The sequence below is a fragment of the Salicola sp. AFF1 genome, assembly GCF_056783195.1.
Genome location: NZ_JBXAYL010000002.1, coordinates 115344 through 172060, shown reverse-complemented (window position 1 = coordinate 172060; position 56717 = coordinate 115344). Strand labels below are relative to the sequence as shown.

Genomic DNA, 56717 nt, shown 5'->3' with positions numbered 1-56717 from the left:
CACACCGTTTGACTGGAACTCATTCAACAGCAGCTGCCGCTCCGCTGTGTAACCGTCCCATGCATCCACATTGAACGGCAGCTTGACATCTTCCCCGAGATCCAACCCGAGACGGCCCATGAAGGTCTGGTTCCCCAGGACATTCCAGCGCGTTGTTGACAGATGAGTACGATTGAGAAGCCACTCGCGCTGGGCATCGCCAAGCATGCTCTGATTGGGGTTACCGAAATTGTCGCAGCCGATGGGCACATACCGTTCGAGCACATCGTCTTCACCGCAGGGATGTGGAGTGCGATAGGTTCGGGTGTCCAGCATGTAGAGGTTCACGAGATCACCGAAGCGGAAATCCCGATAAATTCGACTGAACTCGAAGGGATGGGTTGCCGCTTCGTTGAACTGGATCCGGGCAGGGACGTACTCGGCCCAGGCCCTCTGGCTGTCGAGCTTGAGCTGGCGCCGGAGATCGAGGTTATTGGCGTAGGACGCATCTGTCATAAAGGGGTGATCCGGGCAACCAAGCGTATCCTGCTCGTAATCCCAGTAGGCGTCGTTGCAGGTTTCATGGTCATCCGTGGTGATGATCCAGGTATGTTGCTCCATGGCCCGCTGCAGCGAACGGTCACTGCGGTAGATCCGGTACAGGTGCCGGTAGTCCGCAAGGTCAAAGGCAACCGTGTTGCCGCTGGGAAGGATGATAAGGCGGTCTTCGAACGGCAGGTCCTGGAACCGGGGATCACCCACGCTTTCATAGATGAAATCGCCCAGGTGAAGAACAAAATCAATGCTGTCGTCATCAGCCACATGATCCAGCGCACCATAGTAACCATTGGTATAGTCCTGGCACGTCAGAACGGCGAATTTGAGGCGATCCGGCGAGGCGTGCTCCGCCGGGGCGGTGCGGCAACGCCCCGTTCGTGAGGCGGTATTGCCATAGATGAAGCGGTAGCAATACCGCTGACCGGGTGAAAGCTGACCTTCCAGATCCACCTTAACGGTGTAGTCACTGCGTTCATTGAGGTCCTCCGGCAACACTTCGCCTTCCGAGACCAATTGCTGGAATTCACCGTCAAGCGACACCTGGAAGAACAGTGACTGTCCCGCCACAACGAGATCCGGGCGTACACGGGTCCAGAGGATGACCCCGGTGGGAACAGGATCGCCAGAAGTCACTGACAGCTCAAAAACCCGCCCCTGATCCACACTCAGGTTGCTGGTATCAAGCCGCGACTCAACATAAGAGGCTCCCTGCCACTGTGTAGCGGATGCCTGGGCATTTCGGGATCCGGTCAGCAGGTAGGGGGTCAGGGTGGTTGCCGCCAGTCCCACCAGAAACTGGCGCCGGTCGAAGTCGGCCATCGCTCATTCCTCCACAAGGGGTCCATTTCCAGGTCGATGAGGAGACACCCTAGCGGCGGCGTATTAACCTTCATTTACAAAACAGCGACGCATCGAACCGAGAGGCAAGCGTTGGGTCGTTGCTTTCAGCGAAACGCTAGTCACTGAACGATCGGTTGGACGGTCAATCCGGGGGAAATGGTGCGGCTGGGAGGATTCGAACCCCCGACCCCGTGGTTCGTAGCCACGTGCTCTATCCAGCTGAGCTACAGCCGCCTTACAGGCAGGTCTTGCTATGGTTTCAAGTGTTGCTCATGCCACTTGAGAAAGCTGATGCCTTTTAAGGCATCAGCCTGGTATCTGGTGCGGCTGGGAGGATTCGAACCCCCGACCCCGTGGTTCGTAGCCACGTGCTCTATCCAGCTGAGCTACAGCCGCTAAATGGCGGAGAGGGAGGGATTCGAACCCTCGGTACGCGCAATGCGTACGGCTCCTTAGCAGGGAGCTGGTTTCAGCCACTCACCCACCTCTCCGTTGGAACGCGGCGTATACTACCATATGTGACACGTTTTCATAGGGGTTACGTGACATTTTCTGGCAGCCGCCGCTACAGGGTCCGGACTCAGTCGTTTTCCGGCTCGTCCTCATCCTGTTCTTGCTGGATGCGCTGATAGATTTCTTCCCGGTGCACCGCCACTTCTTTCGGTGCATTCACGCCAATACGCACCTGGTTCCCCTTGACACCAAGAACGGTCACGGTGACCTCATCACCAACCATGAGTGTCTCGCCGACGCGACGTGTCAGAATCAGCATTGTCCAAACTCCTTGTCTTAATTAACCGCTTTCCGGTTATACGTCCCACCTGCCCTTCCGGCTCAGTCGCGAGACGCTGCCCCGTGTCGTTTTCGTTTCGGCTTCCCAATTATTGAAGCCTACACGCGTTTTCGCCAGCTGTTTTATTATTATTCAATCTTCTTCCCGGATTTCAGCCTGCTCCAGACCGAATGCGCTGTGCAACGTACGCACCGCCAGCTCCAGGTATTTCTCGTCGATCACTACCGAGATCTTGATTTCCGAGGTGGAAATCATCTGAATGTTGATGCCTTCCGCCGACAGGGCATCAAACATACATGAGGCCACGCCCGCATGGGAGCGCATGCCTACACCCACAATGGAGACCTTGGCGATGTGCTCATCGCCCTGCACGGACTGCACATCCAGCTCACCCCCAAGGTTCTCCAGCAGTTCCAGAGACTGCCTGTAATCATTACGGTGCACAGTGAAGGTGAAGTCGGTCCGGTTATCCGACCCCACATTCTGCAGGATCATGTCCACTTCAATGCCCGCATCACTAACAGGCTTCAGCATCCGCGAGGCACAGCCGGGGATGTCCGAAACACCCACCACCGTCAGCTTGGCTTCATCGCGATTGAACGCGATGCCCGAGACCACTGGCTTTTCCATATCGTCCTCGTCGTCAAAGGTGATCAGGGTTCCGGGCCCTTCCCTGAAACTGGAAAGCACCCTAACCGGTACGTTGTACTTGCCGGCGAACTCCACCGAACGGATCTGCAGCACCTTGGAGCCCAGACTGGCCATCTCGAGCATCTCCTCGAAGGTGATGGTCTCAAGCCGCCGCGCTCCGTCCACGATCCGCGGATCCGTGGTATAAACACCATCCACATCGGTGTAGATATGGCACTCATCCGCCTTCAGCGCGGCGGCCAACGCCACCGCGGTGGTATCAGAGCCACCACGACCCAGGGTGGTGATATGCCCGTCCTCGTTCATGCCCTGGAATCCAGCCACAACCACAACACGTCCGGCGTCCAGATCCTGGCGCATATTATCTTCGTCAATATCCTGGATCCGTGCCCTCGTATGCGAGCTGTCCGTGGTGATGCGGACCTGGCCACCGGTATAGGAACGGGCGTCCACACCCCGCCTGAGCAATGCCATGCTCAGAAGCGCAATGGTTACCTGTTCGCCGGTGGACACCAGCACGTCCATCTCCCGCGGATCCGGCTCGTCCATCACCTGATGGGCCAGGTCAATCAGCCGGTTGGTTTCGCCACTCATCGCCGAAACCACGACGACCACATCATCGCCGGCTTGACGGGCAGCCTGGAGCTGGTCCGCTACCGCCTCGATCCGGTCCACGGTGCCGACGGACGTGCCGCCGAATTTCTTTACGTACAACGCCATGCGCGCGTATTCCTTGTCCGTACGGATTCAATCAATCCCGGCTCGCTATTAGCGCCGGGCGCATTATAGCCCTGTTTGCCCGGCTGTACAGATAGGGATACCCCTTAGACGGTTAGTTCCCTACGTTATCGCGGACCCAGGGTTCGACCGAGGCAATGGCATCAGCAAGGCCATCCGGGTCGCTGCCGCCACCCTGCGCCATATCAGGCCGACCTCCTCCCTTGCCGCCCACACAGGGACCGACTGTCTTCATGAGCTCACCCGCGCTGAGTTGGTCGGTAAGATCCTTTGTCACGCCCGCGACCAGCGTCACCTTGCCGTCCACCGCCGACCCCAGCAGCACAACGGCACTGCCGAGCTTGTTCTTGAGCTGGTCGGCCGTTTCCATCAGCGCCTTGCGGTCCGCACCCTGCATGTCGGCCGCAACCACCTTGATGCCACCCACGTCCACGGCATTATCAGCAAGGTCACTACCGGCGGCACTGGCCAGCTTACCCTTGAGCCGCTCTACCTCTTTCTCAAGCTGGCGGTTCTGTTCCACCAGGGTTTCCACGCGCTCCACTGCGGATTCAGGTGCGCCCTTCACAAGGGCCGCGATACGCCCCAGGCGTGCTTCCTGCTCCCGGTCGTGGGCCAGCGCTGACTCGCCGGTCAGTGCTTCAATGCGGCGAACGCCGGAGGAAATACCGGTTTCAGCGACGATGCGGAAGAGGCCGATATCGCCCGTGCGTTCCACATGGGTGCCCCCGCACAACTCAATGGAGAAACCACCAGTACCCATCGAGAGCACCCTGACGCTGTCACCGTACTTTTCGCCAAACAGGGCCATGGCTCCCATGGTCTTCGCCGTTTCCATGTCCGTCACCCGGGTTTCAACGGCGGTATTCGCACGGACCTGTTCGTTCACCATGCGCTCAATGCGCTCCAGCTCCTCGGCGCTGACCGCCTCGAAGTGGGAGAAATCAAAACGCAGCCGCTCCGCGTTAACCAGGGATCCCTTCTGGGCCACATGCTCACCGAGTACGGTGCGCAGCGCCGCGTGCAGCAGATGCGTGGCTGAGTGGTTGAGTGCCGTAGTGGCCCGCCGCTGGCCGTTAACCGCCGCATGCAGCGCCATACCCGGCTCCAGGGTCCCAGCCACGACACGACCGATGTGCAGATGATGGCCACCCTCTTTCTGGGTGTCTTCCACTTCAAAACGGCCACCAGACCAGCTCAGGACCCCAGTGTCACCCACCTGGCCACCGGATTCCCCATAGAAGGGGGTGCGGTCCAGAACCACCACGGCACGCTCACCCACACCAGCGGAGCGGCGTTCACCTTCGACCAGGACGACGCGAACCTCGCCCTCATCCTCGAAGTTACCGTGGCCGGTGAACTCGGTTTCCCCGTCCAGATTGAGCCCGGCGTTGTAGTCGATACCGAACTTGCTGGCGGCCCGAGCGCGCTCACGCTGGGCCTCCATAGCCTGCTCATAGCCCTCCATGTCCAGTGTCAGGCCACGCTCGCGGGCAATATCGTTGGTCAGGTCCACCGGAAAGCCATAGGTATCGTAGAGGGTGAACACAGTCTCCCCCGGGATCTCATGACCACTGAGCTGGGCAATATCGCTTTCCAGCAGACGCAACCCCTTCTCCAGGGTACGTGCGAACTGCTCTTCTTCCTGCTTGAGGATTTTCTCGATCTGGGGACGGGCCTTGGTCAGCTCCGGGTAGGCTTCACCCATCAGCGCATCCAGTGGCTCCACCAGTTTATGGAAGAAGGTGCCGCTGGCGCCCAGCTTGTTGCCGTGACGCGCCGCCCGGCGGATGATCCGGCGAAGCACGAAACCGCGCCCCTCATTGGAGGGCATCACCCCATCCGCGATCAAAAAGGAACAGGACCGGATGTGGTCGGCAATCACGCAGGCGGAGGCCTGGTCCGGATCCACGCCTCCCAGAACCTGGGAAACGGAGCTCAGCAGCGACTGGAAAAGGTCGATTTCATAGTTGCTGTGAACCCCCTGCAGAACCGCGGCGATGCGTTCCAGACCCATGCCGGTGTCCACGGACGGACTCGGGAGGTCGTGCATGACCCCATCGGCCGTGCGATTGAACTGCATGAAGACAATGTTCCAGATCTCGATGTAGCGATCACCGTCCTCATCATCACTACCCGGAGGACCACCAGCCACGTCGGGGCCATGATCGTAGAAAACTTCCGAGCAGGGGCCGCAGGGGCCAGTATCGCCCATGGACCAGAAGTTATCCGACTTGTAGGGCACGCCGTCTTCATCCCCGATGCGCACAATGCGCTCAGCGGGCACACCGATCGTCTCATTCCAGATCCGGTAGGCATCCTCATCAGTCTGGTACACCGTGATCCAGAGCTTTTCCGCAGGCAACCCGAGCCACTGGGGGTCCGTCAGGAAGGTCCACGCAAAGTGGATCGCCTCACGCTTGAAATAGTCGCCGAAGCTGAAGTTGCCCAGCATCTCGAAGAAGGTGTGGTGGCGCGCCGTATAGCCCACGTTCTCAAGGTCATTATGCTTGCCGCCGGCACGCACGCAACGCTGGGACGACACCGCCCGGGTATAGCCCCGGTCCTCGCGTCCCAGGAAGGCATCCTTGAACTGGTTCATCCCCGCATTGGTGAACAGCAGCGTAGGGTCGTCCGCTGGCACCAGGGAACTGCTGGGCACAATGGTATGCCCGTTCTGACGAAAATACTCCAGAAACGCACTGCGCAGCTCGGCTGTTTTCATAGCGGACTCAAACCCGTTATTCGTTAGGAGGATTGCTTTGACTCTGAAGCGGCTACTCTAACACAGCCGCAAAAACCGGGGAACGCGCTGCACGGTGACCCCATCACGCCTTCGAAAGACTGGCATCTCGCCGAACCGCCACCAAGCCGCTACAATGCCAGCCACCTGCAAGCCACAAACGCTCGCCATGATGACCAACGACCAGCCTCCGAGCCCTGACCCGCCTCCGCCAGCTCCCCTTTGGCGCCGCCTTATCGCCATGGTCTACGACAGCCTGCTGTGCCTGGCTTTGGTCTTCACGGTCACTGCGATCTACACCGGCGTGCACAAGCTCCTGATCAACGCGGGCCTGGTTGCCGATCGCTACGGCGCCATGCAGCAAGCGCAAGGCCAGATAGACTATGACCCGGTGCTGACCCTGGTGTTGCTTGCGAGCCTGTGGCTGTTCTTCGGCTTCTTCTGGCGGCGTGCGGGCCAGACTCTGGGCATGCAGACCTGGCGGCTCCGTATCGAAAACCCGGATGGCTCAAGAATAAGCTGGACCCAGGCGCTGCTGCGGGTGATTGCAGGGGCGGTCAGCTGGGCTGCCCTGGGGCTGGGATGGCTGTGGCAGTGGCTCGACCCACAGCACCGCAGCTGGACGGATCACCTGTCGCGGAGCCGTACTGTGCTGCTGCCCAAGCGCAACAGCCCGAAGTGACCGGCGTCATCCGGCCCGACGCAACAGCACCAACCCCACGCCACCAGCGATGGCGATCGGTACCAGGGTGGCCAGCATTGGGCTGAAGCCATAGACCAGACTCATAGGGCCCAGAAGGTCCTGCGTGTATTTGAACCCAAGTCCAGCCAGAAGCCCACAGAAGATCCGGAATCCCATGGTGACCGAGCGCAACGGCCCGAACACAAAGGAGATGGCCAGCAGCACCATGGTCGCGGTGCCCAGCGGCTGAAGGGTTTTCTTCCAGAACGCCAGCCAGTAGTCACTGGCATCCAGCCCCTGCTCCTGCATATAGGTGGCGTAGGTATAGAGACCGTGGATCGCCAGGCGATCCGGCCTGACCGTCAACACACTGAGCACGTCCGGCGAGAGCCCGTTCTGCCAGCGGAACGTTGCCCGCTCTTCAGTGCTGACTGACTGTTTCCGGATCGTTGAATGACGCACGTCATGCAACACCCAGTAATCGCCCTGGTAGACCCCGCGTTCCGCGTAAAGCGCTTCTTCCAGCCACTGGCCCTCACCAAAACGGAACAGGGAAACGCCATGGAGCTCACCGCTGGGCAGCACCGTATTGAAGTGCATGAAGACATCATCCTCACGATGCCAGAAACCATGGGTAGCCGCCGCTTGCCCACCATGGCGGGCAACCGCCTTGTTACTCTGGGCCGCCTGTTCCGCCGGCGGTGCCACGAAATCCCCAACCACAAGACTGATTGCCACCACTACCAGAGCTGGCTTCATGGCGGACCAGGTAATCCGGCCCAGCGAGACCCCCGCCGCCCGGATCACCACCAGCTCGGAGTTGTTGGCGAGCTGACCCAGCCCTACCAGCGCCCCCATGAAGGCGGCCAGCGGCAGAAACTCATACAGCCGCCTGGGCAGGGTGTACACCATGAAGACAAAGGCTTCCCATGCCTGATATTCATTGGCCGTGTCCTCCAGCTCGGCAATGTAAGCGAACACGAAATCCAGCGCCTGAACCACCAGCAGGACCAACAGGATGGCAGCCGCCACCACCCGCATGATGTAACCGTCAATCAGCCGCATGCATCACCTCCGAAGCCCGGCGCAGCCGTACTGACGGCCAGGCCAGCATCACCGCGCCCAGCGCGAGGAAGCCAACATGGACGCCCCACAGCCCCACCCATGAAGGCAGCTGGCCAGAGGCAATGGCATCCCGTCCCAGGATCAGGATTCCCAGATAGCCGATGAACACCAGGATCCCGGGCAGTAGGTGAAAGAAGCGGCCCTGACGGGCATTCACCCGGCTCAGAGGGATACCGAGCACCGTAACCACCAGCACCAGTAGCGGTAGCGACAGCCGCCAGTGCACCATCGCCTGATCCGCCTTTTTACCGGAATCCATGAGTGCCAGGGTTGGCTTGCCTTCCCGGGAGCTGCCGGTACTCACACCAGAGGGCGGTTCAATCCGCAGGCCGTAATCCTCAAAGGTCATGGCATCAAACTCGGCGCCCCCGGGGCGCCCTTCGAAACGGACCCCGTCGTGCAGCACCAGAAAGCGCCCCCCCTCGTCCTCGACAATCTGGGTCCCCTTGTCCGCTTTCATGAGCGTAAAGCGCCCATCCTCCTGGCCCTCAGCCATGAAAACCCCTTTCAGGGTCTGTTTGTCATCACTCAGGGCACGGGTATAGGTGACCCGGTTTGCCGAGCCCATCTCCTGGAAGCGTCCGGGCGCCAGCATTTCAAACCCCGTGCGCTGGGCCTGGTCAGCGAAGATACGATCCACCTGCTGGATGCCAGCCGGTGTCAGCCACAGACTCATGGCGCCAACCATGAGCGCCACCAGTACGCCCGGCCCCAGAGTCAGCAGAAGAACCTGGCGCTCACTGACACCGCAGGCGGTGAGTACCGTCATCTCACTCTCCTGGTGCATGCGCCCATAGGTCAGCAGAATGGCCAGAAAAAAGCTCAGGGGGAGGATCAGCTCCAGGAATTCCGGCAGCCGGTACCCCATAACGATGAAAATGATGTTGGCCGCGTATTCGCCTTCAGCGGCCGACGCCAGATACTGCAGGAAACGGCCACTCATGAAGATGAGCAGCAGCACCAGCGCAACGGCAGCCATGGTGGTCAGGACCTGGCGGCCCAGGTACCGGAAAATGATGAACACGGGCGTTCCCAGCATCTCGCATCGCCTGACAGGACGGATCATTCTAGATAACCTGTGCCCTCAATGACAGCCAACCCGGGGATGCCTCATGAGTCACTGGTTCCACATCCTCGCCGGCACCGGTCGTGATGCCCGCCTTCTGCATGCCGCGCGGCTGGCGGAAAAGGCGTGGCTGGACGGCGACCGGGTCGCGCTGTACTGCGATGACGCCACCACGGCCGAGGCGCTGGACGCCATGCTGTGGTCATTCCGTCCTGAATCATTCCTGCCCCATGAGCGGATCCGCACCAGTGACCAGCAACCGGACACCCGTGTCACGGTCCTCGAATGCGACCCCGCACCGGGCGAGTGGGATACGCTGATTGTCGTCGCCACTACCCTGCCTGGCGCCGCTGACAGGTTTGCGCGCCTGGCCCTGATCGCCAGCAACGAGGACAGCAGCCTCCAGCGCGCCCGCGCCCAATACCGCCAGTTGCGGGAACTGGGCATCACCCCGCAGGTTCATGACTTCCGCTCACCGGGCTGATGGTTCGCCGGTGAGCGGCCACCATGTATAATTGCAGGTCTGTTAGTCTTCACAGTCTCAACCCACATCAGCACAGCCGGGCCGATCAAGCATGGATAAGACCTACCAGCCGGAAAAGATTGAAAGCCAGTGGTACCAGACCTGGGAAGAGCGCGGCTATTTCGCGCCTTCCGGCAAGGGCGATCCCTTCTGCATCATGATCCCGCCGCCCAACGTGACCGGCAGCCTGCACATGGGCCACGCGTTCCAGCACACGCTGATGGATGCGCTGGTCCGCCACCGCCGCATGAAGGGCGACAACACCCTCTGGCAGGTGGGCAGTGACCACGCCGGCATTGCCACCCAAATGGTGGTCGAGCGCAACCTGGCGAATGAAGAAGGCCAGACCCGGCACGAGCTGGGCCGGGAGGCGTTCATCAACAAGGTCTGGGAATGGAAACAGGAGTCCGGCGGCACCATTACCAGCCAGATGCGCCGGCTTGGCGCCTCCGTGGACTGGGACCACGAGCGCTTTACCATGGACGACGGTTTCTACCGCGCGGTCCAGGAAGTCTTTGTCCGGCTCTATGACGAAGGCCTGATCTACCGAGGCAAGCGCCTGGTCAACTGGGACCCCAAGCTGCACACCGCCATTTCTGACCTGGAAGTTGAGAACGAGGAAGAGAAAGGCCACTTCTGGCATTTCCGCTACCCCATTAACGGGGGCCAGACCACCTCCGAAGGCGCGGATCATCTGGTGGTCGGCACCACCCGCCCGGAAACCATGCTGGGCGATACCGCCGTGGCGGTGCACCCGGAAGACGAACGCTACAAGCACCTGATCGGCACCACGGTTCGCCTCCCCCTGGCCGAACGCGATATCCCCATCGTGGGGGACGAGCACGCGGACCCGGAAATGGGCAGCGGCTGCGTCAAGATCACCCCCGCGCACGACTTCAACGACTACGCCGTGGGCCAGCGCTGCGGCCTCCCCATGGTGAACATCCTTACGCCGGACGCCAGCATCCGCGAGCAGGCCGAGGTCTTCAACGCGGACAGCACCCCCAACCACGAACTGGACGGCACCATGCCGGCGGCCTTCGTCGGCCTCAATCGCTTTGAGGCGCGCGAGCGCATCGTCGAGGCACTGGACGCCGAAGGACGTCTGGCCCAGGTCGAGGCCCACACCCTCAAGGTCCCGCGCGGTGACCGCTCCGGCCTCGTCATTGAACCCCTGCTAACGGACCAGTGGTTCGTGGCCACCCAGCCGCTGGCTGAACCAGCCATCCGGGCGGTTGAAAACGGCGACATCGAATTCATCCCCGACCAGTACGCCAACATGTACTACGCCTGGATGCGCGAGATCCAGGATTGGTGCATTTCCCGCCAGCTCTGGTGGGGCCATCGGATCCCGGCCTGGTATGACACTGACGGCCGGGTCTACGTGGGCCGCACCGAGGATGAGGTGCGGAGCAAATACGGGCTGTCCGGAGAGTGTGTTCTGGAGCAGGACGAAGACGTACTCGACACCTGGTTCAGTTCCGCCCTCTGGACCTTCGGCACACTGGGCTGGCCCGAGGATACCGAACGCCTGCGCACCTTCCACCCCACCAGTGTGCTGGTGACCGGCTTCGACATCATTTTCTTCTGGGTCGCCCGGATGATCATGATGACGATGCAGTTCATGAAGAACGAGGACGGCACGCCCCAGGTGCCCTTCCAGCAGGTGTACGTAACCGGACTGATCCGGGACGAGCATGGCAACAAGATGTCCAAGTCCAAGGGCAACGTCCTGGATCCCATGGACATGATCGACGGCATCAGCTGCGAGGAGCTGGTGGCCAAGCGTACCGCCAACATGATGCAGCCCCAGCTGGCGGAAAAGATCGCCAACAACACCCGCCAGGAGTTCCCGGACGGCATCCAACCCCACGGGACCGATGCCCTGCGCTTTACCCTGGCGGCGCTGGCCACCACCGGCCGCGACATCAACTGGGACATGAAGCGCCTGGAAGGCTACCGCAACTTCTGCAACAAGCTCTGGAACGCCGCCCGCTATGTGCTGATGAACACTGAAGGCGAGGATTGTGGCACCTCGGGCGACCCTATTGAGCTGTCGCTGGCGGACCGCTGGATACTGAGCCGCCTGCAGACCTGCATCGAGGAAACCAATGGCTTCTTCGATCAGTACCGTTTTGATCGCATTGCCCAGAACATCTACGACTTTCTCTGGAACGAGTATTGCGACTGGTACCTGGAGCTGTCCAAGCCGGTGCTCTATGACGATAACGTAACGGCGGAGCGCAAGCGCGGGACACGCCAGACCCTGGTACGGGTGCTTGAGAGCGTACTGCGCCTGGCCCATCCGCTGATGCCGTTCATCACCGAGGAAATCTGGCAGCGCGTCGCCCCACTGGCCGGCATTACCGGCGAAACGGTGATGCGCCAACCCTACCCGGAACCCAACATGGCCATGGAGGACGCCTCCGCCGAGTCGGAAATCGAGTGGCTCAAAGGGGTTATCCTGGCCGTGCGCAATATCCGTGGCGAGATGAACATCTCCCCCGCAAGGGCTCTGCCGGTGCTGCTTCGCCATGGCGATGACATGGACAGGGAGCGCCTGGAGGTCAACCGCACCTTCCTGAAATCGCTCGCCAAGCTGGAAAGCATTGACTGGGTGGAGGACGGCGACGAACCGCTTTGCGCGACACAGCTGGTAGGCGAACTGGAGGTACTGGTCCCCATGGCAAACCTCATCGACAAGGATGAGGAAATCACACGCCTGAGCCGCGAACTGGAGAAACTCGACAAGGAAATCCAGCGCCTCAACGGCAAGCTCGGCAACGCCGGTTTCGTGGAAAAGGCCCCGGCCGAGGTGGTTGAAAAGGAACGGGCCAAGCTGGAAGACGCCCAGGGGCAGTATCAGCGTCTGAGCGATCAGCTGGAACAGATCCAGGCGCTGTAGACCAGCGTACCCAGGAGCTCAGCCACCAACTCAAACGGAGCAGACATGGGCAACCGCCTCTCGAAAATCTACACCCGTACCGGCGATGATGGCACTACCGGCCTTGCTGATGGCAACCGTATCGCCAAGAACAGCCTGCGGGTGGAAGCCATGGGCACCATGGATGAACTCAACGCGCAGATGGGCATCCTCATTGAATCTCTCCATGACGAGGGCGAACTCAAGGTGGTCCTCCAGCAAGTGCAGCACCACCTGTTCGACCTTGGCGGGGAGTTCGCCATTCCGGGAAGCAGAGTCGTGGCGGAAAAGCACATCAACTGGCTGGAAGCCACACTGGACCACTGGAACGAGGACCTGCCATCACTGAAGAACTTCGTCCTGCCGGGCGGTTCCATGCCCGCTGCCCAGTGCCACATGGCCAGGGCGGTTTCCCGCCGTGCGGAGCGCATCACCGTTGCGCTGGGTCACGAGGAATCCATCAACCCGGACGCGCGCCAGTACCTCAACCGCCTTTCAGACTTCCTGTTTGTGGCGGCGCGGGTACTGGCCCGGCGCGAGGGCGCAGCGGAGGTTCTCTGGGATCAGACGCTGAGCACACCTAAACCCTGAAGCGGGCCACCTGGTCGTGGAGCGACGCGGTCAGGTCCGAAAGCTCACGGCTGGCCGAAAGGGTTTCCTCGGCATTGCCCGCAGTCTCCCGGCCCACATCGGAAATGGTTTCAACATTGCTGTTGATGTTGTTCACCACGGCGGACTGCTCTTCAGCCGCCTGCGCGATCTGTTGGCTCATATCCACAATGCGGGCAATGGCCTTCACGATGTTCTCCAGCGCCTCAGTGACCTCGCTGGATTTGGTGACGGTCTCATTGGTGACCTCGTGACTGTTATTCATCGCCGTCACCGCATCCTGGACGCCGGACTGCAGCCGCCCCACCATTTGCTCAATCTCTTCCGTGGACTTGTGCGTGCGCTGTGACAGCGAACGCACCTCATCCGCCACCACGGCAAAGCCACGTCCCTGCTCGCCGGCCCGCGCTGCCTCAATCGCCGCATTCAGGGCAAGGAGGTTGGTCTGTTCGGCGATGGCCTTGATCTCGTTCAGAACCTGACTGATGCTGTCGCTGTCCTTGCTGACCCGATCAACAACCTCCGCGGATCCCTTGATCTCCTCCGCAAGCCGATTCACAGTCTGGACCGTATCGTCCACGACAGCACTGCCCTGCTCCGCCTCCGAATCCACCTCATTGGCGTAATCCGCCGCCTGCTGGGAGCTTTGGGCCACCTCCTGGACCGCATCCACCATCTGCTTCATGGCGTCGTTGATCTGGTCGGTTTCCTGCTTTTGGCGGGAAGCGGCATCCGAGTTGGAGGTTGCCGTCTCATTAACCCGCTGAGCCTGCTGATCGACCTGGCTGACCGTGTCCCGAACCGATTCCACCAGTTCCCGGATGCTATCCGTCATGCCATTGAACTCGGTGCTCAGCTCGCCCAGCTCATCACGACTGTTGAGCTCAAGGTGAACCCGCATATCGCCACCCGCTACCCGGCGCGCGGAGTCAGCGAAGTTGCGGACTGCGGTCCGCACTGAAAAATAGAAGCCAGTGTACAGCCAGACAATCACCACCAGCACAACCGCCAGTGACGCGAAGATGATGGTACGCTGCTGGCGCTCGCCCGCCAGACGGGTTTCAAGCTGGCCCCGGACGGCCCCGAGCAGGTCATTGCTCAGGGTGTAGAACGAGTCAATGGAACCGGAAATCCGAGCGTCATACTCCGAAGCGGGAAACTCCAGCCTGTAGGGCTGGATCACTTTCACTTCCATCATGTCGCGGATTTCGATGGGCGCCTTGCCGAGCGCCTCCGCTTCTTGCCGGAAGCGTTGACCAATGGCGGGGGCTGCATCAAAGGCCAGATCAAATGCCGTTTGCAGCTGATTGCTCACATTGGTGAGGTTGTCGTAAATGCTGTTCATGCGCTCGCTGAGCCTGCCCGACAACCGACCCTCGTTAAGCCCATAAAGCCCAAAGGAGCGTGCCTGTCCCAATTCGTTGGTTACGGGGCTTATACCGTTGATGATCAGTTCAAGGAGCATCTGGACGCTGTTTGACGGATCCTGCCCCAACCCGCTCACCTTGAGCACTGTGTTGCGCAACGCCAGGGTTTTCTGGACAAAGCGGTCATAGCGGTTGAACTGGCGGTTCTGGGTCTGCAGATATTCGTTCTTTTCCACCATCTGGTTCCAGGACCCGGTTACCTCATCCAGCTGAGCATTCAGGGTGTCCCCGTGCTTGAGGTTGCCGGCATAGTCGCGCAGCGCCTGAAGCTGTTCCGTGACCGAGGCCTTGGCCTGCTGCGACTTGTCCCGGAGCTCGCCTTCCAGCTCCCGGACCCGGACCACCGCATGGTAATCCCGGTAACGCTGGGCGTTACGCACCAGTTCATTGGCTTCAGCGAATGCTTCCGTGCCACCAATCGCCCGCTCCAGATCGTCAATGGAGTCGTTCAGCTGGCTCACCAGAAGGTAGGCAAGACCAATGATCGGCAGTAGAAACAGGACGCTGATCAGGCTGAACTTGTAAACGATCTTCAGCCTGTTCATCAGCAAAATGGCAGGTGCAAGCAATGTCTTCACGGTACGCCCTCCGAGCGTTCCAACACACCAGTCGCACTGGCAAACCGGCCTGGCCGGCTTTATCGGCTGTGTGCCGCGCTCCGACGCGGCGTCCTTCGCGCTACGGGATGCTCCCGGGAATCACCCCGTTAAGGGGGAGTCTAGGTGACATGCGCCTCGTCACAACCCTTTTCCGTCAACTCACTGGGTTGTTTAACGACTTTTTCCACCAAGACTTGAAGCTCATCACCGGTCACGGAAGGACGCCCATGAGCGCAAGAATGGCCAAAGCCGCAAACCATACCAACATACTCCGGTTCAATAGATTGCGGACAGCCAACAGGCTTCGATGCCCATAATCCCGCCACCCATCTGGATCATGGGCCTGGAAGCGGGCCGGATCCAGCGCGTAACTGGAGAGTGCGCTTCCGGCCGCCGTAAGCAGTACATCCCCACAGCTGTCCTCCCGGCTTGGATGGCGGTTGCGGGGCTCGCTGACCCAACCGGAGAAATCCCCGGCCAGCGCAAAGCTGAAGGACAGCAGCCAGCGCGCGGGAACAGCGAGCCAAAAGACCCACCGGCTGAACACAGTTCGCACGGAGTCGGACGGGTAGTGGTCCCGGAGCATCAGCGCTGCCAGAATCAGCACCACGCCCGCCGGCCCCAGCAGGGCATACCAGAAAAGTGGCAGGAAATAACGTTCAAAGGTGGTCTGGATCAGTACACCGCAGAGACTCAAATGCAGCTGCTCCGGTGCCAGGGCCGCCCCCCGTTGCTCAGCGGGTAACAGCGGGGAGACATGGTACCAGGCGGCCTGCATATCGCCGGAACGCCAGGCTGTGCTGTAAGCCCGGAGCGGCTCGCGCCACCCCGGCATCCCTGTACCGCCCGCCACGAGTAGAACCAGGGCCAAAAGGCTCGCCCAGAGCCCTCCCGCAATGCCACTTGCCCCCCAGGTCAGCGCCCCGACCAGCAGCACCAGCACGCCGTATAAGGGCAAAAGCCAGCGCAGTGTTACCCGGCCATTGCTGGGCGCCGGGGGAGCATGTTCCAGAAACCGCCGCTGCCATTGGGCAGGATCCAGCCGCCCACGTGCGTCCAGCTGCCGGCGCAGTACCCAGGCGAGCAATACCACCAGAAGACGCATCAGCCTGACTCCTCTACCAGTTGGCCTATGCCGTGCCGGAACCGCTGCCAATCAAAGGCCCGGCCCGGATCCGTCTTGCGCTCCGGCGCTATGTCCGAGTGGCCTACAATGCGTTGCGGTGTCACCGCGGGGAAGGCCCGGATCAGCCCCTTTGCCAACGGAACCAGGCAGTCGTATTGAGCATCCGTGTAGGGTGTTTCATCAGTACCCTCAAGCTCAATGCCAATACCAAAATCATTGCATTCCGTGCGCCCATCGAAAATGGAACGCCCCGCGTGCCAGGCGCGATCCAGCAGGGACACGAACTGGACCAGCTCCCCGTCACGACGGATCAGAAGATGGGCCGAGACACGCAGGTCCCGCAACTGCTCGAACCAAGGGTGCTGACTGACATCAAGGGTATTGCAGAACAGGCGCTCGATGGCATCGCCACCGAACTCGCCGGGTGGCAGGCTGATGCCGTGGACGACAAGCAGGGAAACCGCCTCACCTTGAGGACGCGCATCATGGTTGGGCGATGGCAGGTGGCGTGCCGCTGGCAGCCACCCATCACGCCCTGGCATCAGAGCATCAACAGAATCCTGTAACAATATGATTGCCTCACTCGCGGGATCAGGCCGCAGTGAAGCACAGTGATCGTGGATTGCAAGGGGGTGACTGGGCGCTTCAGCTCGCTTGGCCCTGACGGAGGCTGTCGATGACCGACTCCAGCGCCCGGTCAAAGATCAGGCCATCGTCCAGCATCTCGAGGGTTCCATCCGCAAGCGCCTGGTTCACCTCCGGCATCATGTACTCAACAACCCGCGCGCCGTTGCGGTTCACAAAAATGTACTTGCCGGTAGCCCGGATGATGGCAGCAAGCTTGCAACGCACCGGCTCGCCCTCAGGCGGGTTCCATGTCAGCCAGGCCCCCACGCCCAGCTCCGGTGTCACGGCCGCTTCCGTCTCACCCAGCGTCTGGGACTGCGCCTCTGGCTCCGCCTCACTGGTTCCGGCTGTGGCCTCCGGCGCCGGCTCTTCTTCCTTACTGGGCTCGTTCAGCCCCGGAGGCGCCTCGTTGGTAATGTCCAATGCGTCATCACTTCGGGAGGCTGCCTCCTCCGGCGCTTCTTTGGGGGCCGTCTTAAGGCGCTGCAGCACATCAACATGCACCAGCTCCAGCTGATGCAGGCTGCGATCGGTTTCGAAGGGATCCCAGCCGATCTGCTCAAGACTCTCCCGGACGCTACGCACGAGACCTGGAATTTCCCGCAGCAGGACAGAGCGCGTGGATGCCAGGAACGGCTGCGGGTCCAGGCTCCACAGAAGCCGGTGGGTCAGCTCGCACTGCTGCTGCCAGCCTTCTCCTTCCTCTCCTTCACGCAGGTAGTACCACTTGAGCACACGGAACCAGGCATTATCCAGAAACCCGACCAGGCTCTCCGGCACCGTGCAGCTCGCACGCGCCTGGGTCAGGAACCGTTCCACCTCGGCCCGCGCCTGCTCCTCGCGGGCCCGGCCTTCCTCGGCATCGCGCAGGCGCTGCTCCACCAGTTCGCGCCGTCGCCGATCCTTTTCCATGAAGGCCGTAAAGTCCTCCAGAACAGAGTCAAAGACACTGACGTCCTCGCTGTATTCATTCAGGATGCGGCTGACGGCAGCTTCCATCTTCTCATAGAGCGGATCACGGCTGCTCTCGCCGCCGCCATTCCACACCAGAGCCGCCGAGGCCAGCTCGTTGAGCAGTTTGCGCGCGGGGTGGCCGCCGCGCTCAAAAAAGGCCGGATCCACCAGCGCTACCTTGACCATTGGAATCTGAAGCCGACCGATGAGCGCCTTCATGGTATCCGGCAGCCGCCGATCTTCCAGGATGAAGTCAAACAGCATGGACACCAGGTTGATGACGTCCGAGTCCATCTGGCGCACATTGCGCTCATTCTCATGCACCAGGTTCTGGACAACCGGCACCACACCACCGGGCTGTCCCGCCTCGGACGACTGCTGCACACCGGACAGCATCTGCACCAGCTCGGTTGTCTGCACTGGCGCAGCTCCCTGGCCAGCACCAATCACCGGAAAGCCGCCCGCATTGCCGGAGGAAGCCCCCGCAGGCGCTTCCGTTTGCTGGCCATCACCCGCATGCATCATCGCAAGCAGGCTACGGATGTCCGTCCCCTCTTGCTGCGACACGTCACCGCCAGAGGTCTCGCCCCCCATGGAGCCGTAAGCCCCCTCGCTGCTGTTCTGGCGTTGGGGCATCGGGTTCTTGAGGTTCGGCAGCACCCCCTGATCGCTGAGGTGCTGATTGGCTTCCGCATAAAGGTTGTCCAGCTGGCTGATCAACAGCTTGTCAAACAGCTTGTAGATGACCAGCCGAGCGCGTATTTCTATGGACAGTGACGAACAGGCCTGCGCGAGCCCGTGACAGATCACTTCCGGACCAAGCGGGTTCCGCGACGACGCCAGATCGGGATTGCCCAACACTTCCGCTACCCGCTGGCGCAACAGCTCCACCTGATCGCTGTAACGGTTGCGGATCCGCTGGATCATGTTGTCCACTGCCACCTGCTCTTCCAGGTCGTCATCATCCACGAGCGACAGGGACTCAATGTCGGAATCGCCATCATTGTGGCGCCCCGGCGCGGGTTCGAAGCGACCGCCTTCGTCGAACGCCCGGTTCAACCATTGCTGAAAGGTCAGGGTCATCGACTTGCGTTGCATGCGAAGCTCACGCATGGCGTCAAAATAGGTGGTCTGTTCCGCATTGGAGCGGGAACGCTCTGACAGATCAAACAACGCATCATCGGCGCCATCAAAGAAGGCGTCGAGCAGAGTGCGGAACCGCGCCGCCGCCGTGTCACGCAGACTGATCAGCGGCGCTGGAAGCTGCCGACTGTCGGCGGGCTGGCCAAGGGTGACCACGTTGTCTCCAAGACTCATCTGTCTGGCTCCCGAGATTCGCTGAAACGCCGGTTGGTTTTTTGACGCTTCCACTATAGAGTCAGGACGCGTCAATCTGTGTCAGAATTTGTCACCTTTTGTGACTATCCCGAAAAGGCCACACACATGATGAATTTAGTCCCTTCTGCCACACTGCGTCAGGCGGTGACACAGGATGTCGCCGCCAGCATCAGCGAGGATGAGGGCAGCGGTGATCGCACTGCCGCCCTCATCAGCCCGGACCGGATGGTCGCGGCGGACGTCATTGTCCGTCATGCAGCGGTGATCGCCGGAAGACCCTGGGTGGAGGAATGCTTCCGTCAGCTGGATCCGTATCTTACCGTGAACTGGCACTGCAACGAAGGGGAGTGGGTGGCCGCGGACGCTACTGTGCTCAGCGTCACTGGCCCCGCGCAATCGCTGTTGACCGCTGAGCGCATTGCCCTCAACTGGCTGCAGACACTCTCCGGTGTCGCCACCCGCTGCCGCACCTATGCCGACCGGGTGGCCCACACCCGGACCCGGCTCCTCGATACCCGCAAGACCCTGCCCGGCCTGCGGATCGCGCAGAAATACGCGGTGCGTTGTGGCGGCTGCGCCAACCACCGCATTGGTCTTTACGACGGCATCCTCATCAAGGAAAACCATATTGCCAGCTGCGGTTCCATAACCGCCGCCATCCGACTCGCCCGCGAAACCTCGCCGGATGTGCCCCTGGAGGTGGAAACCGAAACCGAGGGGGAAGTAGCCGAAGCTATAGAAGCGGGCGCTACCCGGATCATGCTGGATGAATTCCCTTTGGCAAGCATGGCGCGGATGGTGGCGCGCTACGCCGGCCAGGCCCATTTCGAAGCCTCTGGCGGCATCACGGAAGACAACCTCGTTGCCATTGCCGAAACCGGTGTCGATTTCATATCACTGGGCCTGTTGACCAAGGATGTAACGGCCACGGATCTGTCATTGCGCATCAAAGGAGATGCCTGAAGCTGCAGATCCAAGCGGCGGCATCTATAGTAAAGGCCAGAGAGGCCCGCTGTAGCAGAGGAGGAGCCACCAGTGACCGACGCGATTCGCAGCTTTCTTGCCGTTCCCGTAGCGAACTCCGTGGCGGAGCCGCTGATGGCCACGGTCAACGCGTCCACCCAGGACCTGCCACCGCTGAAGGTCACGCCCAGGGCCAACCTCCACCTGACGCTGGTATTTCTGGGGTCAGTCCAACCTTCATCACTGGATAACCGGGTGATTCCACGGGTGGCGGAACTGCTGGCGGATGCCCGCCCCGGCCGTGTTCACTTCCGGCAGGTCGCAGGCTTCCCGGACCCTGCCAAACCCAGACACCTGGTGCTTGAAGGGTATGCCTCCCCCACCCTCGAAACGCTGCAGAGCACTCTGGAAAAGGAACTGGCGAAAACGCTCGGGCAAGCACAGGAAAGCAAGCAATGGCGGCCCCACATCACTGTCGCCCATTTCCGGGACCGCAGGCCGCGCGCTATTGCCCCCACACCATGGCAGGCTGAACTACCAGTGGCGGAGATTTGTCTTTATACAAGCCAACAGGGGCTGCATGGCCCTGTGTACGAGGTACGCCAACGCTGGCCCCTTGGCCTCGAAGCAACGCCGGATAAACCGGCCTACTAGCGAGCGGCAGTAACCAGCTCATCCAGCCGTCGCAGCGTCTCGATCAGCAGGCTCCCGTCCTGCTCAAGCTGCCGGAAATACTCCTCGGCCATAGGCGCCACATCGCACGACGGCGGCATGGGTTCGCCGCCCTCCAGCATGCCCTCCAGCTTCGGCAGGAAAACGAACTGGATCCACTCAGGGAAGGTCATGGTATCCACGCAGAAGGGCTGGACACTGGCAAACGCCTCGGGAGACGGCGACGTACTGCTGCGCAGCGCCAGTTCGGACAGCGCCTGGTCCACCGTCTTGAGCTCAGTAGTCAGGGCCTCGCGCGCCTGTTCCTGATCCATTGTCACCTCTGTTTACGCCCCCAACGGTTCTACATCCACGGTCTCACCATTAAGCAGGCCGTAGAGATCCTGGAAGTGGGCCGTGAGGTTGTGTTTTGGCGCCATGTGCACCAGAGGGCGCCCCGCCTGATGGGACTCCTTCATCTTGACCGAGGATGGCAACCGCACCGGCAGTACAGGCAACCCTTCATCCGTCAACTCCTGAACGAGCCGGCGTGGCAGACTGGCCTGACTCTGGAACTGGTTGGCAATGATCCCCTCAACCATCAGCTCCGGGTTATGATCCTCCTGGATTTCCTGAATCTCGCCGAGGATGCTATACAGCGCCTGTCGGGAGAAATCATCACAGTCAAACGGAATCAGGCAGCGCTGCGCCGCGATCAGAGCGGAGCGGGTATAGAAGTTGAGCGCGGGAGCCGTGTCGATGTAGATCGCGTCATAGAGCTCACCCAGGCGCCCCAGATGGTCCCGCAGCTTGTAGATCTTGTGCTTGGCCTCAAGCTTGCGCTCCAGGTAGTCCAGTTCCGGGCTGGACGGCAGCACGTGCAGGTTGGAAAACGCGGAGGCGTGCACAAACTCCTCGGGTCGGCGGTTCGTGATCCGGAAGGCAATGGACTGTTCCAGAAGCCCCGCAACGGTGTCCTTCAAATCCTCCGCCGGTTGCCCGAGCAGGTACTGGGTTGAGTTCCCCTGCGGATCCAGATCGACCACCAGGGTCCGCACACCCCGGCTGGCACTGATGGCCGCCAGATTGCTCACGATGCTGGACTTACCCACACCGCCCTTTTGATTGAAAACCACCCGGCGCATGGCTTTTCCCCCTGTCTTCTTTTGTTACTGTTATCGATGAAGTCCCTTAATGTTTGGAGTCTACCAGCCCAGAACCTGCCTGACGAAGGGTACCGTCAGCCGCCGTTGTTGTTGCAGTGACGCCTCGTCAAGACGGTCCAGGAGCCCCAGCAGCTCCCCCGGATCCCTGGGCGCACGGCGCAGGATATAACGCGTTACCTCTTCTGGCATGGCAAGCCCACGGTTTTCCGCCCGAGCCCTGAGCATGGCCGCGCGCTGGTCGTCATCGGGAAGGGCCAGCTGCCAGACCGGCAGGGCCTTCAAACGCGAAGCCAGGTCCGGCAGTATCCAGGACAACGCCGCGGGCGGCTGCTTACTGGCGATCAGGATGCGCCCACCGGCATCCTGCACCCGATTGAACAGGTGCAGCAGCGCCTCCTGCCAGGCGGGATCCGCTGGCAATGCCTCCAGATCATCGAGGCAGACCGGATCGAAACCTTCAAACCCCTGGAGAGCCTCCGGCGCTAATGCCGCGGCCTCGCGGAGGCTGAGCGAAACCGGCTGCTGGCCATCCGCCTCGGCCGCCAGACAGACTGCGTTCAGCAGGTGACTCTTGCCGGAGCCGGCATCACCGCAAAGCACGACTGAAGCGGACGCCCTCGACACCGCCCAGGACTGGAGGCGATTGACCACCGATTCGTTGGAGCCGGCCTGGAAGTTGTGGAATCCGGCCTCGTCCCTGAGCCGGATCCGCAGGGGAAACTGGGAAAGCGTTTGCGTCATGGCTCCACTCTACATCCTACTGGCGCAATGCACCGCTGCCGCCGCCACCATCCCCCGAGTTCGAGGGGATGATCTCCTGAGCTTCACCGTTGCCGGGCAGCATGGCCCGCCTCCCCGGATCGCCTGTCCACCGGTAATACAACCTTAAAGAATCCGGCGCCTTATCTCCGGGCGCCGTGATGGCGCCATCAGGCGGGCCTCCCATCAGCACCAGCTGGTCCTCCAGCCCTATGTAGTCATGCAACAGGCGAAGATCCCCATTGAATGCCATATCAAGGCTCAAGCGATCCTGATGCACAGCGCCCACCCGCACCGAACGGACCGGTTCCAGTGCGCGCAGCGACTGACGCACCCCTGCATAGGACTCCAATGACCCCACACCATCAACCAGCATGCGGGCCGAGCGCAGCCCGTCTTCCGTGGGCGGCCCCACCGCGTAACGCTGGGCAAGCCGGTTGGCCCAGGCATCCGCGACCGCACGCACCACTACAGGCCGGCTATTCTTGCGGACGACCCCATCCGCCATTCGTTTGCTGCCACGCCAAAGCTGCCAACGCGCCCGCCAACCGCCACCGGAGCGATCCACCCTGACGACCGCTACAAGGTCATGGGCATAGCGCTGAGAGGCCCTGTGTATTGGCTCCACAAAAAGGCCCCAAATCTCGGAAAGCCTAACCTCGCCTCGAGCCCTACTGTCCTTGAAGGGCAACGCGAGAGGCAACCCGCGTCGACGCGATACCTCCCAGAGCGGCTCTTTCCACGGACCCGACTCGGCTGCAATGGCCTCACCGTTCAAAGGCTGCATGGGGCGTTCCAGAAAAGGCGGGAGCTTGTTGTCACGCGTGACCAGCTGGCGCTTACCACGATCATCCACCACGAACCAAACCAGGATCCGCGGTCGCATAGCCCCCCAGACCGGGACATCACGCTCAGCCAGCGCCCGGCCCAGCGCCGAGGCACTGACACTGGCGCGCAGCTCAAGCTGGTCGCCATTACGTTGATAGCTGAACGCATCGATGAACCGGGCAGGCTCATCCACCAGGGTGCCTTCAGACCGTTCTCCCGTTTCATTGCCAGAAGCGGCCGAAACCAGCCCGCGCGCCCTCCCGGGATCGCCGGTCAACCTGACAAGAACCTGGCGCAAGGCCTCACGGAAAGCGTCATCCCGTGTCGCGGCCCCGGTATCCTCGACCGGAACCACCGCATCATACAAACGGTCCACGACCACCGCCTGAACGGAACCAGCCAACATCAACAGGAGAAGACCCGTTGCCAACACCCCCGCGCGGAATCGATCCATTCCCTGCTGCACCCGAACTCCCATTATCTCACCCTCAAGACCGAATCAGGATACAACAAGCATCACGGCCACAACACCCAAGGCATTTGGCCGGGAATAGCTGCGGTGCTAGAATCCGCTCTACGCCCGTTTTTAGGAACCGCCCCATGAGCGATACCAACCAGCAGGGAATGACCTACGGCGACGCCGGGGTCGACATTGATGCCGGCAACGAGCTGGTGGAGCGCATTGGTGACAGCGTCGCCCGCACCCAGCGACCGGAGACCCTGGGTGGCCTGGGCGGATTCGGCGGTGCCTTCGCGGTACCGGAAGGCTACAAGGAACCCGTTCTGATCTCGGGAACCGATGGTGTTGGCACCAAGCTCCGCCTGGCCATGGATATGGAACGCCACGACCGAATCGGCACCGACCTCGTGGCCATGTGCGCCAATGACATCATTGTGACCGGCGCCGAACCGCTTTTCTTCCTGGATTACTACGCAACAGGCAAGCTCAACAACGACATCGCCGCCGATGTCATCAACGGCATCGCCACCGGCTGCGAGGAAGCGGGCTGCTCGCTGATCGGCGGTGAAACCGCCGAGATGCCCGGCATGTACCAGGGCAACGACTACGACCTCGCCGGCTTCTGTGTGGGCATTGTGGAACGCAAACGCCTGATTGACGGCAGCCGCGTGGAAGCGGGTAATGCCCTGATCGGTCTCGGCTCCTCCGGCCCACACGCCAATGGCTATTCGCTGATCCGTCGGATTCTGGAACACACCGGGGCGGACCTGAAGCAGTCCGTGGGAACCGAGAGCCTGGGCGAGGCGCTGATGGCCCCCACCCGCATCTACGTCAAGCCACTGCTGGAGATCCTCCATCAGTTCGATGTCCGTGCCATGGCGCACATCACCGGCGGCGGCCTCACCGAGAACCTGCCTCGCGTCCTCCCCGAAGGCACCGAGGCGGTGATCGATACCCACAGCTGGCAATGGCCGGACGTATTCCAATGGCTCCAGCGCGCCGGCAATGTGGCCACTGAGGAGATGTTCCGCACCTTCAACTGTGGTGTCGGCATGGTGGTGTGCATTCCGGAAACCGAGCGCGACCAGGTTCTTGAGACCCTAAACGATGCTGGCGAGGATGCCTGGCTTCTGGGCCATATCCAGGCGTCCGAGGATTCCGCCGGTGTGCGCTTCGTCCCGGACAACGACGAGCGCTGATGCCAGACCCAACGCCCCGCATCGTCGTCCTCATCTCGGGCGGCGGCACCAACCTGCAGGCACTGATTGACGCCGAAGCGGCCGGCTCGCTGGACGGCACGATTGTTGGCGTCATCAGTAACCGCAGCGGTGTACGCGGCCTGGAGCGGGCCCAGGCGGCGGACATCCCCATTCAGGTTATCCCACACCAGGACCACGAAGACCGGGCGTCCTTCGACGCAGCGCTCATGGCCAGCATTGACGCGTTTTCTCCGGATCTTGTGGTTCTGGCGGGCTTCATGCGCATCCTGACCGACAGCTTCGTGCAGCACTACCAGGGACGACTGCTTAATATCCACCCTTCACTGCTGCCAGCCTGGCCAGGCCTGCATACGCACCGCAAAGTGCTGGAGGCTGGAGAAAGGGAGCACGGAGCCACAGTGCACTTCGTCACCGAGGAACTGGATGGTGGCCCCCGCATCCTACAGGGCCGGGTCCTGGTACGTGCTGATGATGACCAAGACAGCCTGGCGGAGCGCGTGGGCGTTCAGGAACGCCGGATCTATCCGCAAGCCGTGCGCTGGTTCTGCCAAGGGCGCCTGCGACTCGCCAACGGTCGTGCCGAACTGGATGGCACCCCCTTGCATGAGCCGGTGGACATGGATACCAATTCTTAATGCAAAAGCCTTGAGCCGGTAACAGGGTTCTCCTAGGGTATAAGCGAACCATTCAAGAAGGGATGCTGCCATGGCCCGGATCCACCGCCTGCTTCTGACAGTTGCCGCCACTGTACTGACTCCCATCAGTATGGCGGAGGACGTTGACCTCTACCCGATGAGCAGCACCTATGGGGCCCAGCTTGAACGGGGCATCACCATCAGTGGCGAGGCGACGCGCTCCCTCAAGCCTGCGGAGGGCGAGGGCTGGATCTACCGCTTCGACGTGGACTCCTTTGTAGCCGATGTCCGCGAGTCCAGTCGATTCCGCTTTCAGGATCAGACCGTCATCTCGGACGAGTACCGCTACAGCCTTGAAGGCTTTTTCCTGTCCAACCGCTACAGGAAGCTCGATTTCAACTGGGATGACAATACCCTCGTGGATCTTGAAAACGACCGGCGCATCGACATCAGTGACAAGCCCAGCGTCCAGGACCAGCTCGGGGCTCAGCTTCAGCTATGGGTGGACCTGCGGGCGGGCAGGAAAACCATGGAATACGTCATCCCCGACGAGGGCGGTTTCAAGGATTACCGGTTCAGGATCCGGGGCGAGGAGACCCTGAAAACCCGTGAATTCGGCGACGTGAAGACGGTCGTCGTGGAGCGGGTGCGGGAAGAGGACTCACCCCGCACCACACTGATGTGGTTTGCCCCTCAATGGGACCACCTCCTGGTTCGGCTGGAACAGACCAACGACGAGGGTGAGGACTTCGAGATCTACCTCAAGAGCGCCACCCTCGACGGTGACCGCATTCAGCCCTGAGCCCAGGCGCGCTTAACCTCTTCGGCAATAGCCCTCAATCCCCGGGCAACATCCGCCTCATCCTGGGCATAGGTCACGCGCAGGCATTCATGACGGTGACGCCAGTCCGCGTCCGGAAGCCCCGGGAAGAAATAGTGGCCGGACACCACCAGAACGCCCCGTGCCTTGAGCCGTTGGTAAAGTTCCAGGCTGCTGATGGGTAGATCCGGGAACCAGAGCCACAGGAACATAGCGCCCTCCGGTTTGTGCACCCGCCAGGGGCACTCATCCGCCATGGCGTTCCGGAAAGCCGCCACCGCGTTCTCCATCTTACGCTGATAGGCCGGCTGTACCAGCTCCCGACTCATGCTGATGATCTCGCCGCTGCGCACCAGAGGCTCCGCGAGCATGGCGCCAAAGCTGCCAGTAGCCAGATTCATGATGGCATTCACCCCCGACAGCGCTCGGATCACCGGCTGATCCGCGATCACGATGCCCGTTCGGGCCGCCGGAATTCCCAGCTTGGACAGGCTCAGGCAGAGGATCTGATGCGGCGTCCAGCGCGGCGACGCCTCGGTGTACATCAGATCCGGGAAGGGTGTGCCGTAGGCCCCATCCACGATCAACGGAATGTCATGCGCCCGCGCCAACTCCTCAAGCCCCAGCATCTCACCATCCGTAAGGACGTTGCCGGTAGGATTGGTAGGGCGCGACACACAGATGGCAGCCGTATCCTCCGTAATCTCAAGCTGAGAGAAATCAACCCGGTACTTGAACTGGTTTCCCTCCAGTTCCTCGATCTCGGGCCGAACGGCCCGGAACAGCCCCGGACTCAAGCCGGCGTCACCATAGCCGATGTATTCGGGGGCCAAAGGCAGAAGGATGTGCTTGTGGCTGCCATCCGGGTGGTCACCCGCCAGCATGTTGAACAGCATAAAGAACGCGGACTGGCTGCCGTTGGTCAGCGCCACGTTGTCCGTGGTCAGCCCCCAGTCGTACTCCCGGTTAAGCAACTCCACTAGGCTCGCGATGAACTGCTTTTCACCCTGGGGCGGGTCGTAGACGCCGGTCAGGCGCCGGAACTGCTCCGGATCATCCACCATGTCCTTCATGATCGCCCGCAGCCGCTCGGTCACTTCCGGCAGATGGCCAGGATTGCCACCCCCCATCATGACCACATCCCCCCCGGACGCCATGGCCTCGCCCAGGTCATCCATCAGTGAATTGATGCCGGCGTCCGCGCCCAGTTTCTGACCAAAGGAAGAGAGTTTCATGCCGATTCCCGCTCAGGATTGATGGGTGGTCGCCCAGCGCTCAGGCACCGCCAGTCCCAGGCTGCTGACGCCCTCGTTGTGCGCCATTCCATGCAGCTCGTTCAGGGTATCACCGTCCGGCGCCTGGGCCCGGCGCAGTGTTTCGGCCAGTGTCTTCTGGAAGACCTTTTCAGCCTTGACCAACTCATGGCCGTCGAACAGTTTCACAAGGGCATCGTCGTCCAGTCCCTCGCCCTCGCTCACCTCAATAAAGGTGGTCACCGATTCCAGGGCTCGCGCTGCGGCATCAAAGGCCCGCTTCTTCTCAGGATTGACGTGACACAGAAACGCCTGCTCCAAAAGGTGCCAAGCGTCCATTGCCGGGGCCACACCGTAGAAATCGTACTGGGCCGGATCCGGGTACACGCCTTCAAGCCGGGTCAGCTGCTTCAGCGGATCCACATCGTGATCCTTGATGGCAAGCATGCGCCACCCCCAATCGAGCGCATCCCGGAAGCGATCCCCCCACTCCGGCTCAGTAATCTCCGCGAAAAGAGCATAATTGGGGAAAGCACGCTCCGCCAGCGCCAGTATAAACCCAAACTGGCGCCACCCGGTCAACCGGTTCATCTCACGCTGCCACTGCTTCGAATTCATGGGCCGCTCCCGGCGCTCAGGTCTTGGGCAGGGTCACGCCGCGCTGCCCCATGTACTTACCGTTACGGTCCGCGTAGCTGGTCTCGCAAACCTCATCGGACTCCAGGAACAGCATCTGGGCCACCCCCTCGTTGGCGTAGATGCGGGCAGGCAGATTGGTGGTGTTGGAAAACTCCAGCGTCACCTGCCCCTCCCACTCCGGCTCCAGGGGCGTCACGTTGACGATGATGCCGCAACGCGCATAGGTCGACTTGCCCAGGCAGATGGTGAGCACCTTGCGCGGAATCCGGAAGTACTCCACGGTCTGGGCCAACGCAAAGGAGTTGGGGGGGATGATGCACGATTCCCCGGAAATGTTCACGAAACTGTCTTCATCAAAGTGTTTGGGATCGACTGTGGCCGAATGGACATTGGTGAAGATCTTGAACTCGGAACTGCAACGCACATCATAGCCGTAGCTGGATGTACCATAGGAGATGACCCGCCCTTTATCCGTTGTTTCCTTGATCTGACCGGGCTCAAAGGGTTCGATCATGCCGTGTTCTTCCGCCATGTGGCGGATCCAGCGATCGGATTTGATGCTCATGCTGCGTCCACGTCCACAGTTGGAGATTAGGGTAACCGGAGATCATACCGCAGCAGACGTGCGCACCGAAAGTCAGGGCCCTGGCGTAGGCCCATTGCGGCGCTCCCGGCGCATCCGCCGACGGATCTGGAGCCAGCGCGACAGGCCATGGGTGGCCAGGTACCCTCCCACCGAAAACGGAATGGCCACAAGCAGGCTGCCAATGGCCGTAAAGGTCATGGCGTCCCCGATGCCCTCAAGCATCCATGCGGGAATGATGTCCAGTGACACCGGCAGTACAACGGTCAGTTGCTCGCCCAGCTCATGGAAGGCCCAATACAGCGGCGCCATTGTGATGGGGTTGCTCAGCCAGGATACGGCAAACGCCGCCGGAAAGTTACCACGCAGCGCCACACACCCAAGGATCATGAACAGGGTCTGGAAACCGACCGTAGGCGTCAGCCCCACGAACAGCCCCACACTGACCCCGCGTGCCGCCGCTTCTACCCCGCCTCCCAAGCAGCCGGTGACGTAGAGCAGATGCCACAACCTGGGATGGCCCACCAGCCAGTTATGGCCCCGGCGTCGGAGAATCCGGTAACGGGCCTGGAGAGAGGGGAATCGTTTCATACGCCCTGGCCGACGGATACCTGGAGGCTGCAAGAACCCTGTTTATAACGCAAAGCGCCCCTCCAGACCATTAAGACTCGTTTACTGCCTGTAATGCACTCAGGATGTCATGGCGGCTATCGGGGAGCTGGTGTCCCGTTCCCGCTGCGACAGCGCAGCGCCAACCCGCCGCGCCAGATCCGAATAGAGACGGGCCACCTCCGAATCCGGTTCGGCCACCACTGTTGGGTTGCCCCCGTCGGTCTGCTCCCGGATGGTGCGGTGCAACGGGAGCTGGGCCAACAGCGCCACATCGTAATCCTCAGCCAGCTGTTCACCGCCATCACTGCCGAACAGCGGCTCATGATGCCCGCAATGGCTGCAGATGTGCGTGCTCATGTTCTCAACCACGCCCAAAACCGGAATATCCACCTTGCGGAACATCTCGATCCCCTTCTGGCCGTCCATCAACGCCATATCCTGGGGCGTGGTCACCACCAGCGCACCGGTGACCGGTACCTTCTGCGCCAGCGTGAGCTGGATATCCCCGGTCCCGGGCGGCATATCCACCACCAGATAGTCCAGGTTGTCCCAGAGGGTCTGACCCACCAGCTGCTGAACCGCGCCACTGACCATGGGCCCCCGCCAGATCATGGGCGTCTTGTCCGTAATCATGAAAGCCATGGACATGGCCTGGATACCATGCGCTTCGACGGGCACAAAATACTTATCCTGCTTTGTCTCCGGCCGGTGGCCTTCGGGAATACCCAGCATCAGGCCCACGTTGGGCCCATAGATGTCGGCGTCCAGGATGCCCACACGCGCGCCCTCGCCGGCCAGAGCCAGTGCCAGGTTCACGGCCGTGGTGGACTTACCCACCCCGCCCTTGCCAGAGGCTACCGCAATCACGTTGCTCACACCGCCCATAGCGTGCAGATCCCCCTGGGCCTTGTGGGGATGGATATTGTGACTGGTGGTGATGTGCACCTCTTCAACACCCTCCACATCCTCGATGGCGTGGGTCAGCAGCGAGCGGGCGCCTCCGGCGATCCCCTGCCACGCATAACCCAGCTGGATCTCGAAGGACACCCGCCCCCCCTCAATGGCCAGGTTGCGGATGGCTCCCAGCGACAACAGGTCCTGCTTCAGATAAGGATCGATATACTGGCGAATGGCCTGCTCAACGGCGTTCTGGTCGATCTCGCTCATGCTGCTCCCGGAAACAATGGATTCCAATGCCACCATGATACGCCCGCCGCCCGGGAGACGGCCAGAAAGGCGGGATGAAAAAAACGCCGCTGAACGGTATCATCGGCAGTCCCAACACCAATCACGGAGCCAGCCAACTCCCATGAGCGAGCCGAGCGCCCATCGCCGCGACATCCTGGTCACCAGTGCCCTGCCCTACGCCAATGGCCCCATACACCTGGGCCACCTGCTGGAGTACATCCAGACCGACATCTGGGTACGCTACCAGAAGCTGCGCGGGGAAAACTGCCACTACGTGTGCGCGGACGACGCCCACGGCACCGCCATCATGCTGCGCGCCGAACGCGAAGGGATCACGCCGGAACAGCTGATCAACCGGATCCAGGCCGAGCACGAGCGGGATTTCGGCGGTTTCCTGATTGAGTTCGACAACTATTACTCCACCCACTCGGAAGAAAACCGCGAGCTGTCCGCCTACATCTACCAGAAGCTGCGCGACCGGGGCCACATCGCGACCCGGAACATCACCCAGGCTTACGATCCCGAAAAGGGAATGTTCCTGGCGGACCGGTTCATTGAGGGAACCTGCCCGCGCTGCCGTGCGCCCGGCCAGTACGGCGACAACTGTGAGGCCTGCGGCGCCACCTACACGCCCATGGAGCTGATCGAGCCGAAATCCGCGCTCTCTGGCGCCACTCCTGAGGAACGGGAATCCGAGCATTTCTTCTTCACCCTGCCGGATTTCGCCGACTTCCTGCGCGACTGGACCAACAGTGGCGCCCTCCAGCCGGGCATGGCCAATAAGCTGGCGGAATGGCTCGATGCCGGCCTGCAGGATTGGGACATCAGCCGTGACGCCCCCTACTTCGGCTTCGAGATTCCCGACTCCCCTGGTAAATACTTCTACGTCTGGGTGGACGCCCCCGTGGGGTATCTCGCCAGCTTCCAGAACCTGTGCAACCGTCGCGGCGACATCGACTTTGACCACTACTGGCGCGAGGACTCCACCGCTGAGGTCTATCATTTCATTGGCAAGGACATTGTTAACTTCCATGCGCTGTTCTGGCCCGCGATGCTCAAGACTGCGGGCTTGCGCACGCCCACGGCCATCAACTGCCATGGTTTCGTGACCGTCAACGGGCAGAAGATGTCCAAATCCCGCGGCACCTTCATCATGGCTCGCACTTACCTGGAGCACCTGCATCCGGAGTACCTGCGCTACTACTTCGCGGCCAAACTCACCGCGGGCGTGGACGACATGGACCTGAACCTGGATGACTTCGTCCAGAAGGTGAATTCCGACCTGGTGGGCAAGGTGGTCAATATCGCCAGCCGCAGCGCCGGCTTTATCACCAAGCAGTTTGACGGCCGCCTGGGCTCTGACATCACCGAACCGGAGCGTCTGAAGGAATTCACTGACGCGGCCGACGAGATTGCCGGCTACTACGAGGAACTGGAGATCGGCCGTGCCATGAAGCGCGTCATGGAACTGGCGGACCGTGCTAACCAGTACGTGGATGAGCAGAAGCCCTGGGTTCTGGCGAAAGACGAGGCAACCCGCGATCAGGTACAGGCCATCAGCACCAATGCGCTGAACATGTTCCGCGTTCTGATGATCTACCTGGCACCGGTACTACCGGAAACCGCCCGTAACGCGGAAGCCTTCCTCAACACCAGCCTGGACTGGCAACGGCTTGAGGATCACCTGCTGGACCACGAGATCAACAAATTCAAGCCGCTGATGAAGCGCATCGACTCCAAGCAGATCGATGCCATGCTCGAAGCCTCAAAAGAAGCCGTGGCCCAGGATCAACAGACCAGCCAACAGCCCGCACAAACACAGGAGCAATCAGACGTGGAGCCCATTGCCGAACAGATCGAGTTCGATGACTTCACGAAGGTGGACCTGCGGGTGGCGAAGATCGAGAACGCGGAGCACGTTGAGGGCGCGGACAAGCTGCTGAAGCTGACCCTGGATATCGGGGCGGAACAGCGCCAGGTGTTTGCCGGCATCAAGACAGCCTACGCACCGGAGGACCTGATCGGCCGGCTGACCGTGGTGGTGGCCAACCTGAAGCCACGGAAGATGAAGTTCGGGATGTCCGAAGGGATGGTCCTGGCTGCGGGGCCCGGAGGTGAGGCTATCTGGCTTCTGGCGCCGGATTCCGGGGCTACGCCTGGATTGCGGGTTATGTAACAATGTCGCGGGAATGATGGTGGATTGCAGGGCGGGGAGCCGGGAGGTCTTCCCGGGAATCGCCACAAGTACGTCCCTGTAGGCTGCTCTTCCGCCATCCATGGCTCCAGAGCTTCCCGGGAAGACCTCCCGGCTCCCCACCTCCCCAGCACCACGGTGTCGCACCCATTCAAATGGAAGGTTGACAGCCAGCTGCGAGCTCGAAGGGATTGGGCTGGGTAGTGCCTTACGGGAAGCTCTGGAGCCATGGATGGCGGAAGAGCAGCGTACAGGGATGTATTTACAGCGTTTCCCGTAAGGCACTACCCAGCCCAATCCCCCACAAAAGAGCCAAACACATAGAGAAGCATGACTGAATACCTGCTCATTCTGATCAGCACGGTCCTGGTCAACAACTTCGTGCTGGCCCAATTCCTGGGACTGTGCCCCTTCATGGGCGTCTCCAACAAACTGGAGACCGCCATGGGCATGTCCATGGCCACCACCTTCGTGCTGACACTGGCCTCCGTTTGCAGTTACCTCGTCAACACCTGGATCCTGGAACCCCTGCAGGTCGAATACCTGAGGACCATCAGCTTCATCCTCGTCATCGCCGTAGTCGTGCAGTTCACTGAAATGGCCGTACGCCACACCAGCCCCCTGCTCCACCGGGTGCTCGGCATCTTCCTGCCGCTGATCACCACCAACTGCGCGGTACTCGGCGTGGCCCTGCTCAACATCCAGAAGCAGAACAGCTTCCTCGAATCCGTCCTTTATGGCTTCGGCGCCGCCGCCGGCTTCTCGCTGGTCCTGGTACTGTTCTCCGCCATGCGCGAGCGCATCGCCGCCGCCGATGTGCCCCAGCCGTTCCAGGGGGCCGCCATTGGCATGATCACCGCCGGCATCATGTCGCTGGCCTTCATGGGTTTCACCGGCATGGTCCAGGTATGAGAGGGTTGCCCGCATGTGGATGAACCTGTTGCTCGCCATCGCCACCCTGCTGCTGCTTGCTGGCGCTTTCGGGGCCCTGCTGGGCTACGCCTCGGTGCGCCTGCGCCGGGATGACGACTCACTGGTGGAACAGATCGATGCCACCCTGCCCCAGACCCAGTGTGGCCAGTGCGGCTACCCCGGCTGCCGACCCTACGCGGAAGCCATCGCGGAGGGCGACGCCATCAACAAGTGCCCGCCCGGCGGCGAAGCCACCATCCAGAGCCTGGCCAACCTGCTGGATGTGGAGCCGCAGCCGCTGGATGCGGAGCATGGCGAGGAACAGCCGAAACGGGTGGCCACCATCCGGGAAGCCGAGTGCATTGGCTGCACCAAGTGCATCCAGGCCTGCCCTGTGGACGCCATCGTAGGCGCACCGAAGTTCATGCACACCGTGATCGAGAGCGAATGCACCGGCTGTGACCTCTGCGTGGACCCCTGCCCGGTGGACTGCATCGACATGATCGAAGTGGCTAAGGGCATCGACGACTGGGTTCCCCCGCACCCAGCGGAGCGACCGCTGACTCATGATCCCGTGATCGCCACGGACCAGCGTCCCGCGGAGGTTCCGGCCTGATGGGCACCCGGTTTGATTTTCCGGGCGGCATTCATCCGCCGGACAACAAAGAGCAGTCACTGCAGTTGCCCATCCGCCAGGCGCTGCTGCCGGAGCAGCTGATCGTCCCCCTGCGCCAGCATCGCGGCGATCCCGGGCGGGTTCTGGTGCACGTTGGCGACCAGGTTCTCACCGGGCAGCCACTGAGTGACGGTGAACCAGGGCTCTCGGTACCGGTGCACGCCCCCACCTCGGGCACGGTCATCGCCATCGAACCCCACGCCATACCCCACCCGTCGGGGTTGGAGGAAACCTGTATCCAGATCGAGGCGGATGGCCGGGACCGATGGTGCGAGCTGACGCCCTGCCCGACTGACGCCAGCGCCCTCGAGCGCTACGATCACCTGCACCAAACGGGCGTTGTGGGCCTGGGTGGGGCCGGTTTCCCCACCCGCGACAAGCTGCGGAGCGCTGGGGAAGCGCCTGAATGCCTGATCCTCAATGGAGCGGAGTGTGAGCCCTACATCACCGCCGACCAGGCCCTGATGCGCGAACGGCCTGAATCCGTGATCACCGGCGCCCAGGCCCTGTGGCAGCTGGTGGGGGCCGGGCAGTGCCTGATTGGCATCGAGGACAACAAGCCGGACGCCATTGAGGCCCTCCGCCGGGCCGCGGAAGGCACCGGCATTGAGATCCAGGTAGTGCCAACACGTTACCCCTCCGGCGGCGAACGCCAGCTGATCCAGCTTCTCACGGGGCGCGAGGTCCCTTCAGGCGGCCTTCCTGCGGACGTGGGGGTGCTCTGCCAGAACGTATCCACGGCCGTGGCCGTGGACCGGTCCCTTCGCCTGGGCGAGCCCGTCATCCAGCGGATCACCACGCTCACGGGCAATGCGCTGGCCCGCCCCGGCAACATTGAGGCGCGCATCGGCACGCCCCTGGATCACCTGCTCTTCGAGGCTGGGCTGGATCCTGAACGCCTGCATCGACTGATCATGGGCGGGCCCCTGATGGGTTTCGACCTCACCACTACCGGCCTGCCCCTGATCAAGACCGCCAACTGCCTGATCGCGGGCACTGCCGACGAGTTCCCGGACCCACCGATACCGCAGCCGTGCATCCGCTGCGGCCTGTGCGAGCAAGCCTGCCCCGTGGACCTGCTGCCCCAGCAGCTCTACTGGTTCGCCAGCGCCGGCGAACACCAGAAGGCGGAGCATTTCGATCTGTTCGACTGCATCGAGTGCGGCGCCTGCGACTGGGTCTGCCCCAGCCACCTGCCACTGACGGATTACTACCGCCACAGCAAAGGCGTGCTTCGCCAGGAGAAGAAGGAACAGGCCGAGGCGGATCATGCCCGGAAACGGTTTGAGGAACGCCAGGCGCGGATGGAGCGGGAACAGGCGGAGCGCGAGGAGCGCCGCCGGGCACGGCAACAGGCGCGCCAGCAACGCCAGACTGAGGCAACAGACGAACCCGGTACTGAAACGACACCGGAACGGGCGGCGCCGGGCCCGGACCGTGAGACCCTGATCCAGCGCCGGGACCAGGCCCGCCAGAAGGTCGAGGAAGCCGAGGCCCGCGTGGCCGAAGCCCGGGAGCAGACCCCGGAGGCGGTGCCCAAGCTGGAGCGCGCCCTGAACAAGCACCGCAAGCGCCTTGAAGCCGCTGAGCAGGCCCTTGGCGATACGGGCGGGGAGGCCTGAGGATGCTGACCACCCAGCGGATCATGCTCTGGGTCATGGCGGCGACCCTGCCCGGCCTTCTGGCGCTCATCCACTTCTTCGGATGGGGCGTACTGATCAATGTGATCTGGTGCATGGGCGTCGCCATGGCGACGGAAGCCCTCATCCTCTGGCTGCGGGGCCGCCCCATCCAGCGCACCCTCATGGACGCCAGTGCCGCGCTCACCGGGCTGCTTCTGGGGCTATCCCTGCCGCCGCTGCTGCCCTGGTGGATCGCGCTGGTGGCCACGGCGAGTGCCATCATCCTGGCCAAGCATCTCTACGGCGGGCTCGGCAGCAACCTGTTCAACCCGGCCATGGTCGGTTACGCCCTGGTTCTGGTGAGCTTCCCGGAAGCCATGAGCACACGCTGGGCCCTGCCCCTGTCACTGCAGGAGACCCCGCTCAGCCTTCTCGACAGTCTGTCCGTGTTCACCGGGCTGGGCCCAGCCTCTGTGGACGCCTTCACCGGCGCCACACCCCTGGATGACTACAAGCACGCCATCGAAGGGGCGGTGGTCAGCCAGGTCACCGCCGCCCCCATTTACGGCAACCGGGTTGCCCTGGGCTGGGAATGGGTCAACCTGGGGTTTCTGGCCGGCGGCCTTTTGCTGATCCAGCGTCGGATCATCACCTGGCACATCCCCGTCAGCCTGCTTGGGGCCCTGACCTTCATGGCCCTGCTGTTCGGCTATGATCCGGACCAGTCCGTGCCCCTGAGCCTGCATTTGCTGGCCGGTGGCACCATGTTCGGCGCCTTCTTCATCGCCACCGACCCGGTCTCGGCCGCCACCTCCAACCGCGGCAAACTCTGGTACGGCGCCGGCATTGGTGTGCTGCTCTACACCATCCGAGCCTGGGGCAGTTACCCGGACGCCGTCGCCTTCGCCGTGCTGTTGATGAACCTGGCCGTGCCCTTCCTGGACTACTACACACGGCCACGCACACGGGGCCACCGACGGGCGGGGCGGGGAGTGCCCTCATGAGCGGAGCATTGCGGGCCATCCAACGTAACGCCCTGGGACTGGGCCTGTTCGCTGCCCTGACCGCCGGGGCAATCGGTGTGACCCATATCCTGACCGCCGAGCGCATTGAGCAGCAGCGCGAACTGGCCACAGCCCGGGCACGCGCTGCCGTCCTGCCTGAGGCAGTATCCCTGGATGCCGACAACACCCACCCCGTCACTCTGCCGGCAAACGATGCAACGGGCATCCGGGAAGGCGCCGAGGCCATGCTTGTCACCCCCGACAACAACGCCCCCATCCTGATCATGCCGGTCACGGCACCGAATGGGTATTCGGGACGCATCGACCTGATCCTGGGCGTCCGGGGGGATGGCACACTCACCGGCGTGCGCGCCACTGACCATCAGGAGACACCGGGCCTGGGCGATGCCATCGAGGTGGCGAAGAGCGACTGGATACTGGCTTTCAACGGGCGATCACTGGACAATCCGGTCCCTGAGCAATGGGGCGTTGGCGGAGACAACGCCTTTGACGCGCTGAGCGGCGCGACCATCACCAGTCGGGCCGTGGTGGACGCGGTCCGCCGTGGGCTGGTATTCACAGCGGCCCATAAGGACCGCCTTTTTGCCACCAATAATGGGGAAGGAGCCGGAAACCCATGAGCGCAACCCCCAGCCGGATCATCCTTGACGGCCTCTGGCGCAACAACCCGGCGCTGGTGCAGCTGCTGGGCCTGTGCCCGCTTCTGGCCGTCACCAACACCGTGGTCAACGCCATAGGACTGGGCCTGGCCACGCTGATGGTGGTGACCGGCTCCAACATGGCCGTCTCCCTCATCCGTCACCAGGTGACCGACTCCATGCGACTGCCGGCCTTCGTCATGATCATTGCCGCCCTGGTCACCTGCACCGAGCTGATCATGAAGGCCTACGCCTACCAGCTCTACCAGATCCTGGGCATATTCATTCCGTTGATCGTGACCAACTGCGCCATTCTGGGCCGCGCCGAGGCCTTCGCCAGCCGCAACCCATTGCCTCAGGCCACCCTCGATGGCCTGATGACCGGCCTGGGGTTCCTGGCCGTGCTGGTGCTTCTCGGTGGTATGCGGGAGCTGGTGGGCTACGGCACCCTGCTGGCGGACGCCCACCTGCTCTTCGGCGAGGGGGCCCGGGACTGGACCCTAACCGTCTTCCCGGATTACCGGCAGGCACTGATCGCCGTGCTCCCGCCAGGGGCCTTCATCGGTCTGGGGCTGATCATTGCCCTGCGCAACCGTATCGATCACCACATCCAGCAACAGCAGCAGGCCCGCCAGGCGCCCGTGGAAAGCGGGCACAAACGGGTCCGTGTCACAGGAACCTTCTCATGAACGACACCAAGCGTGAAGCCATCTTTGCCCGCCTGAAGGAGGCCAATCCCGCGCCCACCACGGAGCTCAACTACAGCACGCCCTTTGAGCTCCTGGTCGCGGTCATCCTCTCCGCCCAGGCCACTGACGTGGGCGTGAACAAGGCAACATCGAAACTGTTTCCCGTCGCGAATACCCCGGAAGCGATCCTGGAGCTGGGCGAGGAAGGCCTGAAGGACTACATCAAGACCATCGGCCTCTACAACAGCAAGGCCACCAACATCATCAAGGCGTGCCGGATGCTGGTGGAGCAACACGACTCCCAGGTGCCGCAGACCCGCAAGGAACTGGAAGCCTTACCCGGAGTGGGCCGCAAGACCGCCAACGTGATCCTGAACACCGCCTTTGACCAGCCCACTATGGCAGTGGACACCCACATTTACCGGGTGGCGAACCGCACCGGCATCGCGCCCGGGAAAAACGTGCGGGAAGTGGAAGAGAACCTGATGAAGCGCGTCCCTAAGGCTTACCTCAAGGACGCGCATCACTGGCTGATCCTCCATGGCCGCTACACCTGCCTGGCCCGCAGGCCCCGTTGCGGCAGCTGCGTCATCGAGGATCTGTGCGAGTACAAAGAGAAAACAGCTGACTGAGCCTTTTCACTCCTTGCCCATCATGGCGGTCTTAACGCTTTCCTGGGCGGGAACGTCACCCAGCCAGATGCCGAATACGGCCTTCTTGAACGCCATGCCACCGTCAACGGTGCCCGTGCGCTCACCGTTCTTGTAACCGACAATCCCTTCGTCCGGGAGATAGGCAATCTGGAACTGGTCGCCCTCCTCGATCTCGTCCTCGAACAGGCCGATGAACGAATCAATCTGCTCCTGGATCGGCTCCATATTGCCATCCGTCGCGTTCTCAAAACCTTCCATGGTGGCTTCGGTCATGTTCTCACTGTTGATCATGCCTGAAATGATATCCAGCTGGATGGCCATGGGCTTATCCGCTTCAACCACCGCCTGGGCACTGTCAAACGTCTTCGGCAGATAAAGCGAACCAACGTACAGACTCATGAACCACTTGGAGCGGATGCCGGCACCGTTCAGGCTGAGTTCGTTGCCCTCAATCTGGACGGTTCCGGGCAGCTCGACGCCCTCAATGGTCCTCTCCTGAGCCTGTGCCGTAACGGTAAAGGCGCACAGCATCACCAGCGCGAGGGATAGCATCTGTTTCATAACACGTCCTCTTTTTGTATCGATTTGTCAGATGGTGCCCGGAGTCTATCATCGTGACTCAACCCCAAATGCCCATCAGTTCTCAACAGGATTGGCGACTACGGGCACACCACCAACACAAGCCGACTCAATGCGCCTCCCTTGGCGAGCCAGCCTTATCGGCAAACCAGTGATACAGCGCCGGAATGACCACCAGGGTCAACACCGTGGACGTGATCAGCCCGCCTACCACCACCGTCGCCAGCGGTCGCTGCACACCACTGCCCGTGCCGCTGGCTACGAGCAGTGGCAGCAACCCGAGAGACGTGGTCAGCGCCGTCATGAGCACCGGCCGGACACGAAGACAGGCACCCTGGAGCGAAGCATCATCCACCTTCATCCCCTCACGCACCAACTGGTTCAGGTAGGTGACCAGCACCATGCCGTTCTCCAACGCAATACCGAACAGCGCGATGAAGCCGACGGAAGCGGGCACTGACAGGTTCTGGCCGGAAACCCAGAGCGCGGCGATACCGCCCACCAACGCCAACGGGATGTTGAGCAGAATCAAGAGCGTACTGCGCAGCGAACGGAAGCTGATGTAGAGCATCAGGCAGATCAGCGCGAGCGTTACCGGAATCACGATGGCGAAGCGCGCATTGGCCTTTTGCTGCAACTCATACTGGCCGCCCCACTCAAGCAGGTAGCCCGTAGGCAGATCCACCTGCTCGCTGATCGCCTTTTGGCCAGCCTCAACAAAGCTGCCAATATCCCGGCCCTCCACGTTGGCCTGCACTGTTATGTAGCGCTGGGCGTTTTCACGGCTGATCTGGCGCGGGCCACTGATCTTCTCCAGCTTCGCCAGCTGGCTAAGGGGAACCTCAGCCCCATCAGGGGCCTCAATCAGGATATTGCTCATGGCCTCCAGATCGTTCCGGTCCTTTTCCTGATACCGGACATACACATCAAAACGGCGTATCCCCTCGAAGATCTGCCCGGCCGTTGTGCCGCCAACGGCGTTGCGGATGCGCTTCTGCACACGCGCCATGCTGATGCCGTAACGCGCCAGTGCGTCCCTGTCCGGGCGGATGCGCATCTGGGGGGCGCCAATCACCTGGTCCGCTTTGACATCCGCCGCCCCCGGGACCTGGCGCAGCACCCCGGCAATCGCATCCGCCTTTTCCTTCAGGGTATCCAGATCATCGCCATAAAGCTTAACCGCCAGCTCGGACTTCACGCCTCCGACCAGTTCATCCACGGAGAGCTGGATGGGTTGGGTCATGTTGGTCATGATGCCCGGCATGCCTTCAAGCTTTTCCCGTATGGCCTGCTCAATGGCCGCCTGGTCGTCGTAGCCAAGCGCTTCCCACCTGGAGCGCGGCTCCAGCACCACCAGCGAATGCACGGTGTTGATGGGGTCCGCATGGGCGCCGACTTCACCACGGCCCACCCGGCTCACGGCTTTCTTCACCCCCGGAACGCTGAGCATCCGTTTCTCGGCAAGCATGGTGTTGCGCTTGGCCTCACTGAGCGAGATCGAGGGGGCGAACGTCATGTTCACGATCAGGTCGCCCTCATCCATGCGTGGCGCAAACTCCGACCCCAGGCGCGGGAACAGGACCGCCCCCAGGCCAAGAAGGCCCACCGCCAGGAGCACCGCCAGCGAGCGCCGGGCGATGAAGAAGCGCAATACCGGCCGGTAGAGCACCAGGATCCACTGGACGATCAGCGACTCACGCCTATAGCCATGGTCCTCGGACTCACCGGCGATCGGCCGTGAAGGAATCAAACGGCGCCACCACTGCTGCAAGCCACCTTTGCCCCCCTCCCTGGGCCGACGCATGATCAGGCTGGCCAATACCGGCGTGAGAAAGAGCGCGTAGACCAGCGATCCGACCATGCCCAGGGCCACGGTGTAAGCCAGTGGCCGGAAGGTCTTGCCCGCGACCCCGGTCAACGTAAATAACGGCAGGAAGACGACAACGATGATCGCAATGGCGAAGAGGATGGGCGCCGCGACCTCGCGACACGCCCGCGCCACTACCTGGATCCGGGGCTCGTAGCGTTCCGCTTCATGCAGGTGGCGGTCGATGTTCTCCACCATCACGATGGTGCCGTCCACCATCAGGCCAATGGCAATGGCCAGTCCCCCCAGGCTCATCAGGTTCGCGGAGATGTCGAACCAGTACATGCCCACCACCGCGAACAGTACGGAGAACGGAATGGCCGCGGCAACCACCACACTGGGCCGGAAACCACCCATGAATACGAACAGCACCAGCACCACCAGTACGATCCCCTGGAACAGGGCGCTTGAAACCGTATCCACCGCGTTCTGGACCAGGGTCTTCTGCTCGTAATACGGAACGATCTTCACACCCTCGGGCAGGCTGTCCTGGATGGAGGCCAGGCGTTTTTCGACCCGCTGGATCACGGCCGAGGTATTGGCGCCATAGAGCTTGACCACCATCCCCGAGACCACTTCCTTCTCACCATTAAGGGTCTGGAGACCCTGGCGGACTTCACCGCCGATCTCAACACTGGCAATGTCCGCCAGCCGCACCGGGGTGCCATCAACCGTCTTGACGGTTACCCGCTCCAGGTCCCGGATGCCACTGGCCAGCCCCTCGGAGCGGATCACGAACTGCTCACCGCCCTCTTCCAGGAACTGCGCCCCCACGTTCAGGTTGCTGGAACGCACCCGCTCGATCACCTTCTGCAGATCCAGGTCATAGCGCTGCAGGGCATCTGGATTGACGTTCACCTGGTACTGCTTCTTGTGGCCACCAATCCCGAGCACTTCCGTAACGCCCCGCACAGTTTCCATCTTCGGCTTGATCAGCCAATCCTGGATGGTGCGCAACTGGGTCAGGTCGTACTCATCCCTGGGAGCGTCCAGGTAGTAGTAGAGAACCAGACCCTGACCACTGGCGATGGGCCCCATCTGGGGCTCGCCAAAGCCTTCCGGAATGCTTTCCCGCGCTTTCTGCAACCGCTCACTGACCAGCTGACGGGCATGGTAGATATCCGTGCCATCCTCGAAATAGACACTGACCACCGACAGCCCGAAATTCGAGTTGCTCCGGATTTCCCGCACCTTCGGCAGGCCCGTCATGGCCTGCTCGACGGGATAGCTCACATAGGTTTCCACCTCCTCGGGGGCCAGCCCATCGGTCACCGTGAAGACCTGCACCAGCGTCGGGGAGACGTCCGGCACCGCGTCCACGGCCAGTTTCTGCCAGCTCCAGATCCCGCTGGCCAATACCAGAATCCCCAGCAATACCATCAGAAGACGGTTGCGAAGGGACACATCCATCAGTCGTTCAATCATGTTTCAGTGCTCCCGGATCGCGATGGCCTCAGTGGGAATGACCGGCATGCTTGAGTTTCTCACGGCCGAATTCCGCCTTGAGCGTGAAGGTGTTGACGGCGGCGTAACGTTCCCCCGCGTTAAGCCCCTCACGAATGGCCACCTTGCCCCCGGCCTGGCGCCCGAGCTTGACCGCACGGGCCTCGAAGCCCTTATCGGTCCGCACAAACACCCTGGGCCCACCATCCATGGTCTGGATGGCGCTGCGCGGGACCACCACATCCGCATCCACCGTTTCCACGGTCACACGCCCGGTGATGAACTGCCCTGGATACCATTGGCCATCGGCGTTATCCAGGACCACGCGCGCCCTGGCGGAACGGGTCGATTCCTGCATCAGCGGTGATACATAGGTAATAGGGCTGGTGGCCGCAGCGTCGGAATCCGTTGCCTTAACGGTGACACTCTGGCCGGGCTGGACATCATCAATACTCTGGGGAAAGATACTGAGACGCCCCCAGACCCGTTCCCGGCTGGCGATCATGAAGGGCGAATCCCCGGTGGCCCTGGCATCCACCCGCTCACCCCGGGTGAGGTGGCGCTTGATGATGGTGCCATCCACAGGCGCGGTCAGCTCATAGCGGGCAAGGCTGTCCTCGCCCTCAAGGTCCAATGCCTTGATCGCCGCCTCCGTCATGCCCAGTGTGCGCAGCTCACGCCGCGCCAGCTCCACCTTCACGCGGGCCTCGCTCAAGGCCTGGCGACTCTCCTGGAGCTCCGCCTTGGAGGCAATCTGGTCATCAGCCAGGCGCTGCTTGCGCTTGAAGGTGGCCCTGGCCAGCTCAAGACCCGCCTTTGCCGACAGGAACTGCGAGCGCATACGGGCCAGCTCGCGGCTGGAAAGCACGGCCAGCACATCGCCCTTGCTGACCTGGTCACCGCTTTGTTTCAGCAGTTTCTCGGCACGTCCAGAGACACGAGCCGTCACGTGCGTGACCAGCCCCTCGTCGAACACCACTTCACCGGGAAACTCCCGGGTGATGGCCAACGATGCCGGGCCGGCTTCCCGCACCTCCAGGCCGAATTCGTGGATCACCTCGTCCGCCAGGGACAGTTCCCGGTGGGAACCTTCTTCATGGTCATGCGGTGCTTCACCGGCGGCATGCCTGCCCTCTTCTTCATGACCGGAATTGCCATGATCGCGGTGCCCTTGCTCTTGCTGGTGCGCCTTTTCGTGGTTTGAATCATCATGGTCTTCATGTTCCTGTTGTTGGCCATCATGGTTATGGACATGATCGTCATGGGCATGCTGCCCCTCATCATCGCCGCAGCCCGCAAGCACTGCCAGCAGTACCAGTGCGACCAGAGTGTTCCAGCGCTTCATTGCATTGCCTCCCCGGGGGCCAGGCCGGCCGCCTCTTTCAGTTCAAATTGTGCGATACGGGCCTCAAGGAGCAGGTCCTCGCGGGTGCGCTCGGCCTCCCAGACCGCGCCCGTGGCATCAATCAATTCCGCCAGGCCCACGCTGCCCGCGCGATACCCTTTGTCCGTCTGTTCCAGCACCTGCCGCGACGGGGCCAGAATCCGTTCACGATGACGCCGGAGACGTTCCACCAGCCGGGTCAGGCTATCGTGACGGCTGCTCAGGCGTCGTTCGAGTTGACGCCGGCGTTCACGCAACGCCTGGCGCGCCTCATCGGCCTTGCCACGGGCCGCCTCGGCGCGCCCCCCATAGGTGGTCCACAACGGCACCTCAACACCGAGGCCCACGGTGTAACCCGTCTCCGCGGATCCCTGAACCGCCAGACGCTCCCGGTTCAGCGACAGCTCAAGATCGGGAATCCGGCTCGCATCCGCTTCGTGCACCCGGGAACGGGCAGACTCGGTCCGATGGCGTGCAGCCACCAATGCCGGGTGTCCTTCAAGCCGCTCGCGTAGCCGGGCCAGAGACGGGGGGCGCGAAGCATCCACGCCGCTGCCCGATGGCACCGGATCGACCGGCGCCTCCAGCGCCAGCTGACTGCGGAATTGCTGAACAATATCGGCCTGGTGACGGCGCGCATCGGCGAGCGCGGCCTCCGCACGGGCGGCCAACACCCCAAGCCGCTGGGCCTCGCGTGGCGCGATATCCCCGTTGCCAGCACGCTGCTGAGCAATGCGTTCAAATCGCTGGGCCTGACCCTTGCGGCGCTCTGCAATACGAACGCGCGCCCGGGCATGGCGAAGGCGCTGGAAAAGCCTTGCAGTACGATTGGCCACGGAAAGGGAAGCCGCCTGGGCGCTAGCGCGTGCGGCCGACAATGCTTCACCGGCTGCCTCGGCATCGGCGGCACTGCGCCCGCCGACGGGAATCCGTTGGGTCAGGCTCATCCTCTGCACCCGCACGTCATCGGTCTGGAGCTTACGCCCCAGCACATCACCCGCGGTGAGGCTGAATGAGGGGTTGGGCAGGCCACCGGATTCAGCGTACTGCCCTTTTTCACGACGCACGGCCGCGCGCCGGCGCTCGATCTCTGGCGACACCGACCGTGCCTGCTCAATGCTTTGCTGCAGGGTCCAGGTGTCGGCAACCGCACTGGCGGACACACCCAGAGCGAGCGCTACCACTAATACGGCGCACGAACACACCCCTCCCCCACAGACCCGTTTGGGGTTCTGCATGGTAATAACTCCTCAATAGGAAGACCGGAACGATCCGTTGACCGCTCCACGGCACAAAAGGCTCTAGGGAGGTCAGCTCAGGGGTGGGTCGCGCGGCTGGGGAAGTGTGTACCTGGGGGGTGGCTGAGGCGCCTGTACGAGCTGTACTCCGCCTTCAACCGGGACTGTATCGGCAAGAATCACACGGGGCCAGTGAAGGGGCACGGGATCCAGGGACCAGTCGCCAACCTGTTCCCGACTGGAGGGGTCCCCATCCAGCCCGCTCTGGTCCCCGTGAGCCTCATGGGAGAAGTCCGCATGGACTAGGTCCGTGCTCCCCGACTCATAGTCGCCGAGTTGGTGAAAGTGCAGACCGGCACCGAACAACAGCTGAAGCACGAACACAAGCGCCAATGCGGCACTGATCCGGCGCCTGAATCGTGGGGGATTCACCAATGTAATGTCTGCCACATGCGACATCGGGGATGACCAGCCTGGTCGGTGAAGGGCGGTCCGTTGGGATCGACACGCTGGATCATACCCAGCCCCGGGATGCCTTGCAAGGAACCAGCCCATGCGCAAGAATCCCTAAGCATCTTGCCTGGTCATGGTTAACGGAGAATCTTAGTGGGCCACCAGCACAATCATGCAACGGGAGACCAACGGGTCGGTATTGCCATTGCCAGCAACCTGTTGCTCACCCTGGCCCAGGTCGTGGGCGGCCTTCTTTCCGGCAGTCTCGCTCTCATTGCGGATGCCCTGCATAACTTTTCAGACATGGCCTCCATGGTGATCGCGCTGATGGCGCGACGCATCGCACGCCGCCCCGCCGACCCCGCCATGACCTTCGGCTACGGCCGGATTGAAACCGTGGCTGCCCTGGTCAACTACACCACCCTGATCCTGATCGGTCTTTACCTGGCCTTTGAAGGCATCATGCGGCTACTGGCTCCGTCTGAGGTAGCAGGCATGGCGGTTATTGCCCTTGGAGGTCTGGCCCTGGTGGTGGATACGCTCACGGCTGTGCTGACCGGCTCCATCCAGCACGGCGGCGCTAACATCCGCGCCCTCTTCCTGCACAACCTGAGCGATGCACTGACCTCGGTCGCAGTCGTCATCAGTGGCTTGCTCATCGTGCTGTACGACTGGCGACTGATCGATCCCCTGATCACCCTGCTCATCGCTGGCTACATCCTGTGGCTTTCGGCACGCGACATCGGCGGCGTCATCCGGGTTCTGATGCTGGGAAGTCCGCCCGATGTCGACACTGAGGCGGTGCTGGACTGCATACGCGGACTTAACGGCGTGGAAGGGATCCATCATGCCCATTTCTGGCTGATGGAGGAGAATACTGCTGCTCTGGACACCCATGTGGTAGTGGCCAATCATGCGTGGCCCGAGCAGCAGCGGCTCAAGGATGAGATCAGGAACGCGCTGGATACCCACTTTGGCATCCACCATACAACTCTGGAGCTGGAGCCCGCGAGCCACCAGCACGCGGACGCCAGTCTTTACGGTCGGGGCTGATCAGCCCTCGAACAGCACATCACAGGAGAGCCCTTCCTTTTCGAGGATTTCGCGCAGGCGCCGCAGCGCCTCGACCTGGATCTGACGAACCCGCTCACGGGTCAGACCGATCTCTGCCCCCACCTGCTCCAGCGTCATGGTGGCGTAGCCACGCAGCCCAAAGCGCCGGCACAGCACTTCCTGCTGCTTCTCACTGAGCTGCTCCACCCACTCCCCAAGGCACCCCTTGATGTTGCTTTCCTGCAGCAGCGCGGCCGGGTCGGCGGAGCCTTCGTCGGGCACGGTATCGAGCAGGGACTTGTCACCGTTGTGGCCAATGGGTGTATCCACCGACGCAACCCGTTCATTGAGACCGAGCATCCGCTTCACGTCCTTCACCGGCTTATCGCACTTTTCGGCAATTTCCTCGGCGGTGGGCTCATGATCCAGCTGCTGGCTCAACTCCCGGGAAGCGCGCAGGTACAGATTGAGTTCTTTCACCACATGGATGGGGAGCCGAATGGTGCGGGTCTGGTTCATGATGGCCCGCTCAATGGTCTGGCGGATCCACCAGGTGGCGTAAGTGGAAAAACGGAAGCCACGTTCCGGATCGAACTTCTCGACCGCCCGGATCAGCCCCAGGTTGCCCTCCTCAATCAGGTCCAGCAGCGTAAGACCGCGGTTCACATAGCGGCGGGCGATCTTCACCACCAGCCGCAGGTTGCTTTCGATCATGCGCCGGCGACCGCTTTCATCACCATCACGGGCCAAGCGCGCGTAATGCTTTTCCTCTTCCGGCGTCAGCAGCGGTGAGAACCCGATCTCATTGAGATACATTTGGGTGGCATCCGCCTGTTGCTGGCGGCTGGTGTAGCTGTAACGGGACGTGCGCGAGCGCGCGCGCTCAAGCGCTTCCGTGTTGTCCTCGACCAGCTTTTCGGCCTCTTCGTTGGCGGCAACTGCCTCTTCCGGATCCATCACCGCCTCCTCAGCCGATGCGTCAAGCGCTACTTCCTGAACCATCTCTTCAGACATAGTGTTCACCCTGCGTTTACTGATCTACCCCTTGAACGCGTCCGGTCTTGTTCGATTTCTTATCGACCGGTCTTAACGGATCAGCGACGCGGGAGGTACTGCATCGGGTTCACCGGCTCGCCCCGCCTCCTTACCTCGAAGTGGAGCATGGTCCTGTCGGCTCCCGAACTTCCCATCTCAGCGATGGTCTCACCCTGTCCCACATTCTGGCCCTCTTTAACGAGGATACTGCGATTGTGGGCGTAGGCACTGAGGAAGGCTTCACTGTGGTTAACGATGATTAGATTGCCGTAACCCAGCAACCCACTGCCCGCATAAACCACGTTGCCATCCGCAGCAGCCCTGACGGGATCTCCCGCGTCACCCCCGATATCAACACCTTTGTTCACATCGGAGCCGCCTGATGAATATTTCGCAATAATCGGGCCAGAGTGGGGCCATGCCCAGTCGATTTCGGACGACGCTTCATCAGTCACCTGTAACGCATTGTTACTCGGGGAGCCTTGGGAAGGCGTCTCTTTCCTGGTTGGGCTCTGCTCGGAAGGGGTGTTTTGCCCGGATGATGAGCGTCGGTTTGGAGACACTGATCCGCCGTTGTCCCCGGATGCCGCAACATTATCCGGGACCTCCACGTCAAACCGGATCACATCCCCGGGATGGATTTCATAGGGTGGCTCAATATCATTGGCAGCGGCGAGTCTGCGGTAGTCCCAGCCATAGCGCATGGCAATGCTGTAAAGGGTCTCCCCCTTGGAGACGCGGTGATGACCCCAGTCCACTCGCGGGTTGTAATCGCTGTCGAGAAGCAGGTCGGTTGAGTTACAACCGCCGACCAAGAGCACGACCAGAATGGGGAAAAACCGTTCCCGGAGCCACCGGATGCCGGTTCTCGCCTGTTCAGTGATCGCCTGCCCGACGGTTGTGAACCTTAGCCCCACAAGAATTATCCGTTATCTATTTCTCTTTTTTTATTCCTAAAAATTCAAAGCAATTCAATAGAACCTCAGGAGACGTGGATAAACCGCTCTTTTGTTTGAATAAATTTTACACAAAGCCGGTTACGCACCTGCCCTGTTTCGTTACCTGAGGGAACACCCGCCGTAACAGATCACACAACCTCTGTGCACCAGTGCCCAGTCCGGCATATGATCCCGTTCAAGTGTACGATCCACACCGAGGTACCGCCAGTTACCCGACGCTCCTGCTCCTGTTGCCCAGCCACTCCACCAGCAGGATCAGCCCTAGCCCCAACCCCACAAGCATCACCACCAGGCCGGTCTGGGGCGCGCCACCTGTCAACTCGGCATAATGCCAGGGAGCAAGATTCTCATACAGCAATGGGTCAGTTTCCCCACCAGACCGATGACGCCATGCCACGACCTGTTTCCAGGGCCATAGGTTGGTGAGTGACCCCAGCATGAACCCCGTCAAGACCGACAGGGTCACGGACGGAAAACGCGACAGGGTGGCTGCTACCAGGCGCGCCATGGCAATCAGCCCCAGCGCACAGCCACCGGCGAACACCGCCAGCACCGCCAGGGCTGGCTCACGGATGGCATCCAGGATGGGCTCGTAGAGACCAAGCAGCAGCAGGATGAAGCTTCCGGATATACCGGGCAACACCATCGCGGAGATAGCCACAAAACCGGCCGCAAAAGCGATCAGGGGAGTCAGGGCCAGCGTGGCGGGCGTAAGCTGGGCAATACTCCAGGCAACGGTGCTACCAAGCACGAGTCCAAGGGCCGGGGCCAGCGACCAGCGGGGCACCTGGCGCCCCACATGTATCACGGCGCCAACGATCAGGCCTGAAAAAAAGCCCCGCACGAGCATCGGGTGCTCATCAAGCAATGTCCCGATACCATGCGCCAGGGTCACAACACTGAACAGGATCCCGGCCAGCAACAACACAAGGAAGCCGGCATCCATAACCTGCCATGCCCGGCTGAGACTGCGTTCCCGCACCAGGGTCAGACCGGCTTCGGGAATATGGCCAAGCGCGTCCAGAAGACGCTGGTAGATACCAGTAAGCAGCGCCATGGTGCCGCCTGAAACACCAGGCACGATGTCTGCCGCGCCCATCAGGCAGCCCCGCACCACGATGCCGGGGACGGACTGGGCGCGCTGGTCGTTCATCGAACCACGCCGCCTAGCACGGGCACGAAACGCACCGGTTCAATCTCCCGGCGCTCAAATTCGTCCCCATTGCGGGTTATGATTGTGAGCATCTGGGTTTCATACCCCAATGGGGCCACGATGCTGCCGCCATCCGCCAGCTGATCGTACAGCGCCGACGGTACGGTGCCAGGCGCTGCTGTCAGGATCATGCCATCAAACGGCGCTGCCTCCGGCCACCCCTGGCTGCCGTCCCCAAGACGCAGAAACACGTTGCGGTAGCCCAGACGCTGCAACCGCTCGCGTGCCTGACGGTGCAGGCCACCAATGCGTTCAATGCTGTACACCTCTTTACCCAGATAAGCGAGTATTGCCGCCTGATAGCCGGAACCGGTGCCCAGCTCCAGGATCCGCGTGGCACCGGAAGCCAACAGGAGCTCGGTCATACGGGCCACTACATAGGGCTGGGACAGGGTCTGCTGATACCCGATGGGCAGCGCGGTATCCTCGTAAGCACGGTGTGACAGCGCCTCATCCAGAAAGATATGCCGGGGCACATTCGCGATGGCATCCAGTACCTCCGCGCTCTGTATGCCCTCGTCTCTGAGACGCTCCACCAGCCGCATCCGGGTTCGTTGGGAGGTCATGCCAATCCCCTGGAGTTCGGTGTTCATTCAGAGTCCGTCTTTCAGCCAATCATTCAGGTTCTGGAAGGTTTCATAATGGGTCATGTCCACCTTCACCGGTGTGATGGACACGCACCGCTCACGAATCGCGTGAAAGTCGGTTCCGGGGCCCGCGTCGTCCTCGTCCCCGGCGGCACCAATCCACATCCGCTCCCGCCCCCTGGGGCAGTGCACCCGTTGCGGCAGTTCCCCCCGTCCACGATGCCCCAGACGGGTAACCTGGAAGCCCTCAAGCTCGCTCCAGTCCACATCGGGCACATTCACATTGAGTACCGTTCTGGGAGGAACCGCCAATGGATCCGGGCGCAGCAGGAGGCTGCGAACCACCCGGGCCGCCGTATCAAATCGCCAGTTGCCCTCGTTGGCGAGCGAAACCGCGATTGGCGGATGGCTCAGGAGGCGCCCTTCCACTGCGGCAGCCACGGTCCCGGAGTAGATGATGTCGTCACCCAGGTTGGAGTGGGTATTGATGCCGGAAATAACCCGGTCAAACTCAACCCCGAACATGTTTCCGATCCCGAGGTGAACGCAATCCGTCGGCGTTCCATCGATGGCCGTAAAGCCTCCTGCGACCTCCGTGGCGGCCAGCGGCCGCGTCAATGTGAGCGCGTTGCTGGCTCCCGAATGGTCACGATCCGGCGCCGCCACGCGTACGTCGCCCAAATCCTCGAGTGCCTCGTAAAGCACCTTGAGTCCCGGCGAGTGAACCCCATCGTCGTTGGAAAGAAGCAGTTTCATGGCGTTCGGGAACCATCCTCCAGATCCAGAATCTCGTTGATCACCACAGTGGCAAAGGCGCCAGCGGGCAGAAAGAAATCAAACACGGCACTATCGCCAGTCTGCTCCAGAGCGCAGTCTAACGGTTTCAGCACGAGGCTGCGACGATCAGCACGCATTCTCGTGGCGCGCAGCAGCGCCATAAACGCGGGGTGCTGGGCTGCAAATGCCAGTTCCGCCTCAGCCAGAGGCCCCTGGGCACCACAACAGTCATCACCGTACAACGGGCCCGAGGGCCAGGATTCGGGATCGCCCTCCCATTGCTCCCGCCAGTCACCCGCGCGCAGTCTGCGAGCCAGCCACTCATTGAACAACCAGCTCCGAGCGGCGGACAACAGCATGCCGGAACGAGCCCGCTCCCGTGGCCGTTTCAGCCGCTCCGGATCGAGCTCCGCGGCCGCTTGCAGGTTGCCCCCATCACGCCCAAATCGCTGGGATCCAAAATAGTTCGGACAGCCGTTTCTGGCCAGCGCCTGCCAGCGGGAAGCCAGAACCGACTCATCCGCCTCCAGATCCCGGACCCGGAGGCGGAAGCGGTTACCCGCCAGTTCCCCGGTTCGCAGCTTGCGCCGATGACGCTCCGTCGACAGGATCCGCCATTGCCCGGCTATAGACTGCAGCACCGCATCCGTTCTGGCGGGCGCACAGGGCAGACTGAACCATTGCCGTGTAACGGCATGGCGATCCTTGCGCCCGGCATAACCCACCGCCCCCGCCGGACAACCGGCCAGCCGCGCCAGCCCCCGGGCTACCCAGTCGGTATTATCACCACACTTTTCAAGCTGGACGAACAGGTGCTCACCCTCACCGTCGGGCTGCCACCCCAGACTTTCGGTCACCTCGAAGTCCTCGGGAGCCACACGGATCCGGCCCGAGCCCACAGCCTCGCCACCGGCTCTCGGCCATTCCAGAGACCAGTCCGTCATGTATCCCCGCTAGCGCGCCGGCTTTCCACCAGGCAGACCGCCTGGGCCGCAATACCCTCGGCACGCCCAACAAAACCCAGGTGTTCGGTAGTGGTTGCCTTAACGCTAACCCGTTGTGGATTAACGGCAAGGTCCTCCGCAATGTTATGGCGCATGGCGTCCACGTGAGGCCCCATCTTCGGGGCCTGTGCCATGACGGTGGCATCAATATTCACCAGCTGGTACCCCTGCATGCGCACCTGGCGGTAGACCTCGCGCAGCAAGGCACGGCTGTCGGCATCGCGCCAGCGCTGTTCGGTATCCGGGAACCAATGACCGATATCGCCCAGCGCGATGGCGCCAAGAAGTGCATCACTGACAGTGTGCAACAGCACATCACCATCCGAGTGGGCCCTCAGCCCTTGGTCATGGGGGATTACCACGCCACCGATGCGGATATGGTCTCCCTCTTCAAAGGCGTGAACGTCGAACCCCTGCCCGACTCGTATCATCTGCCAGCCCCTTCGGTTTCCCGCTGTTGCTCAATAAACCACGCTGCCATGGCCAGATCCTCCGGCTGAGTAACCTTGATGTTATCCGCCCTGCCCGGCACCACCAACGGCTGATATCCAAGATGCTCCACTGCCGAGGCCTCGTCCGTCACCGACGCGCCCGCGGCGTTGGCGCTGAGTAAGGCGCGCTCAAGGACACCGCGGGGAAAGAGTTGCGGCGTCTGGGCCCGCCAGAGCCGACTGCGCTCGCGCGTGGCAACGACGTAACCGCCTGCATCCACTTCCTTGACGGTGTCGGTGATGGACTGCGCCAGAAGACCGCCTGATTGATCGTTTCCAGCAGCTGCCAGCAGCGCATGGATGTCCGAGGGCGTAATGCAGGGACGGGCGGCATCATGCACCAACACCCGACGATCCGGGGGCAGCGCCAGGGCCCGGAGCCCCGCAAGAACGGAGTCGGCCCGGCTGGCTCCGCCGATACAGGTGCGGACATGGCGGGCCGCGGCACTACGGGTCAGTGGCCACCAGCCGTCATCGGCGCCCAGCGCCACCATAACCGGGGCGTCTGGCAGCGCCCACGCCAGTCGGTCAATCGTGACGTCAATCAGGAGGTCGTTACCGAGACACTGGTACTGTTTGGGACGATCTCCCCCAGCACGGGCACCAATACCCGCAGCGGGAATGACAATGGCTGGTGACTGCGCCTCCACGGCGGTACAAGCCGGCATAGGGGCGGCTCAGGGCTCCACGACCAGGAAAAAGGTCTCATCCTCGCCAATCATGCCCAGGTTGCCGCGGGCACGCTCCTCGATCGCCCGCGAACCATCACCGAGGTTCCTGACCTCGGCGAACAGCTCCTCGTTGCGATCACGGAGTCCGGCATTGATGGCCTTCTGCTCCTCAATCTGCTCCTGCAGGGCCCAGGCGTGGGGCAGACTGTTCTCCCCTGTCCACAGCCTCAGCTGCAGCAACAACGTCAGAACGGCCATGACACCCCACAACCATTTCATGCACAACGCTCCCTCGCGACTCAGGGGGCGTTTCAGCCCCCCTGACCCTTGATTTCTTTGAGGCCGCGGTAAACAGCCCGGTCTCCAAGCTGCTCTTCAATCCGCAGCAGCTGGTTGTATTTGGCCACCCGATCCGAACGGCACAGGGACCCGGTCTTGATCTGACCGGCGCTGGTGGCCACCGCCAGATCCGCGATGGTGGTATCCTCGGTTTCGCCCGAACGGTGCGAGATAACCGCAGTATAGCCGGCTTCCTGAGCCATGCGAACGGCGTCCAGGGTTTCACTGAGACTGCCGATCTGGTTGAACTTGACCAGGATGGAGTTGCCAACCCCTTTATCGATGCCTTCCTTCAGGATCCGGGTATTGGTGACGAACAGATCGTCCCCCACCAGCTGGACCTGGCTGCCCAGGCGGTCGGTCAGGGTCTTCCAGCCGTCCCAGTCGCCCTCGTCCATGCCGTCCTCAATGGAAACAACCGGGAAGCGGTCACACAGCCCCGCCAGATAATCACTGAATTCGGCCGCATTGTACTGCTTGCCTTCGCCCTTGAGGTCATAAACGCCATCACTGTAGAACTCGGAGGAAGCGCAGTCGAGCGCCAGGGTCACGTCTTTGCCCAGCGTATAACCCGCTCCTTCCACGGCTTCCCGTATCGCTTCCAGAGCCGCTTCGTTGGAGGGCAGATCCGGCGCAAACCCGCCTTCGTCCCCCACACCGGTATTCAGCCCCTTGGCGTTGAGCACCTTTTTCAGGCTGTGGAAGATCTCGGCACCGCAGCGCAACGCTTCGCGGAAGGTGGAGGCCGATACCGGCTGGATCATGAATTCCTGGATATCGACGTTATTGTCCGCGTGCTCACCCCCATTGAGGATGTTCATCATGGGCACCGGCAGGGAGAAGGTGCCGGCGCCACCGTTGAGTTCCGCCATGTGCTCGTAAAGGGGTTTTCCCAACGCGGTAGCGGCTGCCTTGGCGCTGGCCAGAGAAACGGCCAGAATCGCATTCGCGCCCAGGTTCTGCTTGTTGTCGGTACCGTCGAGCTCAAGCATGGCGTTGTCGATGGCACGCTGGTCGGCGGCATCCATGCCCTTGAGGGCGCCCCGGATGCGCTCGTTCACGGCGGCCACGGCGGTCTGAACCCCCTTGCCGAGATAGCGGTTCTTGTCCTTGTCGCGCAGCTCCAGCGCTTCCCGTGAACCGGTGGAAGCACCCGAGGGGGCGCAGGCACTGCCGATCTGGCCGGATTCGAGGATCACGTCGGCTTCGACGGTGGGGTTGCCCCGGGAATCCAGAACTTCGCGGGCTTTGATATTGGCGATTGTTGTCATCCGTTCAACCTCTCTTATCGTTGAATCATTCAGTGATTCAGGAAATGAAATCGTTACGCCGTATCCAGGGGCTCAAACCCCTTGATCAAATCATCCAGTTGCTTGAGTTGCGAAAGAAACGGCTCAAGCTGTTCCAGCCGAAGCGCGCATGGCCCGTCGCATTTGGCCTGATCCGGATCCGGGTGCGCCTCCAGGAAAAGGCCGGCCAGTCCCTGTGACAGACCAGCCCGGGCCAGCTCGGTAACCTGTTCGCGGCGCCCGCCGGCGGAGTCGGCGCGGCCGCCGGGCATCTGCAGGGCGTGGGTAACATCGAAAAACACCGGCACCCCAAGCTTCTTCATGGTGCCAAAGCCAAGCATATCCACCACCAGGTTGTTGTAACCGAAACTGGTGCCACGCTCGCACAGGATCACCCGGTCGTTGCCGGCTTCCCCGCACTTGTTGATGATGTGGCTCATTTCATGGGGCGCCAGGAACTGCCCCTTCTTGACGTTGATCACGGCACCCGTGCGGGCCATGGCCACCACCAGATCGGTCTGGCGCGACAGGAACGCTGGCAGCTGGATCACGTCGCAGACGTTGGCGGCCGGTTGGGCCTGGTGCGGTTCGTGCACGTCCGTCAGCACCGGCACACCGTAGCGGTCGCGGACTTCCTCGAGAATGGCCAGCCCCTTGTCCAGACCGGGCCCACGGAATGAATGCATCGAGGAACGGTTGGCCTTGTCGAAAGAGGCCTTGAACACATAGGGGATGCCCAGCTTCGTGCACACCTGGGCGTACGCATCCGCCACTTCCAGCGCCAGCTCCCGCGATTCCAGCACATTCATGCCGCCAAACAGCGTGAAGGGATGGTCATTCGCAATGCG

At 61.9% G+C, this 56717-nt stretch carries 53 protein-coding genes and 3 tRNA genes (2 of these 56 cut by a window edge); 18 read left to right on the top strand and 38 right to left on the bottom strand.

Translation table 11 applies throughout. The features are described from left to right. The 7 genes from AC1RQI_RS02145 to alaS form a co-directional block, all read right to left on the bottom strand. Positions 1-1356 carry the 5' portion of an alkaline phosphatase D family protein gene (locus tag AC1RQI_RS02145; RefSeq protein ID WP_481903482.1) on the bottom strand. The gene continues 429 nt to the left of window position 1, outside the view, so the window shows 1356 of its 1785 coding nt (coding positions 1-1356); it begins with the start codon at positions 1354-1356; the stop codon falls past the left edge of the window. Positions 1357-1534: 178 nt separating this feature from the next. Continuing rightward, positions 1535-1611 (bottom strand) — tRNA-Arg (locus AC1RQI_RS02140). A gap of 85 nt (positions 1612-1696) precedes the next feature. After that, positions 1697-1773: transfer RNA gene (locus AC1RQI_RS02135), tRNA-Arg, on the bottom strand. A gap of 4 nt (positions 1774-1777) precedes the next feature. Continuing rightward, positions 1778-1868: transfer RNA gene (locus tag AC1RQI_RS02130), tRNA-Ser, on the bottom strand. A gap of 89 nt (positions 1869-1957) precedes the next feature. Further along, entirely contained in the window at positions 1958-2149 is a 192-nt protein-coding gene (gene csrA, locus AC1RQI_RS02125; protein WP_416635034.1) for a carbon storage regulator CsrA, read from the bottom strand. A 153-nt stretch (positions 2150-2302) separates the two neighbouring features. Next, entirely contained in the window at positions 2303-3541 is a 1239-nt protein-coding gene (locus tag AC1RQI_RS02120; protein ID WP_416635035.1) for an aspartate kinase, read from the bottom strand. A gap of 112 nt (positions 3542-3653) precedes the next feature. Further along, positions 3654-6284, bottom strand: coding sequence for an alanine--tRNA ligase (gene alaS / locus AC1RQI_RS02115; RefSeq protein WP_481903481.1), 2631 nt, complete (start codon positions 6282-6284; stop codon positions 3654-3656). A gap of 154 nt (positions 6285-6438) precedes the next feature. Between alaS and AC1RQI_RS02110 the strand changes: the two genes are divergently transcribed. After that, positions 6439-6984: an RDD family protein gene (locus tag AC1RQI_RS02110; RefSeq protein WP_481903480.1), complete on the top strand. Its 546-nt coding sequence runs from the start codon at positions 6439-6441 to the stop codon at positions 6982-6984. A 6-nt stretch (positions 6985-6990) separates the two neighbouring features. Here the strand turns inward: AC1RQI_RS02110 and lptG are convergent, their stop codons facing one another. Together lptG and lptF are read right to left on the bottom strand one after the other, a co-directional pair. Beyond that, positions 6991-8049, bottom strand: coding sequence for an LPS export ABC transporter permease LptG (gene lptG / locus AC1RQI_RS02105; RefSeq protein WP_481903479.1), 1059 nt, complete (start codon positions 8047-8049; stop codon positions 6991-6993). Next, positions 8036-9148 (bottom strand): LPS export ABC transporter permease LptF, encoded by a 1113-nt coding sequence (gene lptF / locus AC1RQI_RS02100; RefSeq protein WP_416635039.1) that lies wholly within the window; start codon positions 9146-9148, stop codon positions 8036-8038. Before lptF ends, lptG begins: the two co-directional genes overlap by 14 nt. A gap of 73 nt (positions 9149-9221) precedes the next feature. Between lptF and AC1RQI_RS02095 the strand changes: the two genes are divergently transcribed. The 3 genes from AC1RQI_RS02095 (at position 9222) to AC1RQI_RS02085 (ending at position 13212) form a co-directional block, all read left to right on the top strand. Next, entirely contained in the window at positions 9222-9659 is a 438-nt protein-coding gene (locus tag AC1RQI_RS02095; RefSeq protein ID WP_416635040.1) for a DNA polymerase III subunit chi, read from the top strand. Between the two features lie 91 nt (positions 9660-9750). After that, positions 9751-12603 (top strand): valine--tRNA ligase, encoded by a 2853-nt coding sequence (locus AC1RQI_RS02090; protein ID WP_481903478.1) that lies wholly within the window; start codon positions 9751-9753, stop codon positions 12601-12603. A gap of 45 nt (positions 12604-12648) precedes the next feature. Then, on the top strand, positions 12649-13212 hold the full coding sequence (locus AC1RQI_RS02085; RefSeq protein WP_416635042.1) for a cob(I)yrinic acid a,c-diamide adenosyltransferase: 564 nt from the start codon (positions 12649-12651) through the stop codon (positions 13210-13212). Here AC1RQI_RS02085 and AC1RQI_RS02080 read toward each other — a convergent pair. The 4 genes from AC1RQI_RS02080 to AC1RQI_RS02065 all read right to left on the bottom strand — a co-directional run bounded on the left by AC1RQI_RS02080 (position 13202) and on the right by AC1RQI_RS02065 (position 19280). Beyond that, positions 13202-15235: a methyl-accepting chemotaxis protein gene (locus tag AC1RQI_RS02080; protein ID WP_481903477.1), complete on the bottom strand. Its 2034-nt coding sequence runs from the start codon at positions 15233-15235 to the stop codon at positions 13202-13204. The genes AC1RQI_RS02085 and AC1RQI_RS02080 overlap by 11 nt on opposite strands. Positions 15236-15467: 232 nt before the next feature. After that, complete coding sequence (locus AC1RQI_RS02075) at positions 15468-16361, bottom strand: hypothetical protein (protein ID WP_481903476.1); 894 nt, start codon at positions 16359-16361, stop codon at positions 15468-15470. Continuing rightward, complete coding sequence (gene ampD / locus AC1RQI_RS02070) at positions 16361-16924, bottom strand: 1,6-anhydro-N-acetylmuramyl-L-alanine amidase AmpD (protein ID WP_481903475.1); 564 nt, start codon at positions 16922-16924, stop codon at positions 16361-16363. Before ampD ends, AC1RQI_RS02075 begins: the two co-directional genes overlap by 1 nt. Before the next feature lie 103 nt (positions 16925-17027). Then, entirely contained in the window at positions 17028-19280 is a 2253-nt protein-coding gene (locus AC1RQI_RS02065) for a DUF1631 domain-containing protein (RefSeq protein ID WP_481903474.1), read from the bottom strand. Positions 19281-19406: 126 nt separating this feature from the next. Here AC1RQI_RS02065 and nadC point away from each other — a divergent pair, with 126 nt between their 5' ends. Together nadC and thpR are read left to right on the top strand one after the other, a co-directional pair. Then, a complete protein-coding gene (nadC, locus tag AC1RQI_RS02060; RefSeq protein ID WP_481903473.1) occupies positions 19407-20264 on the top strand; it encodes a carboxylating nicotinate-nucleotide diphosphorylase in 858 nt (285 codons plus the stop codon). Between the two features lie 72 nt (positions 20265-20336). After that, positions 20337-20918: an RNA 2',3'-cyclic phosphodiesterase gene (gene thpR, locus AC1RQI_RS02055; RefSeq protein ID WP_481903472.1), complete on the top strand. Its 582-nt coding sequence runs from the start codon at positions 20337-20339 to the stop codon at positions 20916-20918. On the opposite strand, the gene AC1RQI_RS02050 is transcribed toward thpR, so the two are convergent. From AC1RQI_RS02050 to AC1RQI_RS02035, 4 genes are read right to left on the bottom strand one after another with little or no spacing between them, the layout of a single operon-like run. Beyond that, on the bottom strand, positions 20915-21250 hold the full coding sequence (locus AC1RQI_RS02050) for a YqcC family protein (protein WP_481903471.1): 336 nt from the start codon (positions 21248-21250) through the stop codon (positions 20915-20917). The two genes, thpR and AC1RQI_RS02050, sit on opposite strands and share 4 nt — an antisense overlap. A 12-nt stretch (positions 21251-21262) precedes the next feature. After that, positions 21263-22060 (bottom strand): ParA family protein, encoded by a 798-nt coding sequence (locus tag AC1RQI_RS02045; RefSeq protein ID WP_481903470.1) that lies wholly within the window; start codon positions 22058-22060, stop codon positions 21263-21265. Positions 22061-22120: 60 nt separating this feature from the next. Beyond that, on the bottom strand, positions 22121-22822 hold the full coding sequence (gene hda, locus AC1RQI_RS02040; protein ID WP_481903469.1) for a DnaA regulatory inactivator Hda: 702 nt from the start codon (positions 22820-22822) through the stop codon (positions 22121-22123). Between the two features lie 16 nt (positions 22823-22838). After that, positions 22839-24122: a DUF2066 domain-containing protein gene (locus tag AC1RQI_RS02035; RefSeq protein WP_481903468.1), complete on the bottom strand. Its 1284-nt coding sequence runs from the start codon at positions 24120-24122 to the stop codon at positions 22839-22841. Positions 24123-24268: 146 nt separating this feature from the next. Here AC1RQI_RS02035 and purM point away from each other — a divergent pair, with 146 nt between their 5' ends. The 3 genes from purM to AC1RQI_RS02020 all read left to right on the top strand — a co-directional run bounded on the left by purM (position 24269) and on the right by AC1RQI_RS02020 (position 26785). Beyond that, positions 24269-25327: a phosphoribosylformylglycinamidine cyclo-ligase gene (gene purM / locus AC1RQI_RS02030; protein ID WP_416635053.1), complete on the top strand. Its 1059-nt coding sequence runs from the start codon at positions 24269-24271 to the stop codon at positions 25325-25327. Further along, entirely contained in the window at positions 25327-25983 is a 657-nt protein-coding gene (gene purN / locus AC1RQI_RS02025) for a phosphoribosylglycinamide formyltransferase (protein ID WP_481903467.1), read from the top strand. Before purM ends, purN begins: the two co-directional genes overlap by 1 nt. 70 nt (positions 25984-26053) lie before the next feature. Beyond that, entirely contained in the window at positions 26054-26785 is a 732-nt protein-coding gene (locus tag AC1RQI_RS02020) for a DUF3108 domain-containing protein (RefSeq protein WP_481903466.1), read from the top strand. Here the strand turns inward: AC1RQI_RS02020 and AC1RQI_RS02015 are convergent. The 5 genes from AC1RQI_RS02015 to apbC form a co-directional block, all read right to left on the bottom strand. Continuing rightward, positions 26776-28038: a valine--pyruvate transaminase gene (locus AC1RQI_RS02015; protein WP_481903465.1), complete on the bottom strand. Its 1263-nt coding sequence runs from the start codon at positions 28036-28038 to the stop codon at positions 26776-26778. The two genes, AC1RQI_RS02020 and AC1RQI_RS02015, sit on opposite strands and share 10 nt — an antisense overlap. A 12-nt stretch (positions 28039-28050) precedes the next feature. Beyond that, positions 28051-28674, bottom strand: coding sequence for a DUF416 family protein (locus AC1RQI_RS02010; protein ID WP_416635057.1), 624 nt, complete (start codon positions 28672-28674; stop codon positions 28051-28053). Between the two features lie 16 nt (positions 28675-28690). Then, positions 28691-29260 (bottom strand): dCTP deaminase, encoded by a 570-nt coding sequence (dcd, locus tag AC1RQI_RS02005; RefSeq protein ID WP_416635058.1) that lies wholly within the window; start codon positions 29258-29260, stop codon positions 28691-28693. Between the two features lie 72 nt (positions 29261-29332). Continuing rightward, positions 29333-29869 (bottom strand): DUF2062 domain-containing protein, encoded by a 537-nt coding sequence (locus AC1RQI_RS02000; RefSeq protein ID WP_416635059.1) that lies wholly within the window; start codon positions 29867-29869, stop codon positions 29333-29335. Between the two features lie 99 nt (positions 29870-29968). Next, positions 29969-31057 (bottom strand): iron-sulfur cluster carrier protein ApbC, encoded by a 1089-nt coding sequence (gene apbC, locus AC1RQI_RS01995; protein ID WP_481903464.1) that lies wholly within the window; start codon positions 31055-31057, stop codon positions 29969-29971. Between the two features lie 142 nt (positions 31058-31199). Here apbC and metG point away from each other — a divergent pair, with 142 nt between their 5' ends. From metG to nth, 8 genes are all read left to right on the top strand, one after another. After that, a complete protein-coding gene (gene metG / locus AC1RQI_RS01990; RefSeq protein WP_481903463.1) occupies positions 31200-33254 on the top strand; it encodes a methionine--tRNA ligase in 2055 nt (684 codons plus the stop codon). A gap of 348 nt (positions 33255-33602) precedes the next feature. After that, positions 33603-34184, top strand: a complete 582-nt coding sequence (gene rsxA / locus AC1RQI_RS01985; RefSeq protein ID WP_416635062.1) for an electron transport complex subunit RsxA — start codon at positions 33603-33605, stop codon at positions 34182-34184. Between the two features lie 19 nt (positions 34185-34203). Next, a complete protein-coding gene (gene rsxB, locus AC1RQI_RS01980) occupies positions 34204-34800 on the top strand; it encodes an electron transport complex subunit RsxB (RefSeq protein WP_416635621.1) in 597 nt (198 codons plus the stop codon). Beyond that, a complete protein-coding gene (gene rsxC, locus AC1RQI_RS01975; protein ID WP_481903462.1) occupies positions 34800-36482 on the top strand; it encodes an electron transport complex subunit RsxC in 1683 nt (560 codons plus the stop codon). The genes rsxB and rsxC overlap by 1 nt, the downstream gene beginning before the upstream one ends. Before the next feature lie 2 nt (positions 36483-36484). Further along, positions 36485-37486 (top strand): electron transport complex subunit RsxD, encoded by a 1002-nt coding sequence (rsxD, locus tag AC1RQI_RS01970; RefSeq protein ID WP_481903461.1) that lies wholly within the window; start codon positions 36485-36487, stop codon positions 37484-37486. Next, positions 37483-38127 carry an RnfABCDGE type electron transport complex subunit G gene (locus AC1RQI_RS01965; protein ID WP_481903460.1) on the top strand — a complete coding sequence of 215 codons (645 nt, stop codon included), beginning with the start codon at positions 37483-37485 and terminating at the stop codon, positions 38125-38127. Before rsxD ends, AC1RQI_RS01965 begins: the two co-directional genes overlap by 4 nt. Beyond that, on the top strand, positions 38124-38834 hold the full coding sequence (locus tag AC1RQI_RS01960; protein WP_481903459.1) for an electron transport complex subunit E: 711 nt from the start codon (positions 38124-38126) through the stop codon (positions 38832-38834). The genes AC1RQI_RS01965 and AC1RQI_RS01960 overlap by 4 nt, the downstream gene beginning before the upstream one ends. Next, complete coding sequence (gene nth / locus AC1RQI_RS01955) at positions 38831-39466, top strand: endonuclease III (RefSeq protein ID WP_481903458.1); 636 nt, start codon at positions 38831-38833, stop codon at positions 39464-39466. Before AC1RQI_RS01960 ends, nth begins: the two co-directional genes overlap by 4 nt. Positions 39467-39472: 6 nt before the next feature. Here the strand turns inward: nth and AC1RQI_RS01950 are convergent, their stop codons facing one another. From AC1RQI_RS01950 to AC1RQI_RS01930, 5 genes are all read right to left on the bottom strand, one after another. Continuing rightward, positions 39473-40048: a chalcone isomerase family protein gene (locus tag AC1RQI_RS01950; protein WP_481903457.1), complete on the bottom strand. Its 576-nt coding sequence runs from the start codon at positions 40046-40048 to the stop codon at positions 39473-39475. 127 nt (positions 40049-40175) lie between these two features. Then, complete coding sequence (locus AC1RQI_RS01945) at positions 40176-43358, bottom strand: efflux RND transporter permease subunit (RefSeq protein ID WP_481903456.1); 3183 nt, start codon at positions 43356-43358, stop codon at positions 40176-40178. Between the two features lie 28 nt (positions 43359-43386). Then, positions 43387-44721 (bottom strand): efflux RND transporter periplasmic adaptor subunit, encoded by a 1335-nt coding sequence (locus tag AC1RQI_RS01940; protein WP_481903455.1) that lies wholly within the window; start codon positions 44719-44721, stop codon positions 43387-43389. Continuing rightward, on the bottom strand, positions 44718-45998 hold the full coding sequence (locus AC1RQI_RS01935; protein ID WP_481903454.1) for a TolC family protein: 1281 nt from the start codon (positions 45996-45998) through the stop codon (positions 44718-44720). Before AC1RQI_RS01935 ends, AC1RQI_RS01940 begins: the two co-directional genes overlap by 4 nt. A 72-nt stretch (positions 45999-46070) precedes the next feature. After that, positions 46071-46430, bottom strand: a complete 360-nt coding sequence (locus AC1RQI_RS01930) for a hypothetical protein (RefSeq protein WP_481903453.1) — start codon at positions 46428-46430, stop codon at positions 46071-46073. 174 nt (positions 46431-46604) lie between these two features. Here AC1RQI_RS01930 and AC1RQI_RS01925 point away from each other — a divergent pair, with 174 nt between their 5' ends. After that, positions 46605-47504, top strand: a complete 900-nt coding sequence (locus AC1RQI_RS01925) for a cation diffusion facilitator family transporter (RefSeq protein WP_481903452.1) — start codon at positions 46605-46607, stop codon at positions 47502-47504. Here AC1RQI_RS01925 and rpoS read toward each other — a convergent pair whose 3' ends face one another. The 11 genes from rpoS to kdsA form a co-directional block, all read right to left on the bottom strand. Beyond that, entirely contained in the window at positions 47505-48518 is a 1014-nt protein-coding gene (rpoS, locus tag AC1RQI_RS01920) for an RNA polymerase sigma factor RpoS (protein WP_416635074.1), read from the bottom strand. It lies immediately after the preceding gene. Between the two features lie 80 nt (positions 48519-48598). Then, positions 48599-49456 carry a peptidoglycan DD-metalloendopeptidase family protein gene (locus tag AC1RQI_RS01915; protein ID WP_481903451.1) on the bottom strand — a complete coding sequence of 286 codons (858 nt, stop codon included), beginning with the start codon at positions 49454-49456 and terminating at the stop codon, positions 48599-48601. Positions 49457-49706: 250 nt separating this feature from the next. Beyond that, positions 49707-50651 (bottom strand): DUF368 domain-containing protein, encoded by a 945-nt coding sequence (locus tag AC1RQI_RS01910; RefSeq protein ID WP_481903450.1) that lies wholly within the window; start codon positions 50649-50651, stop codon positions 49707-49709. Next, positions 50648-51304, bottom strand: coding sequence for a protein-L-isoaspartate(D-aspartate) O-methyltransferase (locus AC1RQI_RS01905; RefSeq protein ID WP_481903449.1), 657 nt, complete (start codon positions 51302-51304; stop codon positions 50648-50650). Before AC1RQI_RS01905 ends, AC1RQI_RS01910 begins: the two co-directional genes overlap by 4 nt. Further along, the gene (surE, locus tag AC1RQI_RS01900; protein ID WP_416635078.1) at positions 51305-52054 is read right to left on the bottom strand and encodes a 5'/3'-nucleotidase SurE; all 750 of its coding nucleotides are present in this window, start codon (positions 52052-52054) and stop codon (positions 51305-51307) included. Further along, positions 52051-53019 (bottom strand): tRNA pseudouridine(13) synthase TruD, encoded by a 969-nt coding sequence (gene truD / locus AC1RQI_RS01895; RefSeq protein WP_481903448.1) that lies wholly within the window; start codon positions 53017-53019, stop codon positions 52051-52053. Before truD ends, surE begins: the two co-directional genes overlap by 4 nt. Beyond that, positions 53016-53510: a 2-C-methyl-D-erythritol 2,4-cyclodiphosphate synthase gene (gene ispF, locus AC1RQI_RS01890; protein WP_416635080.1), complete on the bottom strand. Its 495-nt coding sequence runs from the start codon at positions 53508-53510 to the stop codon at positions 53016-53018. Before ispF ends, truD begins: the two co-directional genes overlap by 4 nt. Continuing rightward, positions 53507-54238 carry a 2-C-methyl-D-erythritol 4-phosphate cytidylyltransferase gene (gene ispD, locus AC1RQI_RS01885; protein ID WP_481903447.1) on the bottom strand — a complete coding sequence of 244 codons (732 nt, stop codon included), beginning with the start codon at positions 54236-54238 and terminating at the stop codon, positions 53507-53509. The genes ispF and ispD overlap by 4 nt, the downstream gene beginning before the upstream one ends. A gap of 9 nt (positions 54239-54247) precedes the next feature. Beyond that, positions 54248-54520, bottom strand: a complete 273-nt coding sequence (locus tag AC1RQI_RS01880; RefSeq protein ID WP_416635082.1) for a septum formation initiator family protein — start codon at positions 54518-54520, stop codon at positions 54248-54250. Positions 54521-54552: 32 nt separating this feature from the next. Then, positions 54553-55851 carry a phosphopyruvate hydratase gene (gene eno / locus AC1RQI_RS01875; RefSeq protein WP_416635083.1) on the bottom strand — a complete coding sequence of 433 codons (1299 nt, stop codon included), beginning with the start codon at positions 55849-55851 and terminating at the stop codon, positions 54553-54555. A gap of 53 nt (positions 55852-55904) precedes the next feature. Then, positions 55905-56717, bottom strand: partial view of a 3-deoxy-8-phosphooctulonate synthase gene (kdsA, locus tag AC1RQI_RS01870; protein ID WP_481903446.1) — the 3' portion only. The gene runs 33 nt beyond the window's last position; the window shows 813 of its 846 coding nt (coding positions 34-846); its start codon lies off the right edge, out of view; the stop codon is at positions 55905-55907.

What these genes read in the sequence shown, in the direction of transcription:
- AC1RQI_RS01950 (WP_481903457.1), bottom strand. Translation starts at nt 40,048, where the DNA reads ATGAAACAGATGCTATCCCTCGCGCTGGTGATGCTGTGCGCCTTTACC.
- rpoS (WP_416635074.1), bottom strand. Translation starts at nt 48,518, where the DNA reads ATGTCTGAAGAGATGGTTCAGGAAGTAGCGCTTGACGCATCGGCTGAG.
- rsxA (WP_416635062.1), top strand. Translation starts at nt 33,603, where the DNA reads ATGACTGAATACCTGCTCATTCTGATCAGCACGGTCCTGGTCAACAAC.
- AC1RQI_RS02090 (WP_481903478.1), top strand. Translation starts at nt 9,751, where the DNA reads ATGGATAAGACCTACCAGCCGGAAAAGATTGAAAGCCAGTGGTACCAG.
- dcd (WP_416635058.1), bottom strand. Translation starts at nt 29,260, where the DNA reads ATGAGCATCAAATCCGATCGCTGGATCCGCCACATGGCGGAAGAACAC.
- ispD (WP_481903447.1), bottom strand. Translation starts at nt 54,238, where the DNA reads ATGCCGGCTTGTACCGCCGTGGAGGCGCAGTCACCAGCCATTGTCATT.
- purN (WP_481903467.1), top strand. Translation starts at nt 25,327, where the DNA reads ATGCCAGACCCAACGCCCCGCATCGTCGTCCTCATCTCGGGCGGCGGC.
- rsxC (WP_481903462.1), top strand. Translation starts at nt 34,800, where the DNA reads ATGGGCACCCGGTTTGATTTTCCGGGCGGCATTCATCCGCCGGACAAC.
- ampD (WP_481903475.1), bottom strand. Translation starts at nt 16,924, where the DNA reads ATGCCAGGGCGTGATGGGTGGCTGCCAGCGGCACGCCACCTGCCATCG.
- rsxD (WP_481903461.1), top strand. Translation starts at nt 36,485, where the DNA reads ATGCTGACCACCCAGCGGATCATGCTCTGGGTCATGGCGGCGACCCTG.
- alaS (WP_481903481.1), bottom strand. Translation starts at nt 6,284, where the DNA reads ATGAAAACAGCCGAGCTGCGCAGTGCGTTTCTGGAGTATTTTCGTCAG.
- surE (WP_416635078.1), bottom strand. Translation starts at nt 52,054, where the DNA reads ATGAAACTGCTTCTTTCCAACGACGATGGGGTTCACTCGCCGGGACTC.
- ispF (WP_416635080.1), bottom strand. Translation starts at nt 53,510, where the DNA reads ATGATACGAGTCGGGCAGGGGTTCGACGTTCACGCCTTTGAAGAGGGA.
- AC1RQI_RS02110 (WP_481903480.1), top strand. Translation starts at nt 6,439, where the DNA reads ATGCCAGCCACCTGCAAGCCACAAACGCTCGCCATGATGACCAACGAC.
- truD (WP_481903448.1), bottom strand. Translation starts at nt 53,019, where the DNA reads ATGACGGACTGGTCTCTGGAATGGCCGAGAGCCGGTGGCGAGGCTGTG.
- lptF (WP_416635039.1), bottom strand. Translation starts at nt 9,148, where the DNA reads ATGCTGGGAACGCCCGTGTTCATCATTTTCCGGTACCTGGGCCGCCAG.
- AC1RQI_RS02035 (WP_481903468.1), bottom strand. Translation starts at nt 24,122, where the DNA reads ATGGATCGATTCCGCGCGGGGGTGTTGGCAACGGGTCTTCTCCTGTTG.
- AC1RQI_RS01935 (WP_481903454.1), bottom strand. Translation starts at nt 45,998, where the DNA reads ATGCAGAACCCCAAACGGGTCTGTGGGGGAGGGGTGTGTTCGTGCGCC.
- csrA (WP_416635034.1), bottom strand. Translation starts at nt 2,149, where the DNA reads ATGCTGATTCTGACACGTCGCGTCGGCGAGACACTCATGGTTGGTGAT.
- AC1RQI_RS02000 (WP_416635059.1), bottom strand. Translation starts at nt 29,869, where the DNA reads ATGAAACGATTCCCCTCTCTCCAGGCCCGTTACCGGATTCTCCGACGC.
- AC1RQI_RS02015 (WP_481903465.1), bottom strand. Translation starts at nt 28,038, where the DNA reads ATGAAACTCTCTTCCTTTGGTCAGAAACTGGGCGCGGACGCCGGCATC.
- AC1RQI_RS02020 (WP_481903466.1), top strand. Translation starts at nt 26,054, where the DNA reads ATGGCCCGGATCCACCGCCTGCTTCTGACAGTTGCCGCCACTGTACTG.
- AC1RQI_RS02010 (WP_416635057.1), bottom strand. Translation starts at nt 28,674, where the DNA reads ATGAATTCGAAGCAGTGGCAGCGTGAGATGAACCGGTTGACCGGGTGG.
- AC1RQI_RS02120 (WP_416635035.1), bottom strand. Translation starts at nt 3,541, where the DNA reads ATGGCGTTGTACGTAAAGAAATTCGGCGGCACGTCCGTCGGCACCGTG.
- eno (WP_416635083.1), bottom strand. Translation starts at nt 55,851, where the DNA reads ATGACAACAATCGCCAATATCAAAGCCCGCGAAGTTCTGGATTCCCGG.
- AC1RQI_RS01965 (WP_481903460.1), top strand. Translation starts at nt 37,483, where the DNA reads ATGAGCGGAGCATTGCGGGCCATCCAACGTAACGCCCTGGGACTGGGC.
- AC1RQI_RS02045 (WP_481903470.1), bottom strand. Translation starts at nt 22,060, where the DNA reads ATGCGCCGGGTGGTTTTCAATCAAAAGGGCGGTGTGGGTAAGTCCAGC.
- AC1RQI_RS02050 (WP_481903471.1), bottom strand. Translation starts at nt 21,250, where the DNA reads ATGGATCAGGAACAGGCGCGCGAGGCCCTGACTACTGAGCTCAAGACG.
- AC1RQI_RS02095 (WP_416635040.1), top strand. Translation starts at nt 9,222, where the DNA reads ATGAGTCACTGGTTCCACATCCTCGCCGGCACCGGTCGTGATGCCCGC.
- AC1RQI_RS02065 (WP_481903474.1), bottom strand. Translation starts at nt 19,280, where the DNA reads ATGAGTCTTGGAGACAACGTGGTCACCCTTGGCCAGCCCGCCGACAGT.
- lptG (WP_481903479.1), bottom strand. Translation starts at nt 8,049, where the DNA reads ATGCGGCTGATTGACGGTTACATCATGCGGGTGGTGGCGGCTGCCATC.
- AC1RQI_RS02075 (WP_481903476.1), bottom strand. Translation starts at nt 16,361, where the DNA reads ATGCGTCTTCTGGTGGTATTGCTCGCCTGGGTACTGCGCCGGCAGCTG.
- apbC (WP_481903464.1), bottom strand. Translation starts at nt 31,057, where the DNA reads ATGAGCGAGATCGACCAGAACGCCGTTGAGCAGGCCATTCGCCAGTAT.
- nadC (WP_481903473.1), top strand. Translation starts at nt 19,407, where the DNA reads ATGATGAATTTAGTCCCTTCTGCCACACTGCGTCAGGCGGTGACACAG.
- nth (WP_481903458.1), top strand. Translation starts at nt 38,831, where the DNA reads ATGAACGACACCAAGCGTGAAGCCATCTTTGCCCGCCTGAAGGAGGCC.
- AC1RQI_RS01905 (WP_481903449.1), bottom strand. Translation starts at nt 51,304, where the DNA reads ATGAACACCGAACTCCAGGGGATTGGCATGACCTCCCAACGAACCCGG.
- AC1RQI_RS02085 (WP_416635042.1), top strand. Translation starts at nt 12,649, where the DNA reads ATGGGCAACCGCCTCTCGAAAATCTACACCCGTACCGGCGATGATGGC.
- metG (WP_481903463.1), top strand. Translation starts at nt 31,200, where the DNA reads ATGAGCGAGCCGAGCGCCCATCGCCGCGACATCCTGGTCACCAGTGCC.
- rsxB (WP_416635621.1), top strand. Translation starts at nt 34,204, where the DNA reads ATGAACCTGTTGCTCGCCATCGCCACCCTGCTGCTGCTTGCTGGCGCT.
- AC1RQI_RS01880 (WP_416635082.1), bottom strand. Translation starts at nt 54,520, where the DNA reads ATGAAATGGTTGTGGGGTGTCATGGCCGTTCTGACGTTGTTGCTGCAG.
- purM (WP_416635053.1), top strand. Translation starts at nt 24,269, where the DNA reads ATGAGCGATACCAACCAGCAGGGAATGACCTACGGCGACGCCGGGGTC.
- AC1RQI_RS01945 (WP_481903456.1), bottom strand. Translation starts at nt 43,358, where the DNA reads ATGATTGAACGACTGATGGATGTGTCCCTTCGCAACCGTCTTCTGATG.
- AC1RQI_RS01910 (WP_481903450.1), bottom strand. Translation starts at nt 50,651, where the DNA reads ATGAACGACCAGCGCGCCCAGTCCGTCCCCGGCATCGTGGTGCGGGGC.
- AC1RQI_RS01940 (WP_481903455.1), bottom strand. Translation starts at nt 44,721, where the DNA reads ATGAAGCGCTGGAACACTCTGGTCGCACTGGTACTGCTGGCAGTGCTT.
- hda (WP_481903469.1), bottom strand. Translation starts at nt 22,822, where the DNA reads ATGACGCAAACGCTTTCCCAGTTTCCCCTGCGGATCCGGCTCAGGGAC.
- AC1RQI_RS01960 (WP_481903459.1), top strand. Translation starts at nt 38,124, where the DNA reads ATGAGCGCAACCCCCAGCCGGATCATCCTTGACGGCCTCTGGCGCAAC.